Raw genomic sequence first — 52,263 nt, forward strand, 5'->3', positions numbered from 1 at the left:
AGCGTCCTGAATGCGACCGCTTCGGTCGAGCGCGACCCCGGAGCCAACGCAGCCTTCGGCAGCTGCTACACAGACCCCGCGCGAAGACTTATTAATCTTCCTCGCGAACCGTGGCCACTTCATCGGCTCGAACCTTCACTTTCGACCCGGAAATGTCTTCGAATTCGTAGAAGCCATCCTTGGTCTTGGTTTTCGGCATGTCCTTGGTCAAATACTGGGTGCCGTTCTGCAGGGTGACGACCGTTGCCGTCGAGCAACCGGCGAGGGCCAGGAAGGCAGCTACTGCTAATGGCAAACCCAGGGTCTTGATGTTCATAACCACCTCTCATAATCGAAAAAAACAGCCGAAAGACTGTGCCTGTAACGCGGTTGGTGCGATGGAACGAGGAAAAGTTCGGCGGGCGCCCGAAAAATCGCTGCCGCCGCTTATCTTTTTCTAATTGCGTCGGAAGGGACGGAACTGGTATCTGTACGCATAACCAGTACTCCCTCGCCTTGGCCCTTATTTCCCGTGACTGCAAATCCGCTCGACGACCCGTTCTATTACCTCAACAACTTCAAGCAAGTGCTTGATTGGCTTGAGCATCGTTACGCCGATGTGTTGAGTGTAGAGGAGCAGCGCTTTATCCACGAATTTAACCAGTTGCCCCGGGAGTCCAGGGCACTGCTGGTCCGATTGGTGATGCGCAAAGGGGTGCACTTCAGGGCGAGCAAACTGCATTACGTCGAAATCGGCGACATCGGTTGCGCCGTCGTTCCCTTGGTGGCATTGGGCTGGATTGATGAGCAGTGCCCGCTGTCCATCGACGCGTTGTTCAACGTGCTGCTCAAGTCAGAAGTGCTCCAGTGCTTTGGTGTCGCCATTGATCAGCCGAAAGGAAAAAAGAGCGATTGGCTACCGGCGCTGACCGAACAATTTCCCGAAGCCAAAAGCTTCAACCACTGGTGCGCTGCCCTCAATGAGCGATTGTTCAGCCTGACCATCATGGGCCTGTGCGACCGTTTGCGCCTGATGTTTTTCGGCAATCTTTATCAGGACTGGTCCGAGTTCGTATTGGCGGACCTGGGCATCTTCACGTATGAAAAAGTCGACATTGGCGCCGACTCTCGAGGTTTACGCAGCCGAGACGACGTGGACGCCTGTTTCTTCCTCCACGACTGCCAGGTTCGGTTTGAATCGGGCGAAGACATCGCCGACATCGTTGAGCAGATCAACAGCCTGACGCTGCCCAATCCCTGGTTGCAACGACGTCGCGGCAAATTGATGTTCCAGATCGGTCAACACTGCGAGCGTATGTCGCACTTTTCTACCGCCATTTCGCTCTATCGCGACTGTGCCTACCCCGGCGCACGCGTTCGGTTGATTCGTGTACTCGAGCGCTGTGCTGAATATCAGCTGGCATTGGAGCTCGCCACCCACGCCGAACACGCCCCCGAGAGTGCCGCCGAACGCCAGCATTTGCTGCGCGTGCTCCCCAGGTTGCGCCGCAAACTGGGCGGTCCCGCGATGAAGCGTGCCCCCGCCCGGCAAATGCTGCGTCTGGATCTTCAATTGCCCAGGATCGACCCGTCACTGTCGGTGGAGAGCCATGTTCTGGCGCACTTGGCGCAAACGTGCGCGCCGGTTCATTACGTCGAAAACAGCCTGATCAATTCGCTGTTCGGCTTGCTGTGCTGGCCCGCGATTTTTGCGCCTTTGCCGGGATCGTTTTTCCACCCATTCCAGCGCGGCCCCGTTGACCTGCATGCGGAAGATTTCCACGCACGCCGCGCCGATCTGTTTCAGGCCTGCCTGGCGGAACTCGACAATGGGCGCTACATCCAGACCATCCGCGACCGTTACACCGCCAAATGGGGGGTGCAATCACCTTTCGTGTTTTGGGGCGCGTTAAGCGAGGAGCTTCTCGATCAGGCACTCGATTGCCTGCCGGCGGAGCACCTCAAACACTGGTTCAATCGCTTGTTAATGGATATCAAGGCCAATCGTGCCGGCATGCCTGACCTGATCCAGTTCTGGCCGCAGGACAAAACCTACCGCATGATCGAAGTCAAAGGTCCGGGGGATCGTCTGCAAGACAATCAACTGCGCTGGCTGGAGTTCTGTCACGAGCATCAGATGCCGATTGCCGTCTGTTATGTGCAATGGGCGGAGCAGAGCGCTTGAGCTACCGTGTCGCCGTGCGGGCGCTATGTGAGTTCACCGCCAAAGTGGGTGACCTTGACCTGCGATTCACCCCGTCGCCCACCGCGCTCGAAGGCATTGTCGGCCATCGCACGGTGGCCTCGCGCCGTAGTGAGGGCTATCAGAGCGAAGTGGCGCTTGAGGGCCAGTATCAAGCGCTGAGCGTCAAGGGCAGGGCGGATGGCTATGATCCTGCGCAAAACTGCCTGGAGGAAGTCAAAACCTATCGCGGCGACCTGACCCGGCAACCCGCCAACCACCGGCTGCTGCACTGGGCCCAGGCGAAGGTTTATGGCTGGTTGATGTGCCAGAAACTCCACCTGGCGCAGATCAATCTGGCGCTGGTGTATTTCGACATCGTCAGCGAGAAGGAAACCTGCCTGGTCGAGCGTTTCGACGCCGCGACACTGCAACAGTTTTTCGAACACCAATGCCGGCTGTTTCTACTGTGGGCCGAGCAGGAAATGGTTCATCGCGAAGCGCGCAATCGGGGTGCGCAGAACGTCGCGTTTCCCCACATCGATTTCCGTCCAGGCCAACGGCACCTTGCCGAATCAGTGTTCAAGGCCGTCAGCACCGGCCAGTGTCTGATGGCCCAGGCACCGACGGGTATTGGCAAGACAGTGGGCACGCTGTTCCCCATGCTCAAGGCGCTGGCACCGCAGCAACTGGACAAGATCTTCTTTCTGACGGCGAAAACCCCCGGTCGCAAACTGGCCCTGGACGCTGCACAGGTGATTCTGGGGAGCGTCGATGCACCGCCGCTGCGCGTACTGGAAATGATCGCTCGCGACAAGGCATGTGAACACCCGGACAAAGCCTGTCACGGAGATTCCTGCCCGCTGGCGAAAGGTTTTTATGATCGTCTGCCAGCCGCTCGCCAGGCGGCCAGCGAACTGACGTTGTTGAACCAGAGCGCATTGCGTGAAGTCGCGCTGAACCACGATGTCTGCCCTTATTACCTGAGCCAGGAAATGGCGCGCTGGGCCGACGTTGTGGTTGCCGACTACAACTATTACTTCGATTTCAGTGCACTGTTGTTCGGTCTGGCCCAAGCCAACAACTGGCGGGTTGCCGTACTGGTGGATGAAGCTCACAACCTCGTGGAACGCGGACGCCAGATGTACAGCGCCACGCTGGATCAATCGACCCTGAACGGCGTGCGAAAAAGCGCGCCTGAGCCGTTGAAGAAGTCCTTGCAGCGCGTCAACCGCGAGTGGAACGCCCTGCATGATCAGCAACTCGGTGCGTACCAGGCGTATGACAGGGCTCCGGAAAAAATGCTCCAGGCGTTGTTCTCCTGCAGTGCGAGCATCGGCGATTACCTGAATGATCATCCGCAGGGCCTGGACAGCGCGTTGCAGAACTTCTATTTCGACATGCTGCAATTTTGCCGGGTGGCGGAGCTGTTCGATGAACAGTTTTTGTTCGATATCACCAAGCGCGATCTTGATCGCAAACGAAACCTGTCCCGGCTGTGCCTGCGCAATGTGGTGCCTGCGGGGTTCATTCGCCCGCGGTTGACGGCTGCGCGCAGCACCGTGTTGTTCTCCGCCACCTTGAGCCCTCGCCACTATTACGCTGACCTGCTGGGGATGCCGACGAATACCGTGTGGATCGATGTGGAATCGCCATTTCACGCCGATCAGCTGCAGGTTCATATCGTCAACCAGATTTCCACGCGTTTCGTTCATCGCCAGGCCTCTCTGGAGCCGATCGTTGAGTTGATAGCCCGGCAATTCATTGAAAGCCCCGGCAACTACCTGGCGTTTTTCAGCAGCTTCGATTACCTGCAGCAAGTCGCTCAATTGCTCGCTGAAAAACATCCTCATATCACTGTGTGGTCGCAATCCCGAGGTATGGGAGAAGGGCAGCGCCAGGATTTTCTCGATCAGTTCACCACGCATAGTCAGGGCGTCGGCTTTGCGGTGTTGGGCGGGGCGTTTGGCGAAGGGATCGACCTGCCCGGTGCGCGGCTGATCGGCGCGTTCATTGCCACGCTCGGGCTGGCGCAACTGAACCCGGTGAATGAACAACTGAAACACCGCATGTCCGCCATTTTTGGTGCCGGTTATGACTACACCTACCTGTATCCCGGTGTGCAGAAAGTCGTCCAGGCCGCAGGACGCGTGATTCGTACCCAACAAGACCAAGGGGTCGTCATGCTGATCGATGATCGATTTGGCGACAGCAAGGTCAAGCAATTGCTTCCGCGATGGTGGTCGATCAGGCCGGGGATTGGTCACTCTTGAAAACCACCACCCATGACACGCTAATACCTGGCCATGTCTACAACGACCTGTACGCCTGTATCATCAAATACGTGTATCGATGAGCCATTAAGTCCAATTGTGTTTTTTGTGGCTTCCCAAATTCCCGGTTTGTCTCATACTCCTGTAAACAGAATTGACGTGAGGGTTGAATGAGCGAGGATCGGAGAAAGGCTGGCGCCATCGCGGAAAAGCGTTTTCGCCTGTTGATCGATGCCGTGATCGACTATGCGATCTACATGCTGGATCCCGAGGGCATCATTACCAGCTGGAACGCCGGTGCCAAGCGTTTCAAGGGCTACGAAGAAGCCGAGATTCTCGGTGAACATTTCTCCCGTTTCTACACCGACGATGATCGCCGTGCCGGTTTGCCTGAGAGGGCGTTGGACACGGCCATCCGCGAAGGGCGTTTCGAGGGAGAGGGGTGGCGCGTTCGCAAGGACGGCTCACGTTTCTGGTGCCACGTGGTGATCGATCCGATTATCGATCCTTCGGGTGTTCTGCTTGGGTTCGCCAAGATCACCCGTGATCTCACTGATCGAAAAATGGCCGAGGAAGTCCTCAAGCAAAGTGAGCAACAGTTCCGGCTGCTGGTGCAGAGCGTCACCGACTACGCGATCTACATGCTCGACGCCAATGGTCGCCTGACCAATTGGAACCCAGGCGCACAACGCATCAAGGGTTACCTGCCCGAAGAAGTCGTTGGTCGGCATTTTTCCATGTTCTACACCCCCGAAGACCGTGCCGCCGGCGAGCCACAACGGGCGCTGGAAACAGCAGTGCGCGAGGGGCGATTCGAAAACAAAGCCTGGCGAGTGCGCAAAGACGGTACGCGGTTTATGGCGCACGTGGTGGTCGACCCCATTTGGGGAGATACCGGCACGTTGCTGGGCTTTGCCAAAATTACCCGGGACATCACGGAAGCGACCCTTGCACAGCAGACGCTGGAGCAAACACGCGAAGCCTTGTTCCAGGCGCAGAAAATGCAGGCCATCGGTCAACTCAGTGGCGGCATCGCCCACGACTTCAATAACCTGCTGACAGTGATCCTCGGCAACCTGGAGATCATCCGCAAACGCTCGGGTAACGAACCTAAAATCACTCGCCTGGTGGACAACGCCACTCAAGGTGCCCTGCGCGGTGTAACGCTGACCCAACGCATGCTGGCCTTTGCCAGGCGCCAGGAACTGAAGACCGAGCCTGTGCAGATTCCAGCCTTGGTGCAGGGGATTATGGGGCTGATGCGCAGTGCTCTGGGGCCTTCGGTGAAGCTGGATACGCGTTTCCCGGATGAGCTGGAACCGGCGCTGGTCGACGTCAATCAGCTTGAACTGGCATTGCTTAATCTCATCACCAATGCTCGGGATGCAATGCCTGCCGGGGGCCGAATCGTCATCAGCGCCGAGATGGAAGACGTACGTGCGCAGTCCAGCCTGGCACTGGCGGCTGGACGCTACGTCTGTCTGAGTGTCAGTGACACCGGTGAAGGCATGGATGAAACGACGCTCGCTTCAGCGATGGACCCATTCTTCACCACCAAAGGCTTGGGTAAAGGGACTGGCTTGGGACTGTCGATGATCCATGGCTTTATCGAGCAGCTAGGGGGGCGATTCATTCTCAAGAGCGAGAAGGGTAAAGGCACGAGCGCGCAACTGTGGCTACCCGTCGCGTCGAGTGGCGTTGCCACTCAACCTGCAGTTGATGCAGAGCCGCCGGCTTCGGTGGCACGTCTGCGCGTCCTGGTGGTGGACGATGACAGCCTGGTCCTGACCAGTACGTGTTTACTGCTTGAAGACCTCGGCCATCAGGTTACCGGTGCCGCGTCGGGTGCGAAGGCGCTGGAGTTGATCAGCAGTGAGCCGGATTTCGACCTGGTCATCACCGACATGGCCATGCCCCATATGAGCGGTACCCAGTTGGCGCACTTTATCCAGATGAAAAAACCCGGCATGCCGATCATCCTTGCCACGGGCTATGCCGAACGCCTGGAGGGGGGCGCTTCCAGCCTTCCGCGCTTGTCCAAACCCTTCAACCAACTCAATCTGGTGGACATTATCGCGGCGACACTCAAGTGATATTGGGCTGAACTTGTCCGGTGGCGTTTCTTCTAACTGTTTTCCCTCCTGATGTGACGCCCGTGCCAAGAATACTGACTGAAGCCACGCCTGAAGAAGCCCTGACCGAACACAACGCCAAGATGTTTGGTTCTCCCAAAGAGCGCCTTGATTTCTACCGCCGGGAGATCCAGTACGAAACCAGCATCCTGGCCAACCGCACTGATGCCTACCTGGCGGCTCAATCGTTCCTGGTGATCGCCTTTGCGTCTTGCATGGCCAATCTGAATCCGGAATGGGGAAAGCTGTTCACACTGGTCGTTCCCCCCTTCCTGGCGCTGTTGGGGCTACTGAGTTCACTGAACGCCTGGCCAGGCATTCGTGCGGCGTACGACATCATTGATCACTGGCATTTCAAACAGAGTGAGTTGCTGCGCAGTGAACCGTTGATGGGGTTGGCATACGATGAATCGCCGTTGTTCAGCGAAATGGAATCGTCACACAAGGGGTACCGAAAATCGTTGCTGTTTTCGGTGCGGACTCCCTGGATCTTCGCGACATTCTGGGTACTGCTGGGGGCCTATGCCGTTTTCATTCAGGTGACGAATCCGGGCGGGTGAATAACCCGGATTTTATCAGGATGGTTTTTCGATGCGGTGTCGGTGTTAAATCCCGGGGGGCTTCGCCCCCAACGCAGGCTGCGCCAGCTGCTACAGGGGGCGCGATTTCACACTGACCTTGTAGCAGCTGCCGAAGGCTGCGTCCGACTGCGAAGCAGGCGCTGGCCTGATACCTCAGGTCAATCAAGCCGCCAGGTTCCCCGCACTCATTTCCTTCTTGTACTGCGCCTTCAGCGCTTCCATCTGTGCGCCCAACTCTTCCAGCTCAGCTTTACCCAGCAACTTTTTCGCCTGAGGAAACATCTCGGTTTCTTCCTCTTCGATGTGATGCTCCAGCAGCTCCTTTACCACTTTCACCCGACCGGCAAATTCCGGTGTGGAGGGGTCGGTGACCTTGAGATCCGGCAGCACCAGCGAGTCGACGGTGCGGTGTTCTTCCTTGGCTTCGTAGTACATGATTTCCTGCTCTTTGCCGCCGGCCTTTTTATAGGCGGGATACAGTACTTCTTCTTCCAGTCGGGTATGGATGGTGATTTCCATTTCCAGCTTGGCAATCAGCTCGGTGCGTTTTTTAACCCCACGTTCGGTGGACTCACTCAGTTGGGTCAGGATGCCTTTCACGCGTTCATGGTCGGCTTTCAACAGGTCGATGGCGTTCATGGTCGGTTCTCTCAAATAGTCACGGGTTAGGCGCTTACGGTTTCGATGCCGAAGGTCGCTCGTAGTCCTTGAGCATTTGTCGTGCCGATTTTGACGAGTGGATAATTAATAACAAAAACAATAGGTTAAACATGATTCAAAAGATTTGGATTCATGCAGCCTGCATGAGTGGTCAATATTCTTCATGCAGTTCGCAGTGCAGGCAGAACTCACACATATCGGCGGAGATTTACAGGCTGACCGCCGATCAGAATCAACCGCCACCTGACTGAACTCACGGCTTCCGGTCGCTCCCTTAATACAGACACCCGGTGTCTTTAATAATGACCAGCGAGGATGCAGCCATGCGAGCAATGACTTATCACGGTGCCCATGATGTCAGGGTTGAAACCGTCCCCGATCCCACTATCGAAGCCGCTGACGACATCATCTTGCGGGTCACGGCGACGGCTATTTGCGGGTCTGACCTGCACTTGTATCGAGGCAAGATCCCAACGGTTGAGCATGGCGATATCTTTGGTCATGAGTTCATGGGCATCGTTGAAGAAACGGGGGCCGCCGTGACTGCCGTGCAGCGCGGTGATCGTGTAGTGATCCCCTTTGTGATCGCCTGTGGTGACTGTTTCTTTTGTCAGCAAGAGTTATTCGCCTGCTGTGAAACCACCAATGAAGGGCCAGGCGGCAGCCTGAATAAAAAAGTCATCCCGCCACCGGCAGCCTTGTTCGGTTTCAGTCGGCTGTATGGCGGCATTCCGGGCGGACAGGCCGAGCTTGTCCGCGTCCCCAAAGCCAACACCGGGCCTTTCAAGGTCCCGGGGTTGCTGGCCGACGAGAAAGTGCTGTTCCTCTCGGACATCTTGCCGACGGCGTGGCAGGCGGTGATCAACGCCAATATCGTGCAGGGTTCCAGTGTCGCCATTTTTGGCGCCGGGCCGGTGGGGTTGTTGAGTGCCGCGTGCGCGAGAATGCTCGGCGCCGAGCAGATCTTCATGGTTGATCACCACAACTATCGGCTGGCTTATGCGCAAAGTGCTTACGGGGTGATTCCGATCAACTTCGATGACGACGATGACCCGGCCGACACGATCATTCGTCAGACCGCGGGCAGCCGTGGCGTTGACGCGGTCATCGATGCGGTTGGATTCGAAGCCAAGGGCAGCACCACAGAAACGGTGCTTGCGACCTTGAAAATGGAAGGCGGGAGCGGCAAGGCGTTACGTCAATGCATTGCGGCAGTGCGCCGGGGAGGGGTGGTCAGTGTGCCGGGCGTCTATACCGGTTTCATCCATGGCTTCCTGTTTGGGGACGCCTTTGACAAAGGCCTCACGTTCAAAATGGGCCAGACGCACGTCCAGCGGTATTTACCGGAGTTGCTTGGGTACATCGAAACGGGGCGTTTGCAACCGGAAGCCATCGTCACCCACAGGATGTCCCTGGAACAGGCGGCTGAGGGGTACAAGATTTTCGATAAAAAACAGGAGGAGTGCCGCAAGGTCATTCTGACGCCAGGTTCCAGCGATGTGCCATTGGCTGAGACATTTGAAACTGAAGCGGTACCCGTGATGTAGCAACTCCCCTTGTACGAGCAAAGCTTGGTCTGGGCGGCGTTCCAACGATGCCGCCCAGACGACCATTTACTTCAGGTGTATTTGCCGATTTACACGCCTGCTCTCATACCGTCATCGCGAGCAAGCTTTGCTCCTACAGGTCCCGGCTGCGGCACCTGTGGAAAATCCTCATTGAGCACCCGCAGATGCTCGATAGCTTCCGCGAATTTGACATCAGCCTTCCTGCGCATCGCCTGATAGCGGTCAAACTGCTCCCCATCCAGCTCACTGCCTTCAAGCAATGCGAAGGCACACTGATTCATTGTTTCAGCTTCTTCAAACATCTGACGATTACGTTGCAGGGCGAATTCGCGACAGGCTTTGAGTTCATCGCGAGTGGAATAGTGAATCATGACCGGCACCTTAAAGTCGGAGGAGGTTGATTAATAGGCACCGGCAATACAAAAGGATTTCAAATTTATGATCGCCAAATTTCGATAATCAACTCCGTCAAAGCGAGTGCGAAAAATCAGTTTTTTCGTTGCTTGCGCCGTTCATAACGCGCCAGGATCGGTTGGGTACTGATGCCATGCACCAGAATGCTCAACGCCACCACCGACAGGGTGAGGTTGGCACAAAGCGTCGCTACTGACTGATCCAGCCCGTGGTTCAACGCATAAAACAGGTAGTACAGACTGCCGATGCCGCGAATGCCGAACCAGCCGATCAACAGTCGTTGCCGTCCTTCAAGCAATCCACCCCAGGGCATGGCTGCCACACTCAGTGGCCGGATCAGAAAGAACAACGCTGCACCGACAGGCAGCGCCCGCCAGTCCCAATGGGCGATGAGTACTACACCCAGCAGCGTCACCAGAAACACTTCCATCGCCCGTTCGACCAGACCGCCAAAAGCAAGCATGTCGCCCATCATGATGCCGGCTGCCACCTGGGAATCTTCAAGCTTGTCGGTGTCGCCGTGAACGGCATGCTGCGGGTCGACGTTCTGATGGCCGACAACTGGCTGTACAAGATGCTCGGCGGGTACCGGGGCGTCGCCCGTGGATTTGACCTCTGCCTGGCGCAGACCGAGCCCGGCTGCAAACACGGACAAGAAGCCGTAAGCATGAACCGACTCGGCCCCGACATACGCCAGGGCGATCAACGCGAGGGCCAGGTAATCGTTGGGCGACAGGGTGCTGTCTTCATTTTTTATCCGCAGCGAAAGGGTCAACAGACCAATCCCGCGACCCATCCAATAGCCAATCAACAAACCCGCAGGGACAGCCCAAAGCAGTCGATAAAGCGCCCAATCCCCTAACCAGCCCGGGTTGTCATCGTGCAACAACAAGACCAGCCCCAGGATCACGAAAGGAAACGCAATCCCGTCATTGAGGCCCGCTTCGCCGGAGAGCCCGAACCGGACACTGTCGTCATCACGGGCATCGTTGACCGATACCAGCGCGGCGAGCACGGGGTCGGTCGGCGCCAGGATCGAGCCAATCAACACTGATACGCCCCAAGGCAGCTCGAACCCGAAATGCAAAAGCAGGCTGACCCCCGCAATTGTCAGCACCATGACAGGTCCCGCCAAGCCAAAAGCAATCCGCCATTTCTTCGCTTTAAGGGGAGCGCGCAGTTTCAAACCGCAGACGAACAGCGAAAACAGCACAGCGACTTCGGTCAGATGCTCCATCCAGACGGAGGCGTCATCCAGGTCGAGTTTCAATAGACCGAACCCCGCGGGTCCGATGGCGATGCCCAGCACCAGGCACACGGCTGAAGTGGTCACGGGCATCCATCGCAGGTACGACGATGTCAGTGCCAGTGTCAGCAGTACCGCTCCCAGCACTGCCACCCATATGATGAAACTCATGTCTTGGTACTCGCCAAATGGGTGGCAACAGGGCAGGGCGTGATAATCAACCGACGGTCGCGCGCAGGTATTCAGGGGTCAGGACGTTGAACCAGACCAGGATCATTTCCACCAGAATCGTCACCAGCACCAGCAGTCCTACGCCCCAGACGCAGGCCGAGTTCAGCAGACCTTGTTCCTTGCGCTCGTGCATGAACGTGGGCAAACCGACAAACAGCAAAAATGTCGAATAGACCGAGGCAGCCCCCAGGACAAGCACCGCCAGCCAGCGGCTCGGATAAAGCCCGGCGAATCCGGCGAGGAAGAATGGGGTCGCGGTGTACGCGGCGAAACCGATGCACTGATTGATGGTAGGCCGTGACTCGAAGGTGCGGGACATCCACCGGATGAACAGCCCCATCACAGCCACACCCGCGAGAATGGTCAGGTAGAGCAGCACACACAGCTGCAATGCGCTGCTGGTACTGAGCTTGACCGTTTCATTTTCAGCCAGGCTCCAGCCGACGTAGGTCGTCCCGATAAACAGGCACACGGCGGGAATCAGGGCGAGCAACAACAAGTGAGCCAGATAATGACGAGGGTGTGCTTCCTCTTCCCTGCGAATATCCGTCCACGCGAAGTTGGGTTGGGTGAAGAGTTTGATGATAGGTGCGGACATGACGACCTCCAGATAACGGAAGGCCCGCCACTGGGGCCTATCGTTTTGGAGGTCGGTTTTTTGTGAGGGGTTCATTTTTTTGCATGGTTTTCGACATCACCCCTCGCTGTCCTTACAGCATTGGCTTGCCTCCCGTCACGCCATACCGTTGTCCGGTGATGTAACTGGCTTCGTCCGACGCGAGCAGCACATAGATCGGCGCGACTTCCACCGGCTGCCCCGGCCGTCCGAGGGGTGTTTGCGAGCCGAAATTCTGCACTTCCTCATCAGGCATCGTGGAGACGATCAACGGAGTCCAGATCGGCCCGGGCGCCACGCAGTTCACCCGGATGTTTTTCGGTCCGAGCATCTGCGCCAGGCCACCGGTGAAGTTGGCAATGGCGCCTTTTGTGGTGGCGTAAGCGAGCAGGGTGGGTTTGGGCATGTCCGAGTTGATGGAGCTGGTGTTGATGATGGAGCTGCCAGGTTTCATGTGTTTCAGGGCCGCCTGGCAAATCCGGAAAATGGCGGTGATGTTGACGTCGAAAGTCATGACCCATTCTTCATCCGGGATGTCTTCGAAGTTTTCATGGGTCATCTGGAAGGCCGCGTTGTTGACCAGCACATCGATACGCCCAAAGCGTTCGACGGTTTTATCGACCAGGGCCTGGCACTGGGCTTTTTGCGCCAGATCACCGGGCAATAACAAGCATTGCCGGCCAGCCTGTTCAACCCAGCGAGCCGTTTCCCGCGCGTCTTCATGCTCGTTGAGATAAGCAACGACGACATCTGCGCCTTCACGGGCAAACGCAATCGCCACGGCCCGGCCGATTCCGCTGTCAGCGCCGGTGATGAGGGCAATTTTGCCGTCGAGTCGACCAGACCCTTTGTAGCTTTGCTCGCCACAGTCCGGGTAGGGCTCCATCTTTTTTTGTGAACCCGGTACCGGTTGGCTCTGTTTGGCGAACGGTGGTTTTGGATAGTCGATCATCATGAATCTCCAGTCTCAAGGCGAAAGAATCAAAGGGTTGACCTTGGCCTTTTGACTGGAGTTCGGTTGGATGTTCGACGTCATCGGTAAACGCGATCCCTTCAGGAGTTACCGGAGGATCGGGGTAGAAATCACAGCCCCAGGTCAGAAAGCCCTGGATGATCATCCGGCCGTCGCCCCAGTGGCCAATGGAACTTGCGCTCGCTTTCCTTGATCGGCAGGTCGTTGATGCAGGCAAACCGATTAGCCATCAGGCCGTTCTCGTCAAACTCCCAGTTTTCATTGCCGTAGGAGCGAAACCAGTTACCCGAATCATCGTGCCATTCATAGGCATAGCGCACGGCGATCCGGTTACCGGTGAACGCCCAGAGTTCCTTGATCAGACGGTAATCCAGTTCCTTGGCCCATTTGCGCGTGAGGAATGCCTTGGCTTCTTCACGGTTATGAGCAAACTCCGCGCGGTTTCGCCATTGGGTGTCCAGGGTATAGGCGAGCGAGACGCGCGCCGGATCACGGGAGTTCCAGCCATCCTCGGCCAGGCGTACTTTCTCGATGGCCGATTCCCGGGTGAAGGGTGGCAATGGCGGACGAACTTCAGGGTTTGACATATAACGTCTCCTCTCGAATTAACGTACAGGCGGTTGTTGCATTTGAATTAAGGGTTACAGGTCCAATAACTTGCGCGCCACGCACTGCGCGTTATCGGCAGCACTGTGATCGCCCATGACCAGCGCGACGGTGATGGCACCGTCGATCAGGATCAGCAGTTGCCTGGCCAGCGTCTGCGGGTCGTCAGCGCCAAATTCGGTGCAGAGCTCGCACACGTAATCGAGCAGCTTCTGTTTGTGCTCCTTGGCCAGCAGGCGCACCGGATCCTGCGGGTCGCCCGTTTCGCCACTGGTGTTGATGAAGGCACAACCGCGAAAGCCTTCGCTGGCAAACCACGCGTTGAGCACAGTAAACAGGTTGAGCAGGCGATCGGCCGGGGTATCAGCCTTACCGACCTCGCTGGTGTACCAGCGCATCCAGCGCAGGTCACGCCGTCGTAAAGCCGCGACGGTCAGCTCCTCCTTGTTGGCGAAGTAGCGGTAGATACTTTTTCTGGAGACACCGGCGGTTTTCACCAGAAGATCCATCCCGGTGGCAGCGATACCACTTTTGTAGATCAATTTCTCGGTGACATCCAGAATGATGTCGCGAGTAGCGTTGTTAGTGATTTCGTTCATGTGATTACAGTAGAACGATCGTTCTCCTTTATCAAGCGGGATGTGTGGTGCAGCGCACACAGTCATCGCGCGCAGGCTCGCTCTCACAGGGGACACGCATCTCGACTCTGCTCGCGAAGGGGTCTTTACAGACGCTGACAAGACCCCAACCGATCCATGGTGTAAGCTCTCGGGTTCTTCGGATTCGACCTTTTGCGAGCCCTATGCCGTCGCTTTTCAAACGCCCTCTGCTGCCTAAATTGCGCAGTTTTCCGCTGACCGCCGATGCCGTCACCATCCTTTCCGGTGCAGCCGAATTTCGTCGTTGCCTGCTGGAAAAAATCGCCAGTGCAACCCAGCGCATCTACATCGTTGCGCTGTACCTGCAACAGGATGAAGCCGGTCAGGAAATCTTCGATGCCTTGCACGCAGCCAAACTGGCACGTCCTGAACTGGACGTCGTGGTGGTGGTTGACTGGCTGCGCGCCCAACGCGGCTTGATCGGTGCCGGCAAGCAGCCGGGCAATTCGGCCTGGTATCAGGACATGACCCGGACTCACGCCAGTGAAGTCCCGGTGTATGGCGTTCCGGTGCAGAGTCGTGAACTGTTTGGCGTGCTGCACTTGAAAGGCTTTGTGATCGATGATTGCGTGATCTACAGCGGCGCGAGCCTGAACAACGTCTATCTGCACAAGTTCGACAAGTACCGCTACGACCGTTACCACCTGCTGCACAACCGCGCTCTGGCCGATTCCATGCAGCACCTGATTCAGCATGGTCTTATCGCGTCCAAAGCCGTCAACCGACTCGATTTGCCCAACCTGCCGACCACCCGCAGTCTGCGCAACGATATCGGTGACCTGCGCAGCCGCCTCAAGCACGCGGCCTACGACACCACGGCGGGAACGCTTGAGAAGGGCGGATTGTCGGTCAGCCCGTTGCTTGGCGTCGGCAAAAACAACCCGCTTAGCCGGGTGATCTGCGAGCTGATCGCTAGCGCTCAACATCAACTGACGATCTGCACGCCTTACTTCAACCTGCCGCTGGCCGTGACGCGCGAGATCAACCGGGCACTGGGGCGGGGCGTGAAAATCGACATCGTCGTCGGGGACAAGACTGCCAACGATTTCTACATTCCGCCCAGCGAGCCGTTCAGAGTGATTGCGGCGCTGCCGTACCTGTACGAAATCAGCCTGCGCAGGTTCGCCAAGCGTCATCAGCGCACGATCGATAGCGGACAGTTGAACCTGCATCTGTGGAAGGAAGGCGACAATACCTACCACCTGAAAGGCATGTGGATCGATCAGCGTTACACCCTGCTGACGGGCAATAACCTGAACCCACGGGCGTTCCGACTGGATCTGGAAAACGCTTTGTTGATTGATGATCCGAAGGGTGAGCTTTTAGAACCGCGCCGCGAAGAGCTGGGGCAGATCTTTCAGCACACTACGCGTATCGAGCGTTATCAGGATCTGGAAACGCTTCTGGAGTATCCGGCAGCGGTGGCCAAGTTTCTCAAGCGCGTCAGCCGTGTGCGAATCGAACGATTGTTGTATCGGATTCTTTAGCGCGTTCGACCTTTGCGGAATACGCGTGGGCACTGTCGCGATTCATCTCGCGACAGTGCCCACGCGGTCAATGCAACCGCTTAATTCAAACCCAGCTTCCCACGCAGCATCGACAGATCTTCAGCCAGTGTATTCACCGGCCCGACCAGCGCCTTGCGGTCGTTTTCTTTCACTTTGTCGTAGGTTTCAAAGCCACCGTCCCCGGTTTTGTACTTGGCCAGGATCTTGTCCACGGTTGCGAAGTTTTTGTCGACCTTGGCGATGAATGCGGCGTCCTGTTTGGCGATTTGCGGACGGAACAGGTCAACGATTTTCTTCGCGCCGTCGACGTTGCCCTGGAAGTCATACAGGTCGGTGTGGCTGTAGCGATCCTCCTCTCCGGAAATCTTGGTCGCCGCAACTTCTTCCAGCAGCGCCGCCGCACCACCCACCACCTTCTCAGGCGGGAAGGTCAGGCCGGCGACGCGGGTTTGCAGGTCCTTGACGTCCTTGTTCAGGCCGTCAGCCAGTTCAGTCAGTCCTTGGGTGCTGTTCTGCGAAAACAAGGAGTATTCGATACGGTGGAAGCCGGTGAAATCTTCGGCTTTCACGCCTTTTTCGTGGTCGTCGACACGGGAGTCAATGGACGCGTCCAGGTCGCTGAACAGCTCGGCAATCGGTTCGATCGACTCATAGAAAACCCGGGTCGGCGCATAGAGTTTTTTCGCCGTGTCCAGATCACCTTTTTTCACCGCGTCAGTGAACTGCTGAGTGTGGCTGGCCAGTTCGTCCAGTTGCTCGGTGACGTAGATTTTGTAATCCGACACCGGCCCCACCAGGTCCATCGGCGCCGTCGCCGCGAATGCTGAAAGCGGAGTGTTGAGCAAGCCAAGTGTCAGCAGTAAAGCGAGGGGCGACTTTTTCATGGGACGGTTCCGTGTGGAGGGTTGTTAGGCCGTAGCGGTAGGTTGTGTGGCTTTTAGCAAGGTGCGACCGATGTAGTCCTGGTCACCCGTGACGCCGGGCAGGGTGAAGAAGTACCCACCACCGACCGGTTTCAGGTATTCCTCCAGCGGCTCGCCGTTGAGTCGGGTCTGGACGGTAATGAAGCCTTTTTCGAGATCGGCCTGGTAGCAGATGAACAGCAGCCCCATGTCGAGCTGGCCGTTCTTGTTCACGCCGTTCGAGTAGTTGAACGGTCGGCGCAGGATCAGGTTGCCCGCCGTGGCGGTGGTGCGCGGGTTGGCCAGGCGAATGTGCGCGTCGAGCCTGGTCAGTTTGCCTTCCGGATCCTTGCTGTAGTCCGGTGTTTGGGTTTCATGCTCGCCGCCCATGGGGGCGCCAGTGCTTTTGATTCGGCCGAGGATGCTTTCCTGTTCCTGCAGCGGGGTGCGATCCCAGCGCTCGACGAAGTTGCGGATGATGCGCACGGCTTGATAGCTGCCGTTCGCCGCCCAGGCGGGCTCGTCGCTGCCTGGCTGTACCCACACGAGGGTGTCCATGGCCCTGGCGTCGTTGGAGTCAGGGTTGGCTGAACCGTCGCGAAAGCCCAGGAAATTGCGCGCGCTCTGCGCCGGCATACCCGGTTTCGCAGGGGCTTGGGGCGGCACGCTGCCTTCCTGTTTCCAGCGCACCAACAACAAGTCCGGCAAGTTTTTCACGATGTCGCGCAGGGCATGGATGTTGGTGTCGGTGGTGTTGGAACAGAACTGCAGACTCAGGTCGCCGTGGCAGCAATCTGCCTCCAGCGCATCATTGGGAAAGCCGACCATGCGGATCAGCCGCTTGGGCTTGGCGCCTGTGAGGCCGAAGCGTTCGTCGAACAGCGACTCGCCGACCGATACGGTGATGGTCAGGTTGTCCGGGGCCACCACCGGGCCAAGAATCCCTGAATCCACGGGCGGAAGTTTCGGGTCGATCTGCTCGACCGGGCCACCCTTTGTCAGGAACGCGATCCGCTCATTGAGTGTGCGAAATAACCGTTCAAGGTCTTCACGATCGCTGGCCAGGACGTCGAACGACGCCAGCATCCCGCTGGCCGGGCGCGGGGTAACGATGCCGCTCTGGTACTTGCCGTGGAACGGGTGGCGGTCCTCGGTCTTCTCGCTGCTGGGGGCTTCAGTGACTTGGGCGGGGCTGGCGGCCATGGCCGGGCAGGTCAACGCCGAGCCGGCCAGTGCCACACCGGCGGCGCCCATGCCCATCAGCACCCGGCGGCGCTGAAGGTTGAATTGCTCTGAATCGTTCATCGGTTTGAGTCTTCTGCTTACAGGCCGGAGAGGCCAAGGGCGGGATCGATTCCGTCGAGTGCATCGGCCAGGACCTTGGCCTTGTCGGCGATTTGTTTGCGCTGCTCGGCGCTCACGCTGTCGTAGCTCGCGTAGCCATCCTTGGTCTTCATGCCGTTCAGGTCTGCGTCGAGTGCAGCGAGGGCGCTGTCGATCTTGGGCAGCAGGTCGGCGGCGGACTTGGTGAGCAGCGGTCGCAGCAGGTCGACGACCTTGTGCGTCACTTCCAGGTTGGCGGCGAAACCGTTCAGGTCAGTGTGGCTGTAGCGTTCTTCTTCACCGCTGCTGGCACGCACGTCGGCGAGGCTGTTGAGGGTGCGGATGACGATGCTCACCAGTTGTTCCGGCGGCAGTGATTGCGCAAGCAGCTGTTGTTTGAGCGTGGTCACGTCGGCGATCAAACGCTGAGCGACAGGCGCCAGGCCGTCGAGGTTGCGTTGTTGGAACAGCGCGTACTCGATGCGGTGGAAACCTGTGAACCCTGGATCCTGTTCGCGTTTTTCGAAGTAATCGGCACGGGCATTGATCGCGTTGTCCAGTTCTGCCAGTCGCTGGGACGCCGGTGCAAGGCGTTGATACGCGGCGCGGGCCGGCGCATACAAGGCTTGCGCCTGAGCCAGATCGCCGGCTTCGATGGCCTGTTCCAGCGCGGTGACGGCTTTGATCAGCGCCGTGCCCTGACTGCTCAGGTAAACCCGAAACTCCGACAATGGCCCGACGAAGGCGACCAGCGACGGTTTTGCCTTGGACGCGGCGTCGGAAGCCGCGGTGGGGGTGACGTGCAACGTGCCGCGAGGGTTGCTCAACAAACCGCAGGTGATCGCGTAATCGCCGGGCATGAGGTTGGCGTTGATCACCTGGCTCAGGCCCGGTGCGATGTTTTCCCGTTCTTCGACCACCAGCACACCGTCGAGGATTTCCCATTCCACCGCTCTATCCGAACGATTGACGATGCGGAAGCTCGCGCGGCCGGCCGGAACCGTCAGGGCGTTCGGCTCGCAGCTGTGCGGGTGAATGGTGATCAGCACTTCGTTATGGTTGGTCTGGCGCTTGGCCGCCGCCATCTGCGAGGCGTAATAGAACAGACCACCGGCGGCGATCATCACCACGATGGAACCGGCCACCGCCCAGCGCAGCGCGCGGGGAGCAGAAACCGGGGGAGGGGCTTGGTTTGGCATGTGTGCCCTTACTGGCTGGAAACTGAATGGGGTTGCTTTGCAGGGGGCGATGCCGGCAGGAAAAACATCACCAGCGCCACCACCAGATACATCAGATAAGCCCCGAGGGTGCTGACGGTGGGTGCGTCCTGATAGCCGAACATGCCGGCCAGCACCGAGCCCAAGGGGCCGTCCATGGGCAGCGTGGCGCTGAAGTCGAACAGTACGGTTTGCAGGTGGTTCCACACGCCGGCCTCATGAAGCGCCTGTACCGAGTTGGCGAGAATGCCGGCAGCCACCACCAGGATGAACAGCCCGGTCCAGCGGAAAAATGCGCCGAGGTTCAGGCGCATGCTGCCGGTGTAGATCAGGAAGCCAACGATGATCGCCAGGATCAGGCCGAGCAGGGCACCGATCGGTGCTGCCGGGCCTTCGCTTTGCTGGAAGACGGCGAGCAGGAAGAACACGGTCTCGAGGCCTTCGCGGGCCACGGCGAAAAACACCATGGCGATCAGGGCGGTGACCTGATGTTTGGAACCGGTCAGCGCCTGATCGAGGGAAGCATGCAGCGAAAGCTTGATCGACCGGGCGACTTTGCGCATCCAGAACACCATGGAACTGAGGATGCCGACCGCGACCAGCCCGACCACGCCTTCGAACAGTTCCTGTTGTTTTTGCGGGAATTCGGCGCTGACCAGTTCCAGGCCGCCACCCACCAACAGGGCCAGCGCGGCAGCCAGGAAGACGCCGATCCAGACGGCGGGCATCCATTGACCACGTCCGGTCTGTTTGAGGTAGCTGGCGATGATGCCAACGATCAGTGCAGCTTCAATGCCTTCGCGCAGCATGATCAAAAATGGAACAAGCATTCAGCACCGGATCGAATTAGATAGGGTGCTAAGTTGTAACATAATGACACTCATTCGCATATGGTAAGCGTTGACATTAACCTGAACACAGCCTGAACGACCTCGAGATAACGCCTCCCGCCTGTAGGAGCAAAGCTTGCTCGCGATGTCGGCTTCATAGCCGATGAGCATTCCCCTGAAGTACGCGATCAAACTGTAGGAGCTGGCCTGCCGGCGATGGCGACCTGGTCGGCGGTGAGATTTTTGCTGGTGTACATATCCATTCCTGCGGTCACGGCTGCTATTGGTTTCGCTCTTACAGCGAGTCACTTGGAAGAGCGCCAAGTAACCAAACGCTCTTGCCCCTTTCGTACGGTGCCTCGCCTGAGCTCGGCATACCCTCACTCCGGCCCTGCTCCGTGGGCCCGCCGCGATCGGTCATCCATGGCCGTGCGCGGCTAACCCGGCATCCATGCCGGGTTGCCCACTGCGCAGAACCTGCGCTCGGCCTTCCCATGGGGCAAGAAGATCAAGATCAACAGCAGATCAAAAGCAGATCAAAAGCCAAAGCGAGGCGGCCTGACAGCCGACCTGACTTTCGAAGCACACGCGTTCCCCCTGTGGGAGCCGAGCTTGCTCGCGATGACGGCCTCAAAGCCGACTCATATCTCCCAGATACACCCAGATCAACCTGTAGGAGTGAGCCTGCTCGCGATGACGGCCTGATCGGCGGTGAGACTCTTGCTGGTGTACATATCGTTCCTGCGGTAACGGCCGTTATGGGTTTCGCTCTTACCCAATGGGGTAATCAGATCAAGATCAACAGCAGATCAACGGCGTTTCTCAGGCAGCTGCGCTAAGATGCGGCGACTCAAACACACAATACGGTTCGCCTCACTCCATGTCGGAAAAAGACACCATTTCCATTCAACTGGTGCGCGAAGCACTGTTGCAAAGTTGCGCCTCAGGCGCCGCGACCGATGAGGTGTTGAATAAGGTCGGTATCGATCCGGCGTTGCTGGAGACCACCAGCGCCCGGGTCCCGGCCACGTCTTATGCGCGGTTGTGGCGTTTGCTGGCCCGGCGTGGTGATGACGAGTTTTTCGGCATGGACCCGCGCAAGCTCAAATCCGGCAGTCTGGAGTTTTTGTGTCGCTGCGCCATGGTCCAGCCGAGTCTGGCGGCAGGGCTGACCTCCGGGCTGGGTTTCCTGTCGTTAATGCTGGAGCACTTGCCGGCGCAGTTGGTGCGTCAGCAAAGTCTGGCGGAAATTGTCTTGGTCGAGGACGAACAGGACCCGCGCCGAGCCTTCACTTATTTCACCTACTGGATGATCGTTCATGGGGTCGCCTGCTGGCTGGCCGGGCGACGCATTCCGATTCTGGCCATCGAGCTGCGTTGCCCTGAGCCGGACTTTTGCGGTGACTATCAGGTGATGTTCTCCGAGAATCTGCGGTTCAACCGAGCACGCACCCGCATGATTTTCTCCGCCGAATGCCTGGATTTGCCGATCAAGCGCAGCCCTGAAGAGCTCAAGCGTTTCCTTGCCCATGCGCCGGCCAATATCCTGGTGAAGTACCGTGATCCGCAAAGCCTGGCGAGCCGGATCAAGCATGATTTACGGCAACTGTCGGCGCAACATTGGCCGGAAACCGACCTGCTGGCGCAGCAGTTGTGCATGTCGGCGTCGACATTGCGGCGGCGTCTGGCGGAGGAAGGGCAGACTTATCAAGGGCTCAAGGACAGTGTGCGAAAGGAATTGGCCATCATCTGGCTGGCAGAGCCGAGCATCAGCTTCGCCGAGATCGCCGCGCGTCTGGGGTTTGCCGATGCCAGCTCGTTCTACAAGGCATTTCGCAAGTGGTCGGGGTCCAATCCCGGGCATTATCGGAGTTTGATTCTTAACGAGGCTGACTGATCCCGAAGTGATAGGAAGGTCAGCCCCGAGACACCAGCCCTTGAGTCTTGGCCAAACCAGTCACGCAACTTGATAACTTTGACCATTGTCCCGCGCACCGCGCAGAGCGAAGATTTCCCTGTTGATTACGGTTCCCCCCCAACCTAATAACAATACGAGGGATTCTGGCAATGCGCGATTACTTGTCTGCCACTTCACAGTTCAATTATCAGGACACCGTTGACGCTGCACTCGCAGGCGACCTGACGGCCGTTAATGCCTGCATCGAATGCTGCGACCGGCATGCGTTGCCGGGGCGCATTGCATTGTTCTGGGAGGGACGCGATGGGGCCAGCGCCACCTACACCTTCAGCGACCTGCAGGACAAAGCCGCACGGTTCGCCAATTTCCTGCTGGCCCAAGGGGTGCAGAAGGGCGACAAGGTCGCCGGTCTGTTGCCGCGCAACATCGAATTGTTGATCACCGTGTTCGCCACCTGGCGCATCGGTGCGGTCTATCAGCCTCTCTTCACCGCCTTCGGTCCTAAAGCCATCGAGCACCGGCTCGGCAGCTCTGGCGCAAAAGTCGTCGTCACCGACGCCATCAATCGCCCCAAACTCAGTGAAGTCATCGACTGCCCGACGACCGTTACCGTCGGCGGCCCGAAAGGCCAGGGCATCGTGCGGGGCGATTTCAGTTTCTGGGCCGAACTGGCCAACTACTCCAACGACTGCGAACCGGTCATGCTGACTGGCGAAGACCCGTTCCTGCTGATGTTCACCTCGGGCACCACGGGTCCCTCGAAAGCGCTGTCCGTGCCGCTCAAGGCCATCGTTGCCTTCCAGAGTTACACCCGCGACGCGGTGGACCTGCGTCCCGAGGACGCGTTCTGGAACGTTGCCGATCCGGGTTGGGCCTATGGCATCTATTTCGGTGTCACCGGTCCGATGTCGATGGGGCACCCGATCACCTTTTACGATGGCCCCTTCACCCTCGAAAGTACCTGCCGGGTCATCAATAAATACGGCATCACCAACCTCACCGGTTCTCCAACTGCCTACCGTTTGCTGATCGCAGGCGGCGACGAGTTCGCCCGTTCGATCAAGGGCAAGCTGCGCATCGTCAGCAGTGCCGGTGAGCCGCTGAATCCAGAAGTGATCCGCTGGTTTGCCGACAACCTCGGCGTGGTCATCCACGACCATTACGGCCAGACCGAATTGGGCATGGTTTTGTGCAATCACCATGGCCTGGAGCACCCGATCCACATGGGGGCGGCGGGTTTCACCTCTCCTGGTCACCGTATCGTGGTGCTGGACGAGGAGTACCAGGAGCTGGGCGTAGGGCAGCCGGGCATCCTGGCCATCGACCGCACCCAGTCGCCGATGTGCTGGTTCGCCGGTTACGAAGGCGCACCCACCAAAGCCTTCGTCGGCAACTACTACCTGAGCGGCGATACCGTGGAGTGGAACCCGGACGGCAGCATCAGTTTTGTCGGGCGCAGTGACGATGTGATCACAACTTCTGGCTACCGGGTCGGTCCGTTTGATGTCGAAAGTGCGCTGATCGAGCACCCGGCGGTGGTCGAGGCGGCAGTGGTTGGCAAACCCGACCCTGAACGCACCGAACTGGTCAAAGCCTTCGTTGTGTTGAGCTCGCAGTACCGCGCCGAACCTGCCCTCGCCGAAGAACTGCGCCAGCACGTGCGCAAGCGATTGGCAGCGCATTCCTATCCCCGGGAAATCGAATTTGTCAGCGAATTGCCGAAAACCCCTAGCGGCAAATTGCAGCGCTTTATCTTGCGCAACCAGGAAATCGCCAAGGCTCAAGAGGCCGCCGCGAAGAACGTTCAAGCTTGAATTCAAGGAAACAATGATGCAGATCGAAAACAAGGCTTTTCTCGTCACCGGCGGCGCCTCCGGACTGGGTGCGGCCACCGCTGAGATGCTGGTTGCGGCCGGCGCCAAAGTGATGCTGGTGGACATGAACGCCGAGGCTGTTGCAGCTCAGGCTCAACGACTGGGCGCGCAAAGCGTCGTCGCGGACATCAGCAACGAAGCCGCCGCCGAAGCTGCCGTGCAGGCGACCGTCAAGGCCTTTGGTGGCCTGAACGGTCTGGTTAACTGCGCCGGCATCGTGCGAGGCGAGAAAATCCTCGGTAAAACCGGCCCTCACGCGTTGGCCAGTTTCAGCCAGGTCATCAATGTGAACCTTATCGGCAGCTTCAACATGCTGCGTCTGGCGGCAGCTGCGATTGCCGAAACCGAGGCCAATGAAGACGGCGAGCGCGGGGTAATCATCAATACCGCCTCCGCTGCTGCTTACGACGGCCAGATCGGTCAGGCGGCGTATGCCGCGTCCAAAGGCGCCATCGTCAGCCTGACGTTGCCTGCGGCCCGTGAGCTGGCGCGCTTCGGCATTCGGGTGATGACCATCGCCCCCGGCATTTTCGAAACGCCGATGATGGCCGGTATGACCCCGGAAGTCCGGGCTTCTCTGGCGGCTGGCGTGCCCTTTCCACCACGTTTGGGCAAACCGGACGAGTATGCTGCGCTGGTCAGGCATATCATTGAAAACAGCATGCTCAATGGCGAGGTGATCCGTCTCGACGGTGCCTTGCGCATGGCCGCCAAGTAAGGAGAATTTGTCATGACACTTGCCAACGATCCGATTGTTATTGTCAGCGCCGTTCGCACCCCGATGGGTGCTTTCCAGGGCGAACTGAAAAGCCTGACGGCGCCGCAACTGGGTGCTGCTGCCATTCGCGCTGCCGTAGAGCGCGCGGGTATCAAGCCTGAATCCGTCGAAGAAGTGCTGTTCGGCTGCGTACTGTCCGCAGGCCTGGGCCAGGCACCTGCACGCCAGGCTGCGCTGGGCGCCGGGCTGGATAAGTCGACCCGCTGCACCACGCTAAACAAAATGTGCGGTTCGGGCATGGAAGCGACGATGCTGGCCCATGACATGCTCGTCGCCGGCAGCGTCGACGTGGTGGTCGCCGGCGGCATGGAAAGCATGTCCAACGCGCCGTACCTGCTGGACCGCGCACGTGCCGGCTACCGCATGGGCCACGGTCGTGTGCTCGATCATATGTTCCTTGACGGCCTTGAAGACGCCTATGACAAAGGCCGCTTGATGGGCACCTTCGCCGAGGATTGCGCCGAATCCAATGGTTTCACCCGTGAAGTCCAGGACGAATTCGCCATTGCCTCGACAACCCGCGCACAGCAGGCCATCAAGGATGGCACCTTCAAGGACGAGATCGTGCCGCTGACGGTGACCATCGGCAAAGAGCAGGTGCTGATCAGCAACGACGAACAACCCCCGAAAGCCAAACTGGACAAGGTCGCTTCGTTGAAGCCGGCATTCCGCGAAGGCGGGACCGTGACGGCGGCGAACTCCAGCTCGATTTCCGACGGTGCCGCAGCGCTCGTGCTGATGCGCCGTTCCGATGCCGAGAAACAAGGCTTGAAGCCTCTGGCAGTGATTCATGGTCACGCCGCGTTCGCCGACGCTCCGGGACTGTTTCCGGTGGCACCGGTGGGTGCGATCAAAAAGCTGATGAAGAAAACCGGCTGGTCCCTGGATGAAGTCGACCTGGTTGAGGTCAACGAGGCGTTCGCGGTGGTGAGTCTGGTGACCATGGCCCAACTGGAGATCCCTCACGAGAAGGTCAATGTGCACGGAGGCGCGTGTGCCTTGGGGCATCCGATTGGTGCGTCTGGCGCGCGGATCCTCGTGACCTTGCTCTCCGCCTTGCGCCAGAAGGGCCTGAAACGCGGTGTTGCAGCCATCTGCATCGGCGGCGGTGAGGCAACGGCTATTGCAGTTGAATGCCTGTACTAAGGCTTGCTGATCACTCTGCGCGGTTTCTGTAGGCGCTGCTGCAAGCTGCGAACTTTTGATGTGGTGATGATGATTGCCAAAGATCAAGATCAAAAGATCGCAGGCTGCGCCAGCTCCTACAGGGGCGATTGCATTTTTAAGGATTTCGCATGATTCCCAATGACGAACAAACACAGATCAGCGACGCGGCCCGGCAGTTTGCCCAGGAGCGGCTGAAGCCGTTCTCCGCGGAGTGGGATCGCTTGCATCGCTTCCCGACGGAGGCCATCGGCGAAATGGCCGAGCTGGGCTTTTTCGGCATGCTGGTCCCGGAACAATGGGGCGGTTGTGACACCGGTTACCTGGCTTACGCCATGGCGCTGGAAGAAATTGCCGCCGGAGATGGCGCGTGCTCGACCATCATGAGCGTGCACAACTCGGTGGGTTGCGTGCCGATCCTCAGTTACGGCACCGATGACCAGAAAGAGCGCTTCCTCAAGCCGCTGGCCAGCGGCGCAATGCTCGGTGCCTTTGCCCTGACCGAGCCCCAGGCCGGCTCCGACGCCAGCGGCCTGAAAACCCGCGCACGCCTGGAAGGTGACCACTACGTGCTCAACGGCTGCAAACAGTTCATCACGTCCGGGCAGAACGCCGGTGTGGTGATCGTGTTCGCCGTCACTGATCCGAGTGCCGGCAAGCGCGGCATCACGGCGCTGATCGTGCCGACCGATTCGCCGGGCTACAAAGTCGCACGCGTGGAAGACAAGCTCGGCCAGCATGCCTCCGATACCTGCCAGATTCTGTTCGAAGACGTGAAAGTGCCCGTGGCCAATCGGTTGGGCGAGGAGGGTGAGGGCTATCGAATTGCCCTCGCCAACCTTGAGGGCGGTCGTGTAGGCATCGCTTCGCAATCGGTGGGCATGGCCCGCGCTGCGTTTGAAGCGGCCCGCGACTATGCACGCGAGCGTGAAAGCTTTGGCAAGCCAATCATCGAACATCAGGCGGTAGCGTTCCGTCTCGCGGACATGGCGACGCAGATTGCCGTGGCCCGGCAGATGGTCCATTACGCCGCCGCGTTGCGCGATAGTGGCAAGCCTGCGTTGGTCGAAGCCTCAATGGCCAAGCTGTTTGCTTCGGAAATGGCCGAAAAAGTCTGTTCCGCGGCGTTGCAAACCCTGGGTGGCTACGGTTACCTGAACGACTTCCCGGTGGAGCGGATCTACCGTGACGTGCGGGTTTGCCAGATCTACGAAGGCACCAGCGATATTCAGCGCATGGTCATTTCGCGCAGTCTTTAACAAGGAACCCTACGGGGATTCGGCGTAAACAATACTTAGGAGTCCTGGATGAGTTACGAAACGATTTTGCTGGAAATCCACGGTCGAGTGGGCCTGATTACCCTTAACCGTCCACAAGCGCTAAACGCGTTGAATGCGCAGATTGTCAGCGAGCTCAACCACGCTCTCGATGGCCTGGAAGCAGATTCGAACATCGGCTGCATCGTGCTGACCGGCTCGAAAAAAGCCTTTGCTGCCGGCGCCGACATCAAGGAAATGGCGGAGTTGACGTACCCTCAGATCTACCTTGATGACCTGTTCAGCGACAGTGATCGCGTGGCCAATCGCCGCAAACCGATCATTGCTGCGGTTAACGGTTTTGCCTTGGGCGGCGGTTGTGAACTGGCGCTGATGTGCGATTTCATCCTGGCCGGCGACAACGCTCGATTCGGCCAGCCGGAAATCAACCTTGGCGTGCTGCCAGGCATGGGCGGCACTCAGCGCCTGACCCGCGCCGTGGGCAAGGCCAAGGCCATGGAAATGTGCCTGAGCGGGCGGTTGATTGATGCAGTTGAAGCGGAACGCTGCGGGATCGTGGCGCGGATCGTGCCGGCTGATGAGCTGCTGGAAGAGGCGTTGAAGGTTGCCGAGAAGATCGCCCAGAAGTCGTTGCCGATTGCGATGATGGTCAAGGAAAGCGTCAACCGTGCGTTTGAAGTGAGCCTGTCCGAAGGTGTGCGCTTTGAGCGCCGAGTTTTCCATGCGGCGTTTGCGACGCAGGATCAGAAGGAAGGGATGGCGGCATTTATTGCCAAGCGTGACGCGCAGTTCCAAGGGAAGTGATGTAGCGTTTTCAGCGACGTCATCGCGAGCAAGCTATGCTCCCACAGGGTTTCTCATCAGCACTGGAGATCTACTGTGGGAGCAAAGCTTGCTCGCGATGCTTTTAACGGTTCAAACGAGGTAATGCTTGAGTTCGCGAGCAATCACCATCCGCTGTATCTCGCTCGACCCTTCATAAATCTGCGTAATCCGCGCATCCCGGTAGTAACGCTCCACCGGGTAATCTTCCAGATACCCATACCCGCCATGAATCTGCATCGCTGACGAGCAGACCTTTTCGGCCATTTCCGACGCAAACAGCTTGGCTTGTGAAGCCTCCGACAGACACGGCTTGCCGGCACTGCGCAGGCGTGCGGCATGCAGGATCAGCAAGCGCGCGGCGTTCAGGCGGGTGTGCATGTCGGCCAGCAGGTTGGCAATGCTCTGGTGTTCGATGATCGGCTTGTCAAACTGCACGCGATCACGCGAGTAGGCCAATGCCGCTTCAAACGCCGCCCGTGCAATGCCCAGGGCCTGCGCCGCGATGCCAATGCGTCCGCCTTCGAGGTTGGACAGGGCAATCGCCAGCCCTTTACCACGTTCACCCAGCAGGTTGGCTTCGGGAATCGTGCAATTGCTCAAGGTCACCGCGCAGGTATCGGACGCACGAATGCCCATCTTGTGTTCGGTGCGATCGACGATGAAGCCAGCGGTGTCGGTGGGTACCAGGAACGCCGATATGCCGCGTTTGCCCAAGTCCGGGTCGGTGACCGCAAACACGATCGCCAGCTTGGCGCGTTTGCCGTTGCTGACAAATTGTTTGGCGCCATTGATGACCCATTGGCCTTCGCGCAGTTCGGCGCGGGTGCGCAGGTTGTGGGCTTCGGAACCGGCCTGGGGTTCCGTCAGGCAGAAACAGCCGATGGCCTGACCGCTGGCGAGGTCCGGTAACCAGGTTTTTTTCTGCTCTTCGGTGCCGTAGTTCAGGACCGGCCCGCAACCTACGGAGTTGTGGATGCTCATCAGTGCACCCGTGGCGCCGTCACCGGCGGAAATTTCCTCCACTGCCAGGGCATAGGCGACGTAGTCCACGTAAGTGCCGCCCCATTCTTCGGGCACCACCATGCCCAGCAGGCCAAGCTCTCCCATCTTCGCCACCAGACCGTCGTCGATCCAGCCGGCCTTTTCCCAGGCTTGTGCATGGGGCGCGATTTCGCCGCGGGCAAAATCCCGGGCCATGTCGCGGATCATCACTTGTTCTTCGCTCAATTCGATATCGTGCATGACTCAGCTCCCGCTCTGGTCGAAGCCTGTGAAGAAACTCGCGATATGCTCGGCGTCCAGCGCCTGCAAGGTCGGCGGATTCCAGCGTGGCATTTTGTCTTTGTCGATCAGCAACGCGCGTACGCCTTCGATCAGGTCACCGCGCTCGAACCACTGACGGTCCAGATGCAACTCAAGGGCAAAGCAGTCTTCCAGGCTCAGGTGCCGACCGCGTCGCAGCATCTCCAGCGTGACGCCCATTGCCAATGGCGAGCGGCTTTCCAGCAGGTCTGCGGTGGCGAGTGCCCATTCATGACTGTCCGCAACCGTTACTTCACGCAGTTGCTCCACCATACTCGGCACATCGGGCAGGGCGAAGAAGTGGTCGATGGCCGGGCGCAACGTCGCCAGAGGCGCATCGGACAGCTGTTGTACCGCGAGTTGGGCGAGGACGCCCTGCAGGTCCTTGAGCGGCGAGTCTTGCCAATCCAGTTGATCGAGTTTTTCGTCGAGCAATTCCAGTTTGACGCTTTCCAGGTACCAGTCCGCCAGCCCGCAGTAGAGCGCGTCGGCCGCGCGAATCTGGACGCCACTGACCCCTAGATAGATTCCCAGCTCACCGGGAATGCGCGGCAGGAAATAGCTGCCGCCTACGTCCGGGAAATAACCGATGCCCACTTCCGGCATTGCCAGGCGGCTTTTCTCGGTGACGACGCGTAAGTCGGCGCCTTGTACCAGACCCATGCCGCCACCCAGGACAAACCCGTCCATCAAGGCCAGGATCGGTTTACGGTAGTGGTGGATCGCGAGATCGAGGGCATATTCCTCGACGAAGAAATCCTGATGCAGCGTGCCGCCGCTTTTGAAGCTGTCGTACAGCGAGCGGATGTCGCCACCGGCACAGAAAGCCTTCTCGCCAGCACCGCGCAGCACCACGGCGTGCACGTTCTCATCGATCGCCCAGGCGTCGAGCTGGCGCTGAAGGTTGCGAACCATGTCGAGGGTCAGGGCGTTAAGCCCGGCGGGGCGATTGAGGGTCAGGTGACCGATTTGGTTGCGGACCTCGGCCAGCACCTCGTTTTGCGTGGCATCCATCGACTGAGTCGCTGGAGAAGAAACCTGAGCAGTCATCACTAACTCCCTGCTTTTATTGTTCTTTATCAAGAAGCTCGCACGCGAGCGATCCCGGATCGTACCAGTGCAAATTTGTGATGTACAACCGGGATATGTGCAGGCTCTGTTTGCATATTTACCTTAGGGCGCAATGAGAAGATCGCAGCCTCCGGCAGCTCCTTCTGTGGATCGCGTACACCTGTAGGAGCTGCCGAAGGCTGCGATCTTTTGATCGTCAATCCTGCCGAGAAAAAACGTCTCCAATACTGCGCCGCCTGGCGTGCAGTTCACTGGCATGGATTAGTTGCTCAAGGTCTTCGGGGGTGACGTCATAGAAGGCTTCCATGTCGGCCAGGGCCAGTTTCAGGTCCTCGGCGGTGATGGCCTGACTGTCGACGGGCAGGTGATCGGCCGGCAGCACGATGACCGGTTCTGCAGCTCGTTTGGGGTATCGAATCCGCGTCAGGTTGTTATAGGCCAATGCCCACAACAGCAGAATGGAGGCGCCGAGCATTGCCGGCGCCAGTGCTTTCCAATCCAGGGCAATGGTCGCCGGATCGGCCAGTACCAGTATCAGCGCCAAGGCACCGGCCGGTGGGTGCAAGCAACGCAGCCAGCACATCAGAATCAGTGCCAGACCGGCCGCCAGGCAAGCACTGGTCAGCGTCCGGCCCATAACGTGGGCCACCAGCAGGGCAACCACGGCTGCACTCAGGTAGCCGCCCAGAATTGACCATGGTTGCGCGAGGGCGCCGGAGGACACGGCGAACAACAGCACCGCCGACGCACCCAGCGGGCCGATCAGGTGTTGCGCCACTTCTATACCGAACACCTGGCTACACAACCAGACGCTAAACAATGTGCCTGATGCCATGCCAATCGCGGCTCGGCTCCATTCGGTAGGGCGGGTATTGATGGCGGCGGGTAACCAGCGAGCAAGCATCAGGCAAAGGTCCGTTCAAAATCTGGGCAAAAAAAAAGGCTCGGCTGGGAGACCCAGAAAGCCCTTGAAGGTGTTCCAACTGTTGGGGGAGGAACGCGCACAGTGTGCCGCGCCCGATGAGCGCTGACAAATTCATATTAATGCTGTTTCAGTGCATTTTAATTGATGTTATAGGGTGCGACAAATCCTTTGGCCCATTGTGTGAGCTGCCGCAGACTGCGATCTCCTGATCTTCATAAAGATCGCTGCCTGCGGCAGTTCCTACAGAGAGCGCAGGTTGTTCAAATTGCTCTAAAGTATGAACAAGTTGTTTAATGAACTGATTTCTCTTAGGGCCGTTTCGTTTGATTGACTTACCCGCTACCGATTCCAATTTTTCAAAACCCAATCCTCTGACCCTGTACCTGGCTCGATTGGCCCCCTCCAGCCAATTGACCATGCGCTACGTTCTGCAGGACGCGGCCGACCGCCTGGGCTTCGAGGACGTGAACATCGAGGAGATTCCCTGGCATCAGTTGCAGCCGGAGAATGTCGTTGCGCTCGTCGCCGCCCTGCGCGAGGACGGCTATGCGCCGAATACCTCTTCGCTGTACGTCAACGCCGTACGGGGCGTGATGAACGAAGCGTGGCGCATGAGCCTTATCAGTCAGGACCACTTGCTGAAGATGCGCTCGGTAAAGGGTATGGCCGGGACGCGACTTTCCCAGGGCCGTAACCTCAGGCGTTCGCTGATCCAGGAATTGATGGCCGTGTGCGCGGCTGATCCACGTCCCCAAGGTCTTCGGGATGCGGCAATCATCGCGATTCTGTATGGATCCGGGATGCGCAAGTCGGAGTCAGTCAATCTGGACCTTGGCCAGGTTGATTTCAACGAACGCAGCCTGCGGGTTACCGGCAAAGGCAACAAGCAATTGATCAAGTATGCGCCGGCCTGGGCGTTCGCCAAACTCGATGCCTGGCTTGAACTGCGTCGTTCGCACCTCAAGGAAGGTGAAGAGGACGACCCATTCCTGTTCAACCGCATTCGCCGTGGCAGCCATATCACCCGCGAGCGCATTACCAAACATGCGATCTATTACATTGCCCGGCAGCGGGGCGCTCAGGTCGGGGTTAACATCATGCCCCATGACTTTCGGCGCTCGTTCATCACCCGGGTCATCGAAGAGCATGACCTGTCGATTGCGCAGAAGCTGGCGCATCACAGCAACATTCAGACCACTGCGAACTATGACGTGCGCGATGACAATGAGCGTCGGCGCGCGGTGGACCGTTTTGATCTGTGACGGGCAGGTCATTTGATCGATAGCGCTCAGGGTCGGCAGGACCAGCGCACCCCACAGGGGATCTGTGCTCGACGCGGATTTTGTGTTGCCCGCTGATCAAAGGTAGGAGCGAGCCTGCTCGCGATAGCAGTGTGTCAGGTAGCGTTGATTTCGTTTGATACGCCGCCATCGCCGGCAAGCCAGCTCCCACAGGGGGGTAAGTTTGCCGCAGATTGTGTGTTCACCGCTGGTCAAAGGTAGGAGTGAGCCTGCTCGCGATAGCGGTGTGTCAGGCAGCGTTGATTTCGGCTGACCCGACGCCACCGCGAGCAAGCTTTGCTCCTACGACGCGGGGCATCCTCTTTGTGTGCCATTGGCTGCCTGGCTGATCAGCGCGGCCAGGCGTTTGATGTTGTTTTGCTGGGCCGCCACCAGGTCATCAATCGTCGGTCCGGACGGTGTCTGCAGGGAACTACGGCACGTCACCATCGAGTTTTCGCTTTGACCCATCTCGCGCAGTCGCCACTTGACGTGGATCAACCCGTATTGCCCCGGAATCGAGTCAAATCGTTGTATATCCAGGCGCACCGACATCTTGCGTTGCGGATTGCTGTTGACCATCTGATCGACCAGTGCGCTGCGCAACTCGTCTGCCAGACTTGCCCCCCACCAGTCGGTCTCGAGAATCGCCATGCCGGTGTTGCCCTGGCGTACAACGATCTGCGGACGATCGACCTGTGGCGGGACACTCAGGCTCTCAATCCTGATGTCCGCGTTGGTCCTTGAATTCACGTTCGGCTGGGCCGGCGTCAAGGTATGGAATTGAATAGGGTCGCTGCGACAGGCGGCGAGCAACGCCAATGCGGCGATCAACGTCATCTTCAGCGGAAAAGCCATGGGTGATGCTCCTGTGGTCATTTGCTCGGCGGCCCTTGCAGATCAATAGGTGCGGCATTTTCCGGGCGGCCGCGGATCAGCGATTCCGGGTGCCGTCCCAGGTAGTCCGCAAGGTCGCGCAAGGAGCGCGATGTGCGGCCGAGATCGTCCAGGGTCTCGGACAGTTTTTCCCGTTGCGGTGAGTCTTCAGCCAGGGTCGAGTTGGCTGATTGCAGGGTCTTGCTGACATCCGCGAGGGTGTTCTGCACGCCGGGCAACGTCTTGGCATTAAATTGCGTCAGGCCTTTGCGCAGCTCGACGAGGTTGCTGTCCAGGTTGTTGGCGATGCGCTCGATAGGCAGTTTGTTGATCTTGTCGACCATGGCCTCCAGTTTGCCCTGCAACTCTTCGAGACTGCCCGGCACGGTCGGAATGCTGACAGGGCGGGCCGTCGCGTCGAAGGCGACTTTTTCAGCTTTGGGGTAGAAATCCAGTGCGATGTACAGTTGCCCCGTCAACAGGTTGCCGCTACGCGCCTGGGCGCGCAGACCGTTTTCGACAAACGTGCCCATCAACCGAATGCTGCCGGCCTCGTCGTTGGGATCATGATTCAACGCCTTGAGCATTTTGGTGTGCGCCGTGCCGAGTCGCTGCGGGTAGATCACAATGCCGACATTGACCGGAAAGCTGCGTTTTTTTGCGTCGTAATCGAGGTTGATCGAGACGACCCGACCAAACTCCATGCCGAGGAATTCCACGGGCGCACCGACTTTCAGCCCGCGCAACGCCTGGTCGAAGCGCAGTGTCAGGTACTGCGCCTTCCCATTGGGAGGGGCGAGGGCGGTTTGCTGATCTTCAAACAGGTCATAGGCATATTCCTCCGGGGCCGGTTTATCGTCGGGGCTGTATTGCGGCGCACGAAAGGCAATGCCGCCAACCAGCATCGAAGACAACGACTCGGTTTTCAACGCAAAACCGTTGGCGCCCACACTCACGTCGATGCCACTGGCGTTCCAGAAGCGGGTGTCTTGCGTGACATAAGTGTCATTGGGCGAGTGAATGAACACTTCGATATTCACGCCCTTGCCATCGGCATCCAGGGCATAAGCCACGACCTGACCGACCTGTATCTTGCGGTAGTAAACCGGGGAGCCGATGTCCAGCGACCCCAGGTCGGCGGAGTGCAGGGTGAAGCGCTTGCCCGGCTCACCGTAGGTAATCGGCGGCGGGTTCTCAAGCCCCTGGAAATTCTTCGCGCGGCCGTTGGCCTGGCCGATGTCGGCACCGATGTAATCACCGGACAGCAGGGTGTCGATACCCGATACGCCGCCAGCGCCGATACGTGGACGCACGACCCAGTACTGCGAGTCCTCACGGGTAAAGCTTTCAGCCTGCTTGGCCAGTTTGATCGTGGCGTTGACGCTCTTCTGGTCATCGCTCAATTCGACGTCCGAAACATGCCCGATGACCACGTTGCGGTATTTGACTTCGGTCTTGTTGGCGACCAGGCCGCTGCCGGTCTTGAAGTTGATGGTGATCGTGGGCCCTTCCTGCATGAGGCTGTGAACCACCAGTGAAATGCCCACCAACACGGCAACGATGGGCACGATCCATACCAGCGAAACACTGAAGCGACGCGTCTTTATCGGGGCCTGGCCAGGGGGCTGGGCCCCATCAGTGACTTGCGACTTCATCCATGACCTCCTCGTTAATGTTCTTTTCGGTCCAAATCAGCCGCGGATCGAAACTCATTGCCGACAGCATGGTGAAGATCACCACCAGCCCGAAAAACAGAATGCCCGGGCGCGGCTCGATATCGGCCAATGCTTGAAACTTCACCAGCGCGGCCACCAAGGCGACCACGATCACGTCGAGCATCGACCAGTAACCGATGACTTCGACAAAACGGTACAACTGCGAACGCTCTTTGCGTGCCCACTGGCTGTCACGCTGAACCGTCCCCAGCAGCAGGGTCAGGGCGACAAACTTGATGCCTGGCACCGCGATGCTCGCGATGAAAATAATCAGGGCGATGTCCCAGGCACCGGCCTCCCAGAACTCGATGACGCCGGTCATGATCGTACTGTCGGCGCCGTTGCCGACCATCTTGGTGTTCATCACCGGCAGCAGATTGGCCGGTACGTAAAACGCCAGCGCGGTGAACATGTAGGCCCAGGTACGTGTCAGTGAGTTCGGTTTATACCGATGCAACGGCGCGCCGCAGCGTTCGCATTCATCCGGCTCGTGGGTCATGTCACAGGCCAGTCCGCAGGTGTGACACAGGCACAGGTTGAGTTTGCTCGCCACTGGAGGTCGGTTCATAAGGTATCCCACAGATCACGGACGTCGCGCCCGGCGATGCGGATCATCATCAAACTCAGCACGGCCAGCGCAAACAGGCCGATGCCGGGCAATACGTCCAGCAGTCCCGCGAGTTTGATCACGGCGACCATGGCGCCCAGCAGGCAGACTTCGAGCATGCTCCAGGGCCTCAGGGTTTCCAGCCAGCGCATGCAGAATTTGAAACCGGGCGCTCGCTGGTGGGCCAGGCCGAAACTCAGCACCCAGATCAACAGCAACAGCTGGAAAATCGGCGCGATGATCATGGAGATCGCCGCCACCATCGCGATAAAGGTGATCGGCCCCTGGCTGAGCGCCAGGACTGAATCCCACAGCGTCGCGCTGTTTTTCAGGCCCTTGAGGCTGATGCTCATCACCGGGTAGAAGTTGGTAAATATCCACACCACCAGCGCGGTCAGGCTCAATGCCAGGCGCTGTTCGATCGTCAGGCCGTTATAACGCTGAAGCACCCCGCCGCAGCGTGTGCACAGGGTTTTCTGGTGCTTGGCGAGCGTCACTTTTTCATACACGCAGTCACAATGCTCGCAGATGATCAAATGGTCAGTGGTGGCCATGGGTCGCGCTCAATAGGAGGCAGGAAAGGCAGAGCACCTCATCAATATAGAAGTGAGTGGCAATTGAGCAAATCGAAAGGTGAGCAAAAGACAGGAATGCAAACGTATTAATAACGATTTTCCCCCTGTAGGAGCTGTCGAGTGAAACGAGGCTGCGATCTTTTGATCTTGCACTTTAAATACAAGATCAAAAGATCGCCGCCTCGTTTCACTCGGCAGGCTCCTACAAGGAATGGTATTTCAGTCCCAACCTCTCAGCCCAACACCTCTCGCAAGCGATACCAGAGCATCCCCATCGCCAGCAATGGCGAGCGCAGCAGCGGGCCTCCGGGGAAGGTCATGTGCGGCACGGCGCTGAACACATCAAAGCCCTGGCTATGCCCGGCATGAATCGCTTCGCCCAACAGCCTGGCGCACCAGTGGGTCACGTTCAGGCCGTGGCCGGAGTAACCCTGGGCGTAGAATACGTTCGGGTGCTGGCTCAAGCGGCCGACCTGCGGGAAGCGATTGGCCGAGATGCCGATCTTGCCGCCCCATTGATAATCAATGCGCACATCCGCCAGTTGCGGGAACACCTTGAGCATGTGCGGACGCATGTAGGCGGTGATGTCTGCCGGGTCCCGTCCGGAGTAATGACAGGCGCCGCCGAACAGCAAACGCCGATCCGCCGAAAGCCGGTAGTAATCCAGCCCCACCTTTTGATCGCACAACGCAAGGTTGTGCGGGATCAATTGTGCAGCCACTTCAGGCGCCAACGGCTCGGTGGCGATGATGTAGCTGCCGGCCGGTAGCACCTTACCGCTGAGTTTGGGTTCGAGTTCGTCCAGATGCGCATTGCACGCGAGCACCAACTGGCCGGCGCGGACTGTGCCGCCGGCGCAGCGAACCTGCACCGTGTCGCCATGGATCAGCTCCAGCACCGGGCTCTGCTCGAAGATCCGCACACCGAGAGAGTCAGCCACCCGCGCTTCACCCAGGATCAGGTTGAGCGGGTGCAGATGCCCCGAGCCCATGTCGACCAGACCACCGGCATATACCCCGGCATTCACCACTTGCTCGCGAATCTGTTCAGGCCCGACGAGGCGGGTCTCATGGGCATAACCGGATTGCGCGAGTGCCTGCTGCTCGACGTTGAACGCCGCAAATTGCGCCGGGGTATTGGCCAGTTCGCAAAAGCCCCAGCGCAGGTCGCAATCGATCGCGTGTTCGCGGATCCGAGCGCCGACCAGTTCCACCGATTCGGTGCCGGCACGCTCCAGATAGCGCACACCTTCCTGCCCGACGTAGCGGGCGAACCCACTGACGTCATGCCCGATACCGCGAATCAGTTGCCCGCCGTTGCGCCCACTGGCACCCCAGCCGATCCGTCGCGCCTCCAGAAGGATCACCGAGAGCCCGCGTTGCGCGAGTTCGATGGCGGTGTTGACCCCAGTGAAGCCGCCGCCGATCACACAGACATCAGCCACCAGGTCCGTTGCCAGGGTCGGGTAGGGCGCCATGCCCTTGGCTGTGGCGGCGTAATAAGAATGCGCGTGTTCCTGGGTGTACTGATTCATTTGTTGGACTTCACTTTGCTCCAGGAGCGGGTCATCAGTCGCATGATCGACTGGGGCGGGGTGGTCGAGATGTAAAGTTTATCGAGCACTTCCTGAGGCGGGTACACCTCTGGATTGTTCACCAGTTCCGGGTCCATGTACTGCTTGGCGGCCGGGTTGGGGTTGGCGTAACCGACCGACGCACTGACCTTGGCAATCACTTGCGGGTCGAGCAGGTAGTTGATGAAAGCATGGGCTTCTTTCGGGTTGCTGGCGTCGGCCGGAATCGCCAACAGGTCGAACCACAGGTTGCTGCCTTCCTTGGGAATGGCATACGCGATGTTCACGCCGTTCTTCGCTTCCTTGGCACGGTTCGCGGCCTGGAACACGTCACCCGAGTAACCGAACGCTACGCAGATGTCGCCGTTGGCCAGGTCCGATACGTACTTGGAGGAGTGGAAGTAGGTGATGTACGGCCGGATGCTGAGTAATTTGGCTTCGGCTTTTTTGAAGTCCTCGGGGTTCTCGCTGCGCGGGTCCATGCCCATGTAATTGAGGACGGCCGGGAACACTTCGTCCGCCGAGTCCATCATCGACACGCCGCACTGGCTGAGTTTTTTCAGGTTTTCCGGTTCGAACAACACGGCCCAGGAATCGATGTGATCGACGCCCAGCACTTGCTTGACCTTGTCGACGTTGTAGCCGATGCCATTGGTGCCCCACAGGTACGGGACCGAATGCTCGTTGTTCGGGTCGTTCTTCTCCAGCAGCGCCAGGAGTTTGGGGTCGAGGTTCTTGAAGTTCGGCAGCTGCGAGCGATCCAGTTTAAGGAACGCGCCAGCCTTTACCTGGCGAGCCAGAAAGTGGTTGGACGGGACTACCACGTCGTAACCGGTGCGGCCGGCGAGCAACTTGCCTTCCAGTGTTTCATTGGAATCGAACACGTCGTAGATGACTTTGATCCCGGTTTTTGCCTGGAAGTCGGCGAGGGTGGTTTCGCCAATGTAATCGGTCCAGTTGTAGACACTGACGGTGGGCTGAGCCTGGGCAATAGCGCTGAAGAGCAAAGCCAGTGTGGCCGGAACCACGGATTTCAATAGACGCATTCGACACCTCTTGGATTTATTGGATTTTTTCAGGTGGTTCTCTGGTGTTTGGGTGGCCGCTATCGCCAGCAGGCTAGCTCCTACATTTGGAATGCATTCCCCTGTGGGAGCTAGCCTGCTGGCGATAGCGGTGGTACTGGCAACGAAGGACTAGACGCTGAACAACAGGAACTCCCGCTCCCACGAGCTGATCACGCGTTTGAAGTTCTCGTGTTCTGCACGCTTGACCGCGACATAGCCGCGAACGAATTTGCTGCCCAGCACCTTCTCGATGGTTTCGCATTCTTCCATCTGCGTCAGAGCGTCCTCGATGGTGATCGGCAGGCGCAGGTTGCGCCGCTCATAGGCCCGACCTTCGACCGCCGCGCTCGGCTCGACGCGCTCGACCATGCCGAGGTAGCCGCACAACAGGCTGGCGGCAATGGCCAGGTAAGGGTTGGCGTCAGCGCCTGGCAGACGGTTTTCCACGCGCATCGATTCAGGGCTCGAGGTCGGCACACGCAAGCCGACGGTGCGGTTTTCTTCGCCCCATTCGACGTTCACCGGTGCCGAGGTGTCCGGCAGGAAGCGGCGGAAGGAGTTCACGTTGGGGGCGAACATCGGCAGTACTTTTGGAATGTACTTTTGCAGGCCGCCGATATGGTGCAGGAACAGCTCGCTCATCGTCCCGTCAGCGTTGACGAAAATCGGCTGACCGGTGGCGATGTCCACCACACTCTGGTGGATGTGCATGGCGCTGCCCGGCTCGTCACCAATCGGCTTGGCCATGAACGTGGCTGCCACGTTGTGCTTGAGCGCAGCTTCGCGCATCGTGCGTTTGAACACGGTGATCTGATCGGCCAGGTCCAGCGCGTTGCCGTGCCGGAAGTTGATCTCCATCTGCGCCGGGCCGTCCTCGTGGATCAGCGTGTCGAGGTCCAGGCCTTGCAATTCGCACCAGTCGTAGACGTCTTCGAACAGCGGATCGAATTCGTTGGCAGCGTCGATGGAAAACGACTGGCGGCCACTTTCCGCGCGGCCCGAACGGCCCAGGGGCGCTTTGAGCGGCAGGTCCGGGTCTTCGCAACGTTGCGTGAGGTAGAACTCCATTTCCGGCGCAACAATCGGCCGCCAGCCTTTGTCGGTATACAGCTGCAGGACTTTTTTCAACACGTTGCGCGGCGACAGTTCGATCGGGTTGCCGAACTTGTCGAAGGTGTCGTGGATCACGATGGCGGTCGGTTCGATGGCCCATGGCACCACGTAGACCGCGTCGGCATCGGGCTTGCAAACCATGTCGATGTCAGCCGGATCAAGCAGGTCGTAGTAGATGTCGTCGTCGACGAAGTCCCCGGTTACCGTTTGCAACAGCACACTTTCCGGCAGGCGCATGCCTCGCTCATGCAGGAACTTGTTGGTGGGTGCAATTTTGCCGCGTGCAATGCCGGTCAGGTCGCTGACGACGCATTCGACTTCGGTAATCTTGTGATCTTTCAGCCACGTGAACAGCTGATCGAAGGGGACATTCATAAAGACCTCGTTATTGGTTTTATTAACGCCGGGGAGGGTGGTTTCATCCACCACACACTTCCCCTGAGACGCGTTGACGACTATCTTGGGCGAGCCTTGCAGATCCATCTATCCACTTTCAGCAGCACCAAAACGCACCAAAAGAGTGCGCAAGGTCACCCATGACAACGTTCAGTCCGTTACACGTCCAAGCGTTCAACACCGAAGATGTCGCCGAGCAAATCCGCGCCACGCCGGGTTGGGTGCAGCAGTACCAGCAGATGTCACCGGGGCATTTCGCCGGGCGGGTGCGCTATCTGGACCTGCAGGGCGTGGAAATCTACGAAGAGCAGATGAACACCCGGGTCGAGCAGAATTTCAGTGCGCCCGAAGGCTCGTTGGCGTTCTGTTTCGATCGCAGTGACAACGCGCTGTATATGCTCAATGGCGAGAGCCGCAACATCTGGATCACCCCGGAGAACTACCAGGAAATCGCCGTGGTGTTCGGTCCGGAGTTCGTTCAACGTCATGGGCTGGATGTCGCCAGGCTGGAAGGGTTGTTCCTGGCGCCGCTGAATTCGGGGCAGAACGCATTGTTCAGTCGCTGGCTCAGCAGCACCTTGACCCAACTCGCGCAGACACTCGACCCCCCGAGCAAGGAAGCCTTGACCCAGCAGTTGCTGGAAGACTGCCTGTACCTGCTCGACAACGCCTGCGTGTGCCTTGATCGTGGGGCGTTGCAACGTCGCACCGAGGAGCGTTCGGTGATGAAGCGCATCGGTGAATGGGCGGCGGATTCGCCTGAAGAAACGCTGAACCTGCTGGAGCTTTCGCAGATTGCCGGGGTGTCACTGCGTCAGGTGCAGCACGCGTTCAAGGCCTATACCGGCATGACCCCGACTCATTGGCTGCGCCTGCGCCGCCTCAACAGCGCACACCGCGAACTGCTCAGTCGCACGCCGATGGAAACCACCGTGGCCGAAGTCGCCATGAACTGGTCCTTCTGGCATTTGGGGCGGTTTTCCAGCAGTTATCGCGCGTTGTTCAAAGAGCTCCCGAGCGAAACCTTGAAGCGTAGCGCGCAAAAACGAATTCTGGCCTGAACACGCATTTGTAGCAGCTGGCGAAGCCTGCGTTCGGCTGTGTCGTGGCGAGGGGATTTATCCCCGTCGGGGCGCGCAGCGGCCCCAAAATCTTTACGACTGCTGCGCAGCCGAACGGGGCGGTGCGACGTTTCGCTAAATCCCCTCGCCACAGTTGCTCATCTGCTTGACCGTTTGCGGATGGATCACACCGTCGACGCCGGCTTGGCCAGTTCAATGCCTGCCGCTCCCAAGCGTTTCAAAACCTCGAACAGCAAATCACTTTTGGTCGTGCCGACAATGCGCGGGCTGCTGACGTAGCCAGTGATGGTCAGGGTGATGCCTTCCGGGCTCAGTTTGCTGAAGCGCACGGTCGGCGCCGGTTTGTCGAGGATGCTTTCGTTTTCGCAATAGGTGTCGTACAGCAGGTTCCTGACTTGTTCGGGGTCGATGTCCAGCGGGAAGGTCAGCTCCAGCGACGCCACCCCTTGAGCGCTGCCACCCAGGGTGACGTTGCGCAGGTTTTGCGAGATCAATTGCGAGTTGGGGACGATGACGATGGAGCGATCGCTGAGTTGTATTTCGGTGGCCCGTACGTTGATGCGCCGGATATCGCCTTCTACGCCACTGATGCTGATCAGGTCGCCGACTTTCACCGGGCGTTCAGTCAGCAGGATCAGGCCGGACACGAAGTTTTTGACGATCTCCTGCAAGCCAAAGCCGATACCCACGGACAAGGCGCTGACGATCCACGCCAGGTTCGTCCACTGGATGCCCAATGACGACAACGTCAGCAAGATCACCAGGGCGTAGCCGATGTTGGCGAACAGCGTGCTGAGCGACGCACACATGCCGGGATCCATGTCGGTTTTCGGCAGGAATTCGTTATCCAGCCAGCGGCGCAGGGATCGAATCAGGTAGACACCCACTAACAGCGCCAACACGGCATTGAGCAGGTGGCCGGGGATGATGTTGAGTTTGCGCAGGCCATCGCCACCGAGGATGGCGACGGCCTGGTCAAACAACTGCCCAAGGGTGGTGCCAACGCCGCCGACAATCATGCAGATCAGGGCGAGCAACAGCAGCGCGGCGCGCCCGACGCCAGACAAGACGATTGAAACCTGTTCCAGGCGTGTGTCGCCGATCCCGAGCAATTGCTTAATGGCTTTGCCGCTGGGGCTCCTGGCTGAAAACAAGTACTCGCAACTGTCCTTGAACAATTGAATGAGCAGGTAAAACCCGGACAGGATGATGAATCCCCACACCAGTTCATACGTGATGAACCTCGCCAGTGAAACGTAGCCGATCAGCAGCGCAATCAACGAGATGAAGATGGCGATGCTGACAACGGTATAGATCAGGCCGGCCAGCGTGGTGCTTGCTTCTGAAGGTTCACCGGTCGCGGCCAATGCTCGGCGGGCTTTGCTGGCCTGATGGAACAACGCTACAAAGACCAGCGTAACGGCCAGTGAAATCACACCACGTCCCTGTAATACCGCCGCGTTGCTCATGCCGGTGACATAGATGACTTGCGAAAGACCGACCAGCAGTAAAAGCACACAGGCCAGGAGGCGGGGATAGCGTTTGAGCGCCAGTGCCACGGAATCGGCCATCACGGGCAGGCGCCACGACGGGTGCTCTGTCGACAGCAATGCCCGGCTCAAACCGGTCACCAGAACGCAGGTGTAAATCAGTTTTTCGAACTCGTCAGCGAAGTTCTGCACGATGGGGGTTAGCGGCAGTTGCCGGTTCAGCGCGTAGAACAGCAGTTGCATCGCGCAGGCGGTGGTCAGCACCGTGGCCACCACCGAGGCGAAGGCGAGCGAACTTCGACGCAGACGCCCCTCAGGCATTCGGTGAATGCAGATCCACGTCAGTGCGCGATCGGCCACTCTACGGCCCCAGATCCAGACGACCAGCGCCAGCAGGATGATCGCAGCGGCCAACAGGCGTTCGCCCGGTTGCCAGGCAAGCGCCAGGGAGATTCGGACATCGCGGATAAAGTCTTGCAGTCGCTGGCGATCTTCAGGCGTCAGATTAAACAGGGGCGACCAGAAACGAGGTGACAAGATGCTGGCGTTGCGCTGGGTGACTTCGCTTTCCAGAAGGCTGCGTCGAATACCGGCGATCTGAGCAATGAGCCCGGCGGCGCTGTCCCTGAGCGCTGTCAGTGTTTTGAGTGTGGCATCGACCTTTCTCTTCTGTTCGGACAGAACGGCCCGTTGGGTGGCGATATCCGAAAGGTCTCCACCGATCTCGACGGATGATATCGGGCCCAGTACGTCCAGTTGGGCCTGCAACTGTTTCTGTTCGGGCAGCAACGCGGACTCAAGGGTATCCACGTCACTGATATACCGCTGAACCGTATCCTGCAGACCGACCATCTGGCTCAGGTTATTGGCCAGCGATATCTGTTGTTTGATGCGATCCAGCCTTAGCTGCAGGCCTGACAGATCGCTTTCGGAAACCGCATGCGACGACGTCCCGGCAGACCCGGCAATCGACACTGGCGCCTCAGCGGCTCCCAGCGCTGCACCGCTGGACGCCAGCAGCGTGAGTGCGGTCAAGATCATCCACTTCAGTGCATGACGCATAGGCGAGTTCGGCTCTGTTGTTGAGTCTCAGCCTATGAGGTTAGGCCATCACGCAGAAAAGCGAGCGGTGTCATTCATCGCTCTGCACGCGGTCGCCCGGGGGGGTGACCTAAACTGGTTTTGGCTCATTCAGTCAACGAGGTGTGCAACATGAACAGTTTGTCGTCCCTTGGCTTATGCCTGGCGGTATCGGTGTGCGTTGCCCCGGCATGGGCCCAATCGGTAGTGCCTCTTAAAGGACAGACCTCACAGCAAATCCAGCTGGACACCACCGACTGCCAGAACGTGGCCGCCAGCCAGAGTGCCGCCGCTGCGCCATCGCCTTCCGGCGGAAGATTGAAAGGTGCTGCCGTGGGCGCTGCGGCGGGTGCGGCAGGGGCCCAGGTTCGCGGGAACCGCCATGACGAGGTGTATGACCGTGTCGACGATGACACCAAGCAGGATTATCGCCAGAACCAGGCCAAAGGCACCGCTGCAGCCGGTGCGGTGGCTGGCGGCTCACGGCAGCGTCAGGATCGCCGGGAACAGGAAAAAACCAGCGCCGCCAACAGTTCAGCCGCCTACGTGGGTTGCTTGCAAGGCCGGGGCTATCAGGTTAATCCCTGAGCGGGTGCCTTGCGCTGCTCCAGTAGGTGAACCATCAGCACGGCGTACAGCGTCACGACGATGAACAAGCTCATGCGGACAGCGAACGCCGTATAGACGTCTTTGCCCGCAGCACTGTCCTGCACTGACTGGCCGAGCAGGATGATCAGCGTGATCAGCGTGTTGACCCAGAAGCCCGGACTGAAACGCGTCCGGCTCAGGGCGTATAACTTGCGCGCCAATACCAGGCCGAAGAGCAGCATCCACAGAAAGAACATCCACACATGCACGAACAGACTCAGGGCACACCAGAACAAGACCGCCAGTAGTCCACCGAGCAAGGTGGAGCCGACGAGCTCGCGGCCGGCATGCCGGGCATTCGTGGTGGAGCTTTGCTGTCCCAAGCCAACCGCCTTGAGGATGATCGGCAGGTAGCTGGCCGGATCGATCAGTGCCAGCAGGAATGTCGGCAAGACGATCAGGGTTGCCCGTAGCGCCACCCTTGCAGACTCTTCAGGGGAGGGAACGGGGGCAACCGGTGGCGAAGGAAGATTCGCCGGTTCGGGAAACAACGCGTGACTCACCGCGACCACCGCGATGGCGAGAAGCAGCCCTTTGACCAGCGCACCGATGACCGTCGCCGCCAGATCGAACTCGGCGACGCCCGCCGCGGAAATCATCGTCAAACCGATCACCAGAAACGTCACAATCAGGACGTTGCCACCCTGCAAGCCAAACCGGAACGCCAGGAACAGGCAGGTACCCACTATCAATACACCGGGGAACGGGTAGTAACGCAGAACCGGGATCAACACCAGCCCGACGCCAGTCGTGAGCATCGCTACCAGTGCCAACACCAATCCCGCCTTCAACGTCAGCGCCCGGTTGAGCGCCGTTAACAACAGCACCGCCAATACCGGCGAAATAAACGGAATCGGCAGTCCCGCCGCGAAGCTGATTGCCAGGCACAACGCCGTGCCGGTAGCCAGGCGCAACGCGCGCTGATCCCGAACGGTGCGCTTAATAGGCATACGACATCCAGCTCATCGACCACAGAAACAGGCGGCCCAGCGGGTTCAGCGGATTACCCTGGGAGGGGAAGGCCATGATCTCTGCCTGCCCACCGGCACGGATGGCGCGGCTGTCGCGCAGCACTTTTCGAGCGTCCTCGGAAAATTCGACAATCACCGGAAAACGCTGCGCCGGCCGCAACCAGTCGCGGCTGTTCTGCACGGAGGGCAAGGTGCCGGGCGCCGCCGTTTGGCCGACGCTGACGCCGGAGCCGACACTGCGCACCCGACCCTCGAAGACCTCGCCCGGCAAGGCATCCAGCACGATCGAGACCGGCGTATCGGGTTTGAGCAGGCCGAGGTTGTTCTCGGTCATGTCCGCGCTGATCCACACGTCGTGGATGGCGATCAGGGTCATCACTGGCGCGCCGGCCGCCGCGAACTGCCCGACGTCGGTGCGCAAATCGGTGACCAGTCCATTGGAGCGTGCGCGAATTTGCGTGTTGGCCTGGTCCAGCTCGGCCTTGGCCAGCGCTGTGGCGGCGCTGCGCAGCAAGGCGTTGTCTTGTTCATTGCCACCTTCCTGTTCGCGCGCCCGTTGAACTTCGGCCCGTGCGGCGGCCACCTGGCTGACGGCTTTTTCACGATCGGCCCTTGAGACCTCGAGCAGGCGTACCGAGATGGTGCCAGGGTCATCGCGATACAAGCCTTCAAGACGCTGATTCTCCTGACGAGCCTTGAGCTCATTGGCCTGGGCGGCACGCAGGTTGGCTTGCGCGGCGGCAATCCCGGCGGTGCTGGCGCCGACTTGGCGGCGGGTCGATTCAAGGTCCGCACGGGCGCGGTCGGCAGCGATCTGATAGGGCTGCGGGTCGACTTCGAACAGCACATCACCGGCCTTGACGTCCTGATTGTTGCGCACGTTGACCCGAATCACCCGGCCCGCCACTTCGGAAGCCACCGGAATCACAAAGGCGCCCACGCGTGCTTGTTGGGTATAGGGCGTGAAGCGATCCGCCAACAGGTACCAGGCGAGGCTCAGGATGATCAGCAGCAGGACCCACTTGATGCCTTTTTTTGCCGGATCGGCAGGCGGTTTGGCAATCTCGGGGGAGGGCGCGGGCGCTTCACTCATGGTCGTTCACCTTTTCCGGTTGCGCAGGCGCGGGCTCATCGAGCAAGTCGCCCCAGTCCGTGCGTTGTTTCATCTGTTGACGGGTGGCGTCGTCGACCCTTGGGAGAGCGCTGTACCAGCCACCGCCCAGGGCCTTGTAGAGGGCAATCACGTTGCTCACGGCATTGCTGCGGCTGACCAGGTAATTGTCCTGTTGTTCGAGCAATGCACGTTGCGCATCCAGCACGCGCTGGAAGTCGGAATACCCTTCGCGGTATTGCGAGCTGGCCAGCACCAGAGACCGCTTGGCAGCGGTTTCTGCCTGGCTCAGGATCTGTTCGCGTTCCAGGGATTTGATCAGGCCGACGGCAGCATCATCGGCCTCCCGCGCGGCCTGGCGAACCTTGTCGCGGTAAGCCTCGATCAGTTCCTGCAATCGCGCATCCTGGAGCCGTACGTTGTTGCTGATCTGGCCATGGTCGAACAGGTTCCAGCGCAGGCTGGGGCCCCCCACCAGGTCCAGGCTTCGCGACGTCCCGCTCAAGGTGTCAGCCGACCAGACGATACTGCCGAGCAAGGTCAGCGAAGGGTAGAAGTCGGTTTCAGCCACGCCGATCAGGGCTGACTGCGCGGCCACATTAAGCTCGGCTGCACGTACATCGGGCCGACGCAGCAACAGGCTGGCCGGGACATCCTGGAGCACCGCACGGTCGACCAGGGGGATCAGGCCTTCATGGTTCGCCAGTGGCGGCAGCGCGCCGGGAGGACGCCCGATCAGGACGGCCAGGGCATTGCGGGTTCGCGCGAGCTGGTCTTCGAAACCGGGAATGGTGCTCAGCGTGCCAAGGTACTGGGACTTGGCTTGTTGCAGGTCGAGCTCGGCGTTCTGCCCGCTCTTGAACAGTTTTTCGGTGATTTCAAAATTGCGCTTTTGCTGGCTAGCGTTGGCTTGGGCGACGCGCAGACGGGCTTCGGTGGTACGCAGCGAATAGTAGGTGTCGGCCACTTGCGCCCGCAGCAATACGAGCACGTCTTCATAGTTGGCTTGTGCGGCGAAGTAGCTGGCGTCGGAAGATTCGATGGCACGACTGAAGCGCCCCCAAAAATCCAGTTCCCAACCGACATCGAAGCCGGCGCTGTGCTGCCAGAAATGGTTGTCCTGAGGATTATTGCCACCCGATTGCCGGCGATTGACGTACAGGCTGTCGGCGCTGGCCTGCTGCAGTTGCGGATAGCGCCCGCTCTGGGCAATGCCCAACTGGGCGCGGGCTTGCATCACCCGCAATCCGGCGATTTTCAGGTCTGAGTTGTGCGCATCGGATTCGGCAATCAACTGGTCGAGCAGCGGATCATTGAACACGTGCCACCACTGACGGATATCCGGGTTCGGTCCCCGCTGGCTGGATTGCTCGATAGCCGCAGAGCTCCAGTGATCGACCCACGGCTCAGCCGGCGACTGGAAATTGGGGCCCAACTGCACGCAGCCACCCAGCGCTAAAACACCGACCCACAGGACATGTTCCGGACGAATCAGCAGGGGGCTTTTTGCTTGCATCGAATGTTTTCCAGCGGCCGGATTCCAAGGGAGCATAGACGTCCATTCGCGCCTCGTCCGGTGTTACCCAATCGGCTCCGCTTTACAGCTCATTTGCCCGGCTCCCGGCTTTTGGAATAGCACGTCATCGGCGCTTTGCCAGAAACTGTAAAAACCCGTGCCGTCCTTGCCGCTGTATCGAATCCCCGAGCCACCGGGTTCCTGGCTCAGGGTCATCGAGGTGTTCGCCCAACGGAGGTAGACAACGCCGGGATCGGCATTGAAGAAAGTGGCGGAGATCAGCGCATTCAACCCGGCACATTTGAACGCGAAGGGGCCCTCGGTGAGCCTGTCGGGGTCGCGGGTTCTGACAATGGCCGAGCCCTGGCGCAACTGGTAGGCGCGTTCGGCATAACGACCCACGGTGCAGGCTTTGGGATTCGCCTCGCTCGCACACTGATTGCGTAACAGGGTCCAGAATTGCTGATCGGTGATGACCTTTTCGGGAGGCGGAACCGAACGCTCGTCCGTCAGCGCCAGGCGATACAGACGGTTCAATTCCAGGTCCATCCGCGCCAGCTGAGCATCGCGGCAGATCAACTTTTCAACCGGCGCTGTTGCTGTGGCGCAATCGAAACTGGTCTTGAACATCGGCGCAGAAGTCGCCGCACTCGAACCGGTGACCATCGCCGCACAGATGACGAAATAACCTGTGCACTTGCCCGTGAGCATTTTCATGATCGATCCAGGTTGATTGGAAATCGGTACCACCAGGATGAGCCACGTATTCCAGCCGTCCTGTCATCGAGGTTGCTCTTTGCATGGCAGAAAGGTTGCTGGCGCAGAATTGTATAGTAGCCACAGATGTGAAAAGCCAACGTGCAGGTGCTGGACGGCTTGCAGAATGGCCACCACTTTAGTCGTCTGTTTAAGCTGATAACACCAACGACGGTGAGTCTTATTCTATTTAATGGCTACCACCGTTAATATTAACCGCACGTGTTCAGTCTGATAATGCGTGGTATGGTTAGCCTTAAGATAGATAACGCTCATCGTGGTGTGCTTTATGAACGAATTTTTTCCGGTGTCCTGCGCCGATACGCTCGGCAAAATAGGCCTATTGGTCAAATCGAGACGTCTGGCATTGGGCCTGCGCCAAGCTGACTTCAAGGCGAGCCTGGGCATTTCCGAACACACGCTGCGCAAAATCGAGAACGGATCGGCGCTGGTCGACCTGCGATCGTTCATGCTCGTCCTGTGGCGCCTGGGCATCAACGAGACCGTATTCCACTCGCTGGAAGGCATCGAAACCACTTCGCAGGTCGCCCGTTACGTGACGGATGAGGACGCCTACCAGAGCATCGCCTCCAAGCGCGTGCGGTTGCCGAAACCCAAAGCGGAGGACTTCTGATGTCCCGTGCCTACATCTACATGGAGCACCCGGACACCGCAGAGATGCTGACCCTTGGCAGGCTGACGCTGCAGGGGAAGTCTGGCGAATTCATTTATGCCCCTGACTATGTCGAGCGAGGTGGCTGGGTCCCGGATCCGGTCAACTATCCGTTGCGCGCCGAAGCCTACAAGGGCATCACCAAGAACCGCGGCATACCCGGGTTTATCAACGATGCCATGCCGGACGGATGGGGCGAGCGCTTGCTCCAGCGCGCGTTCGGTCAAGTGCTGGCGCCGATCGAGTTTCTGCTCAAGTCCCCCAACAACGACCGCGTCGGCAACCTGCTGGCCGGGACAGCGACGGTTCCCGCACCCGGTCTGGGCGACGGTCCGGTACCCACGCTGAAAGGGTTGGCGAAATTCATTGAAGCGTGCGAAGCGGTGTATGACGGTCAACTGGACGATCAGTCGGTCGCGATGCTCAACATCCGCCACCAGCGTTCTGCGCTGGGCGGTGCGCGACCCAAGCGCACGTTGCAGGATAACGGGATGTTGATTCTGGCCAAGCCGCGAGACCGGTTCGATCAGTACGATTTCCCCTCGATCGAATACGCCTGCATGACGTTTGCCGCCTCGAAGGGAATGAACGTCGCCAAGACTGCGCTGCACGCCGAAACGCCCTCGACCCTATTGATCGAGCGTTTCGACCGTACACCGTTGGCCGATGGCGCCAGGCGCATCCCGATGCTCAGTGCGCTCACCTTGCTCGATTCGGAGTGGAACGAGCAGTACCACCGCGACTGGCGTTATGCGGCAGTGGCCGATGAAATGCGCCGGCGCGGTGTCCCGGATGTCGATCTGCACGAGCTGTTCAAACGCATGTGCTACAACGCCTTGGTGGGTAACAGCGACGACCATCCGCGTAACCACTCGATCATCTGGCTTGCCGGACAATGGCGGCTCTCGCCGATGTACGACGTGTTGCCGATTGTCGATGAGGGGCCTGCGCAGACCCTTTCGATGGCCGTTGGCCGCGACGGTAATCAGATCAGTCGCGCCAACCTGCTCAGCCATCACACACACTTTGCGCTGACCCGCGACCACGCGGAACAGGTGCTGGACGAGGTCATCGGCTGGGAAGAAGAGCTGCAAGACTATTACTCGCGGTGGGTGCGCGGCGAGGAGCTGGAGAGGGTTCGGGATACGGTGAGCGCAGCGCGAATGCGGTAACTTGCTCCCCCCGAGTCAGCCCTCATTGATCATTGAGGGAGAAGGGCGCACGCGGTCTTCCCCGTGCGCTCTCGATAAATGGCCTCGATTAGTACGGGCTTACTCCAGGCGCTCAATGTCGACGGAGTCACCCGATTTCATATCCAACTGAGAACGCACGTCTTCGAACATTTCGTCGTAGGGTTTGTGGATCGAAGCAATGCTGCTTTTGTCCTTCGGAATACCGTACTTCTCCGCAATTTTCGTGACGTTGCTGGCGAAGTTGTAGGCCTGATCCTTGGGCAGAAAAAACGTCTCAGTCATTTCCTTGCCCTGAATGGTGCCGTGCATAGTGAACTGCATGCCCTTGCCGTCCTTGGGATCCGTTGCGAGTTCATAGTCGATGCACAGGTTGTAACTGACATCCTCCTTGTTCAGCGCGTGTCGCTCGATGTGCAAGTGACCTTGCTCAAACGTTGCCATGGACGTCTCTCCTTATAAGTAGGTAATGCCCGGTGTCGCCGTGCTGATACGCGTGCCGGCTGTGCCCTGGACGATCGCTTCAATGTCCGACAGTGAGCCGATCACCGCGACTTTTCCAGTATGGCGCGCGAATTCGCAGGCTGCCTGCACTTTCGGTCCCATGGAGCCGGCAGCGAAGCCGAGTTTCTCTATGTCGTCCGGGTGCGCCTGGGCGATGCTTTTCTGCGTCGGTTTGCCGAAGTCGATAAATGCAGCGCTGACGTCAGTGGCGATCACCAGCAGATCGGCATCAAGCTGCTCGGCCAGCAGCGCCGAACACAGGTCTTTATCGATCACCGCTTCGACGCCTTCCAGTTTGCCGGGTGAGGTGTACATCGTCGGAATGCCGCCACCCCCGGCGCAGATCACGATGCTGCTTTTTTCCAGTAACCATTTGATCGGGCGGATTTCGAAGATGCGTTTGGGTTTGGGACTGGCGACCACCCGCCGGTATTTATCGCCGTCAGGGGCAATGGCCCAGCCTTTCTCGGCAGCGAGTTTTTCCGCCTCGTCCTTGGTGTAGACCGGGCCGATGGGTTTGGTGGGGTTCTTGAAAGCCGGGTCGTTGGCGTCCACTTCGACCTGGGTCAGCAACGTGGCAAACGGCACTTCGAAATCCAGCAGGTTGCCCAGTTCCTGCTCGATGATGTAGCCGATCATGCCTTCGGTTTCAGCGCCGAGTACGTCCAGCGGGTAAGGCGACACCGAGGTGTAAGCGGCTGCCTGCAACGACAGCAGGCCGACTTGGGGGCCGTTGCCGTGGGCAATGACCAGTTGATTGCCGGGATGGATCTTGGCGATCTGCTCGGTGGCGATCCGGATGTTGGCGCGCTGGTTGTCAGCGGTCATGGGCTCGCCCCGACGGAGCAGGGCGTTACCGCCCAGAGCAACGACGATAAGCATGGTGCATGTCCTTCTGGAAGAGAAAGCGGGCCTGTGGGAGCTGGCTTGCCAGCGATGGCATCACCGCGGTGTCTCTGAAACACCGAGGTGTGGCCATCGCTGGCAAGCCAGCTCCCACAAGGA

At 59.0% G+C, this 52,263-nt stretch carries 47 protein-coding genes; 17 read left to right on the top strand and 30 right to left on the bottom strand.

Annotated features, from left to right (window positions below; all coding sequences use genetic code 11):
• Positions 1–91: 91 nt before the first annotated feature.
• Complete coding sequence (locus tag H7698_RS16980; RefSeq protein ID WP_162440043.1) at positions 92–316, bottom strand: YgdI/YgdR family lipoprotein; 225 nt, start codon at positions 314–316, stop codon at positions 92–94.
• A gap of 195 nt (positions 317–511) precedes the next feature.
• Between H7698_RS16980 and H7698_RS16985 the strand changes: the two genes are divergently transcribed.
• The 4 genes from H7698_RS16985 to H7698_RS17000 all read left to right on the top strand — a co-directional run bounded on the left by H7698_RS16985 (position 512) and on the right by H7698_RS17000 (position 7,126).
• Positions 512–2,164, top strand: a complete 1,653-nt coding sequence (locus tag H7698_RS16985; protein WP_194692188.1) for a VRR-NUC domain-containing protein — start codon at positions 512–514, stop codon at positions 2,162–2,164.
• A complete protein-coding gene (locus H7698_RS16990; RefSeq protein ID WP_194692189.1) occupies positions 2,161–4,434 on the top strand; it encodes an ATP-dependent DNA helicase in 2,274 nt (757 codons plus the stop codon). The genes H7698_RS16985 and H7698_RS16990 overlap by 4 nt, the downstream gene beginning before the upstream one ends.
• Before the next feature lie 170 nt (positions 4,435–4,604).
• Positions 4,605–6,527: a hybrid sensor histidine kinase/response regulator gene (locus H7698_RS16995; RefSeq protein ID WP_194692190.1), complete on the top strand. Its 1,923-nt coding sequence runs from the start codon at positions 4,605–4,607 to the stop codon at positions 6,525–6,527.
• Positions 6,528–6,589: 62 nt separating this feature from the next.
• Positions 6,590–7,126 carry a hypothetical protein gene (locus H7698_RS17000; protein ID WP_162440047.1) on the top strand — a complete coding sequence of 179 codons (537 nt, stop codon included), beginning with the start codon at positions 6,590–6,592 and terminating at the stop codon, positions 7,124–7,126.
• A gap of 183 nt (positions 7,127–7,309) precedes the next feature.
• On the opposite strand, the gene H7698_RS17005 is transcribed toward H7698_RS17000, so the two are convergent.
• On the bottom strand, positions 7,310–7,786 hold the full coding sequence (locus H7698_RS17005) for a hemerythrin domain-containing protein (protein WP_162440048.1): 477 nt from the start codon (positions 7,784–7,786) through the stop codon (positions 7,310–7,312).
• Positions 7,787–8,130: 344 nt separating this feature from the next.
• On the opposite strand from H7698_RS17005, the gene H7698_RS17010 reads away from it, so the two are divergent.
• On the top strand, positions 8,131–9,354 hold the full coding sequence (locus tag H7698_RS17010; protein ID WP_194692191.1) for a zinc-dependent alcohol dehydrogenase: 1,224 nt from the start codon (positions 8,131–8,133) through the stop codon (positions 9,352–9,354).
• An 89-nt stretch (positions 9,355–9,443) separates the two neighbouring features.
• On the opposite strand, the gene H7698_RS17015 is transcribed toward H7698_RS17010, so the two are convergent.
• From H7698_RS17015 to H7698_RS17040, 6 genes are all read right to left on the bottom strand, one after another.
• Positions 9,444–9,746 carry a hypothetical protein gene (locus tag H7698_RS17015; RefSeq protein ID WP_194692192.1) on the bottom strand — a complete coding sequence of 101 codons (303 nt, stop codon included), beginning with the start codon at positions 9,744–9,746 and terminating at the stop codon, positions 9,444–9,446.
• A gap of 116 nt (positions 9,747–9,862) precedes the next feature.
• Positions 9,863–11,206 carry a cation:proton antiporter gene (locus tag H7698_RS17020; RefSeq protein WP_194692193.1) on the bottom strand — a complete coding sequence of 448 codons (1,344 nt, stop codon included), beginning with the start codon at positions 11,204–11,206 and terminating at the stop codon, positions 9,863–9,865.
• 46 nt (positions 11,207–11,252) lie between these two features.
• Entirely contained in the window at positions 11,253–11,864 is a 612-nt protein-coding gene (locus H7698_RS17025) for a Yip1 family protein (RefSeq protein WP_194692194.1), read from the bottom strand.
• A 112-nt stretch (positions 11,865–11,976) separates the two neighbouring features.
• Positions 11,977–12,834, bottom strand: a complete 858-nt coding sequence (locus tag H7698_RS17030) for an SDR family oxidoreductase (RefSeq protein ID WP_194692195.1) — start codon at positions 12,832–12,834, stop codon at positions 11,977–11,979.
• A 131-nt stretch (positions 12,835–12,965) separates the two neighbouring features.
• On the bottom strand, positions 12,966–13,442 hold the full coding sequence (locus H7698_RS17035) for a nuclear transport factor 2 family protein (RefSeq protein ID WP_162440054.1): 477 nt from the start codon (positions 13,440–13,442) through the stop codon (positions 12,966–12,968).
• A 54-nt stretch (positions 13,443–13,496) separates the two neighbouring features.
• A complete protein-coding gene (locus H7698_RS17040; RefSeq protein WP_194692196.1) occupies positions 13,497–14,060 on the bottom strand; it encodes a TetR/AcrR family transcriptional regulator in 564 nt (187 codons plus the stop codon).
• A 203-nt stretch (positions 14,061–14,263) separates the two neighbouring features.
• Here H7698_RS17040 and pssA point away from each other — a divergent pair, with 203 nt between their 5' ends.
• Positions 14,264–15,607 (top strand): CDP-diacylglycerol--serine O-phosphatidyltransferase, encoded by a 1,344-nt coding sequence (pssA, locus tag H7698_RS17045; protein ID WP_194692197.1) that lies wholly within the window; start codon positions 14,264–14,266, stop codon positions 15,605–15,607.
• A gap of 80 nt (positions 15,608–15,687) precedes the next feature.
• Here the strand turns inward: pssA and efeO (H7698_RS17050) are convergent, their stop codons facing one another.
• From efeO (H7698_RS17050) to efeU, 4 genes are read right to left on the bottom strand one after another with little or no spacing between them, the layout of a single operon-like run.
• Positions 15,688–16,512: an iron uptake system protein EfeO gene (gene efeO / locus H7698_RS17050; protein WP_194692198.1), complete on the bottom strand. Its 825-nt coding sequence runs from the start codon at positions 16,510–16,512 to the stop codon at positions 15,688–15,690.
• Between the two features lie 24 nt (positions 16,513–16,536).
• Positions 16,537–17,835: an iron uptake transporter deferrochelatase/peroxidase subunit gene (gene efeB / locus H7698_RS17055; protein WP_194692199.1), complete on the bottom strand. Its 1,299-nt coding sequence runs from the start codon at positions 17,833–17,835 to the stop codon at positions 16,537–16,539.
• Positions 17,836–17,852: 17 nt separating this feature from the next.
• Complete coding sequence (efeO, locus tag H7698_RS17060) at positions 17,853–19,052, bottom strand: iron uptake system protein EfeO (protein ID WP_194692200.1); 1,200 nt, start codon at positions 19,050–19,052, stop codon at positions 17,853–17,855.
• 8 nt (positions 19,053–19,060) lie between these two features.
• Complete coding sequence (gene efeU, locus H7698_RS17065; protein ID WP_194692201.1) at positions 19,061–19,900, bottom strand: iron uptake transporter permease EfeU; 840 nt, start codon at positions 19,898–19,900, stop codon at positions 19,061–19,063.
• Between the two features lie 880 nt (positions 19,901–20,780).
• Here efeU and H7698_RS17070 point away from each other — a divergent pair.
• From H7698_RS17070 to H7698_RS17095, 6 genes are all read left to right on the top strand, one after another.
• Positions 20,781–21,797, top strand: a complete 1,017-nt coding sequence (locus H7698_RS17070; RefSeq protein ID WP_194692202.1) for an AraC family transcriptional regulator — start codon at positions 20,781–20,783, stop codon at positions 21,795–21,797.
• 170 nt (positions 21,798–21,967) lie between these two features.
• Entirely contained in the window at positions 21,968–23,632 is a 1,665-nt protein-coding gene (locus H7698_RS17075) for an AMP-binding protein (RefSeq protein ID WP_194692203.1), read from the top strand.
• Positions 23,633–23,648: 16 nt separating this feature from the next.
• Positions 23,649–24,410 (top strand): SDR family NAD(P)-dependent oxidoreductase, encoded by a 762-nt coding sequence (locus tag H7698_RS17080; protein ID WP_162440441.1) that lies wholly within the window; start codon positions 23,649–23,651, stop codon positions 24,408–24,410.
• Positions 24,411–24,422: 12 nt separating this feature from the next.
• Positions 24,423–25,616: an acetyl-CoA C-acyltransferase gene (locus H7698_RS17085; RefSeq protein WP_194692204.1), complete on the top strand. Its 1,194-nt coding sequence runs from the start codon at positions 24,423–24,425 to the stop codon at positions 25,614–25,616.
• A gap of 149 nt (positions 25,617–25,765) precedes the next feature.
• Positions 25,766–26,893: an acyl-CoA dehydrogenase gene (locus H7698_RS17090; protein WP_194692205.1), complete on the top strand. Its 1,128-nt coding sequence runs from the start codon at positions 25,766–25,768 to the stop codon at positions 26,891–26,893.
• 48 nt (positions 26,894–26,941) lie between these two features.
• On the top strand, positions 26,942–27,715 hold the full coding sequence (locus H7698_RS17095; RefSeq protein ID WP_162440444.1) for an enoyl-CoA hydratase: 774 nt from the start codon (positions 26,942–26,944) through the stop codon (positions 27,713–27,715).
• A gap of 111 nt (positions 27,716–27,826) precedes the next feature.
• Here the strand turns inward: H7698_RS17095 and H7698_RS17100 are convergent, their stop codons facing one another.
• The 4 genes from H7698_RS17100 to H7698_RS17115 form a co-directional block, all read right to left on the bottom strand.
• Positions 27,827–28,978 (bottom strand): acyl-CoA dehydrogenase family protein, encoded by a 1,152-nt coding sequence (locus H7698_RS17100; protein WP_194692206.1) that lies wholly within the window; start codon positions 28,976–28,978, stop codon positions 27,827–27,829.
• Between the two features lie 3 nt (positions 28,979–28,981).
• On the bottom strand, positions 28,982–30,088 hold the full coding sequence (locus H7698_RS17105) for an enoyl-CoA hydratase/isomerase family protein (RefSeq protein ID WP_194692207.1): 1,107 nt from the start codon (positions 30,086–30,088) through the stop codon (positions 28,982–28,984).
• Positions 30,089–30,305: 217 nt separating this feature from the next.
• Positions 30,306–31,013 (bottom strand): HPP family protein, encoded by a 708-nt coding sequence (locus H7698_RS17110; protein WP_194692208.1) that lies wholly within the window; start codon positions 31,011–31,013, stop codon positions 30,306–30,308.
• 148 nt (positions 31,014–31,161) lie between these two features.
• Positions 31,162–31,452 (bottom strand): hypothetical protein, encoded by a 291-nt coding sequence (locus H7698_RS17115; protein WP_194692238.1) that lies wholly within the window; start codon positions 31,450–31,452, stop codon positions 31,162–31,164.
• Here H7698_RS17115 and H7698_RS17120 point away from each other — a divergent pair.
• Entirely contained in the window at positions 31,451–32,296 is an 846-nt protein-coding gene (locus tag H7698_RS17120) for a site-specific integrase (protein WP_235992883.1), read from the top strand. The two genes, H7698_RS17115 and H7698_RS17120, sit on opposite strands and share 2 nt — an antisense overlap.
• A 321-nt stretch (positions 32,297–32,617) precedes the next feature.
• On the opposite strand, the gene H7698_RS17125 is transcribed toward H7698_RS17120, so the two are convergent.
• The 7 genes from H7698_RS17125 to H7698_RS17155 form a co-directional block, all read right to left on the bottom strand.
• A complete protein-coding gene (locus tag H7698_RS17125; RefSeq protein WP_194692209.1) occupies positions 32,618–33,172 on the bottom strand; it encodes a PqiC family protein in 555 nt (184 codons plus the stop codon).
• Between the two features lie 17 nt (positions 33,173–33,189).
• Entirely contained in the window at positions 33,190–34,845 is a 1,656-nt protein-coding gene (locus H7698_RS17130) for a PqiB family protein (RefSeq protein ID WP_194692210.1), read from the bottom strand.
• A complete protein-coding gene (locus tag H7698_RS17135) occupies positions 34,826–35,473 on the bottom strand; it encodes a paraquat-inducible protein A (protein WP_194692211.1) in 648 nt (215 codons plus the stop codon). The genes H7698_RS17130 and H7698_RS17135 overlap by 20 nt, the downstream gene beginning before the upstream one ends.
• Positions 35,470–36,066 carry a paraquat-inducible protein A gene (locus H7698_RS17140; RefSeq protein ID WP_194692212.1) on the bottom strand — a complete coding sequence of 199 codons (597 nt, stop codon included), beginning with the start codon at positions 36,064–36,066 and terminating at the stop codon, positions 35,470–35,472. Before H7698_RS17140 ends, H7698_RS17135 begins: the two co-directional genes overlap by 4 nt.
• 254 nt (positions 36,067–36,320) lie before the next feature.
• Complete coding sequence (locus H7698_RS17145; protein WP_194692213.1) at positions 36,321–37,622, bottom strand: NAD(P)/FAD-dependent oxidoreductase; 1,302 nt, start codon at positions 37,620–37,622, stop codon at positions 36,321–36,323.
• Positions 37,619–38,707 (bottom strand): polyamine ABC transporter substrate-binding protein, encoded by a 1,089-nt coding sequence (locus tag H7698_RS17150; protein WP_162440453.1) that lies wholly within the window; start codon positions 38,705–38,707, stop codon positions 37,619–37,621. The genes H7698_RS17145 and H7698_RS17150 overlap by 4 nt, the downstream gene beginning before the upstream one ends.
• 150 nt (positions 38,708–38,857) lie before the next feature.
• Positions 38,858–40,216, bottom strand: coding sequence for a glutamine synthetase family protein (locus tag H7698_RS17155; RefSeq protein WP_162440454.1), 1,359 nt, complete (start codon positions 40,214–40,216; stop codon positions 38,858–38,860).
• Between the two features lie 161 nt (positions 40,217–40,377).
• Between H7698_RS17155 and H7698_RS17160 the strand changes: the two genes are divergently transcribed.
• Positions 40,378–41,298 carry a helix-turn-helix domain-containing protein gene (locus H7698_RS17160; protein WP_194692214.1) on the top strand — a complete coding sequence of 307 codons (921 nt, stop codon included), beginning with the start codon at positions 40,378–40,380 and terminating at the stop codon, positions 41,296–41,298.
• A gap of 185 nt (positions 41,299–41,483) precedes the next feature.
• Here the strand turns inward: H7698_RS17160 and H7698_RS17165 are convergent, their stop codons facing one another.
• A complete protein-coding gene (locus H7698_RS17165; protein ID WP_194692215.1) occupies positions 41,484–43,871 on the bottom strand; it encodes a DUF3772 domain-containing protein in 2,388 nt (795 codons plus the stop codon).
• 150 nt (positions 43,872–44,021) lie between these two features.
• On the opposite strand from H7698_RS17165, the gene H7698_RS17170 reads away from it, so the two are divergent.
• Positions 44,022–44,477: a YMGG-like glycine zipper-containing protein gene (locus H7698_RS17170; RefSeq protein ID WP_194692216.1), complete on the top strand. Its 456-nt coding sequence runs from the start codon at positions 44,022–44,024 to the stop codon at positions 44,475–44,477.
• Here the strand turns inward: H7698_RS17170 and H7698_RS17175 are convergent.
• The 4 genes from H7698_RS17175 to H7698_RS17190 form a co-directional block, all read right to left on the bottom strand.
• Positions 44,462–45,487 carry a DUF2955 domain-containing protein gene (locus H7698_RS17175; RefSeq protein WP_194692217.1) on the bottom strand — a complete coding sequence of 342 codons (1,026 nt, stop codon included), beginning with the start codon at positions 45,485–45,487 and terminating at the stop codon, positions 44,462–44,464. The two genes, H7698_RS17170 and H7698_RS17175, sit on opposite strands and share 16 nt — an antisense overlap.
• Complete coding sequence (locus tag H7698_RS17180) at positions 45,477–46,601, bottom strand: HlyD family secretion protein (protein ID WP_194692218.1); 1,125 nt, start codon at positions 46,599–46,601, stop codon at positions 45,477–45,479. The genes H7698_RS17175 and H7698_RS17180 overlap by 11 nt, the downstream gene beginning before the upstream one ends.
• The gene (locus H7698_RS17185) at positions 46,594–48,135 is read right to left on the bottom strand and encodes an efflux transporter outer membrane subunit (RefSeq protein WP_194692219.1); all 1,542 of its coding nucleotides are present in this window, start codon (positions 48,133–48,135) and stop codon (positions 46,594–46,596) included. The genes H7698_RS17180 and H7698_RS17185 overlap by 8 nt, the downstream gene beginning before the upstream one ends.
• 63 nt (positions 48,136–48,198) lie before the next feature.
• Positions 48,199–48,852 carry an MliC family protein gene (locus H7698_RS17190; RefSeq protein ID WP_442966298.1) on the bottom strand — a complete coding sequence of 218 codons (654 nt, stop codon included), beginning with the start codon at positions 48,850–48,852 and terminating at the stop codon, positions 48,199–48,201.
• 328 nt (positions 48,853–49,180) lie between these two features.
• On the opposite strand from H7698_RS17190, the gene H7698_RS17195 reads away from it, so the two are divergent.
• The gene (locus H7698_RS17195) at positions 49,181–49,525 is read left to right on the top strand and encodes a helix-turn-helix domain-containing protein (protein ID WP_194692220.1); all 345 of its coding nucleotides are present in this window, start codon (positions 49,181–49,183) and stop codon (positions 49,523–49,525) included.
• Complete coding sequence (locus H7698_RS17200; protein WP_194692221.1) at positions 49,525–50,736, top strand: type II toxin-antitoxin system HipA family toxin; 1,212 nt, start codon at positions 49,525–49,527, stop codon at positions 50,734–50,736. The genes H7698_RS17195 and H7698_RS17200 overlap by 1 nt, the downstream gene beginning before the upstream one ends.
• Before the next feature lie 99 nt (positions 50,737–50,835).
• Here H7698_RS17200 and H7698_RS17205 read toward each other — a convergent pair whose 3' ends face one another.
• On the bottom strand, positions 50,836–51,198 hold the full coding sequence (locus H7698_RS17205; protein ID WP_194692222.1) for a DUF5064 family protein: 363 nt from the start codon (positions 51,196–51,198) through the stop codon (positions 50,836–50,838).
• A gap of 12 nt (positions 51,199–51,210) precedes the next feature.
• Complete coding sequence (arcC, locus tag H7698_RS17210) at positions 51,211–52,140, bottom strand: carbamate kinase (protein WP_162438013.1); 930 nt, start codon at positions 52,138–52,140, stop codon at positions 51,211–51,213.
• Between the last annotated feature and the right edge of the window lie 123 nt (positions 52,141–52,263).

This window comes from Pseudomonas sp. p50(2008) (genome assembly GCF_015351605.1).
Lineage (GTDB): Bacteria > Pseudomonadota > Gammaproteobacteria > Pseudomonadales > Pseudomonadaceae > Aquipseudomonas.

Bases quoted from the DNA above. Each gene is read 5' to 3' on its own strand.
- H7698_RS16980 (WP_162440043.1), bottom strand. From the start codon at position 316: ATGAACATCAAGACCCTGGGTTTGCCATTAGCAGTAGCTGCCTTCCTG.
- H7698_RS16995 (WP_194692190.1), top strand. From the start codon at position 4,605: ATGAGCGAGGATCGGAGAAAGGCTGGCGCCATCGCGGAAAAGCGTTTT.
- H7698_RS17005 (WP_162440048.1), bottom strand. From the start codon at position 7,786: ATGAACGCCATCGACCTGTTGAAAGCCGACCATGAACGCGTGAAAGGC.
- H7698_RS17010 (WP_194692191.1), top strand. From the start codon at position 8,131: ATGCGAGCAATGACTTATCACGGTGCCCATGATGTCAGGGTTGAAACC.
- H7698_RS17015 (WP_194692192.1), bottom strand. From the start codon at position 9,746: ATGATTCACTATTCCACTCGCGATGAACTCAAAGCCTGTCGCGAATTC.
- H7698_RS17020 (WP_194692193.1), bottom strand. From the start codon at position 11,206: ATGAGTTTCATCATATGGGTGGCAGTGCTGGGAGCGGTACTGCTGACA.
- H7698_RS17025 (WP_194692194.1), bottom strand. From the start codon at position 11,864: ATGTCCGCACCTATCATCAAACTCTTCACCCAACCCAACTTCGCGTGG.
- H7698_RS17030 (WP_194692195.1), bottom strand. From the start codon at position 12,834: ATGATCGACTATCCAAAACCACCGTTCGCCAAACAGAGCCAACCGGTA.
- H7698_RS17035 (WP_162440054.1), bottom strand. From the start codon at position 13,442: ATGTCAAACCCTGAAGTTCGTCCGCCATTGCCACCCTTCACCCGGGAA.
- H7698_RS17040 (WP_194692196.1), bottom strand. From the start codon at position 14,060: ATGAACGAAATCACTAACAACGCTACTCGCGACATCATTCTGGATGTC.
- pssA (WP_194692197.1), top strand. From the start codon at position 14,264: ATGCCGTCGCTTTTCAAACGCCCTCTGCTGCCTAAATTGCGCAGTTTT.
- efeO (WP_194692198.1), bottom strand. From the start codon at position 16,512: ATGAAAAAGTCGCCCCTCGCTTTACTGCTGACACTTGGCTTGCTCAAC.
- efeB (WP_194692199.1), bottom strand. From the start codon at position 17,835: ATGAACGATTCAGAGCAATTCAACCTTCAGCGCCGCCGGGTGCTGATG.
- efeO (WP_194692200.1), bottom strand. From the start codon at position 19,052: ATGCCAAACCAAGCCCCTCCCCCGGTTTCTGCTCCCCGCGCGCTGCGC.
- efeU (WP_194692201.1), bottom strand. From the start codon at position 19,900: ATGCTTGTTCCATTTTTGATCATGCTGCGCGAAGGCATTGAAGCTGCA.
- H7698_RS17070 (WP_194692202.1), top strand. From the start codon at position 20,781: ATGTCGGAAAAAGACACCATTTCCATTCAACTGGTGCGCGAAGCACTG.
- H7698_RS17075 (WP_194692203.1), top strand. From the start codon at position 21,968: ATGCGCGATTACTTGTCTGCCACTTCACAGTTCAATTATCAGGACACC.
- H7698_RS17080 (WP_162440441.1), top strand. From the start codon at position 23,649: ATGCAGATCGAAAACAAGGCTTTTCTCGTCACCGGCGGCGCCTCCGGA.
- H7698_RS17085 (WP_194692204.1), top strand. From the start codon at position 24,423: ATGACACTTGCCAACGATCCGATTGTTATTGTCAGCGCCGTTCGCACC.
- H7698_RS17090 (WP_194692205.1), top strand. From the start codon at position 25,766: ATGATTCCCAATGACGAACAAACACAGATCAGCGACGCGGCCCGGCAG.
- H7698_RS17095 (WP_162440444.1), top strand. From the start codon at position 26,942: ATGAGTTACGAAACGATTTTGCTGGAAATCCACGGTCGAGTGGGCCTG.
- H7698_RS17100 (WP_194692206.1), bottom strand. From the start codon at position 28,978: ATGCACGATATCGAATTGAGCGAAGAACAAGTGATGATCCGCGACATG.
- H7698_RS17105 (WP_194692207.1), bottom strand. From the start codon at position 30,088: ATGACTGCTCAGGTTTCTTCTCCAGCGACTCAGTCGATGGATGCCACG.
- H7698_RS17110 (WP_194692208.1), bottom strand. From the start codon at position 31,013: ATGCTTGCTCGCTGGTTACCCGCCGCCATCAATACCCGCCCTACCGAA.
- H7698_RS17120 (WP_235992883.1), top strand. From the start codon at position 31,451: ATGCGCTACGTTCTGCAGGACGCGGCCGACCGCCTGGGCTTCGAGGAC.
- H7698_RS17115 (WP_194692238.1), bottom strand. From the start codon at position 31,452: ATGGTCAATTGGCTGGAGGGGGCCAATCGAGCCAGGTACAGGGTCAGA.
- H7698_RS17125 (WP_194692209.1), bottom strand. From the start codon at position 33,172: ATGGCTTTTCCGCTGAAGATGACGTTGATCGCCGCATTGGCGTTGCTC.
- H7698_RS17130 (WP_194692210.1), bottom strand. From the start codon at position 34,845: ATGAAGTCGCAAGTCACTGATGGGGCCCAGCCCCCTGGCCAGGCCCCG.
- H7698_RS17135 (WP_194692211.1), bottom strand. From the start codon at position 35,473: ATGAACCGACCTCCAGTGGCGAGCAAACTCAACCTGTGCCTGTGTCAC.
- H7698_RS17140 (WP_194692212.1), bottom strand. From the start codon at position 36,066: ATGGCCACCACTGACCATTTGATCATCTGCGAGCATTGTGACTGCGTG.
- H7698_RS17145 (WP_194692213.1), bottom strand. From the start codon at position 37,622: ATGAATCAGTACACCCAGGAACACGCGCATTCTTATTACGCCGCCACA.
- H7698_RS17150 (WP_162440453.1), bottom strand. From the start codon at position 38,707: ATGCGTCTATTGAAATCCGTGGTTCCGGCCACACTGGCTTTGCTCTTC.
- H7698_RS17155 (WP_162440454.1), bottom strand. From the start codon at position 40,216: ATGAATGTCCCCTTCGATCAGCTGTTCACGTGGCTGAAAGATCACAAG.
- H7698_RS17160 (WP_194692214.1), top strand. From the start codon at position 40,378: ATGACAACGTTCAGTCCGTTACACGTCCAAGCGTTCAACACCGAAGAT.
- H7698_RS17165 (WP_194692215.1), bottom strand. From the start codon at position 43,871: ATGCGTCATGCACTGAAGTGGATGATCTTGACCGCACTCACGCTGCTG.
- H7698_RS17170 (WP_194692216.1), top strand. From the start codon at position 44,022: ATGAACAGTTTGTCGTCCCTTGGCTTATGCCTGGCGGTATCGGTGTGC.
- H7698_RS17175 (WP_194692217.1), bottom strand. From the start codon at position 45,487: ATGCCTATTAAGCGCACCGTTCGGGATCAGCGCGCGTTGCGCCTGGCT.
- H7698_RS17180 (WP_194692218.1), bottom strand. From the start codon at position 46,601: ATGAGTGAAGCGCCCGCGCCCTCCCCCGAGATTGCCAAACCGCCTGCC.
- H7698_RS17185 (WP_194692219.1), bottom strand. From the start codon at position 48,135: ATGCAAGCAAAAAGCCCCCTGCTGATTCGTCCGGAACATGTCCTGTGG.
- H7698_RS17190 (WP_442966298.1), bottom strand. From the start codon at position 48,852: ATGAAAATGCTCACGGGCAAGTGCACAGGTTATTTCGTCATCTGTGCG.
- H7698_RS17195 (WP_194692220.1), top strand. From the start codon at position 49,181: ATGAACGAATTTTTTCCGGTGTCCTGCGCCGATACGCTCGGCAAAATA.
- H7698_RS17200 (WP_194692221.1), top strand. From the start codon at position 49,525: ATGTCCCGTGCCTACATCTACATGGAGCACCCGGACACCGCAGAGATG.
- H7698_RS17205 (WP_194692222.1), bottom strand. From the start codon at position 51,198: ATGGCAACGTTTGAGCAAGGTCACTTGCACATCGAGCGACACGCGCTG.
- arcC (WP_162438013.1), bottom strand. From the start codon at position 52,140: ATGCTTATCGTCGTTGCTCTGGGCGGTAACGCCCTGCTCCGTCGGGGC.